The 56,297-nt window shown below is 70.4% G+C and carries 58 protein-coding genes and 1 tRNA gene (2 of these 59 running past the window's edge); 10 read left to right on the top strand and 49 right to left on the bottom strand.

Going from position 1 to position 56,297, the window contains the following annotated elements; genetic code table 11:
• Nucleotides 1-1,516, bottom strand: the 5' portion of a protein-coding gene (locus ABD907_RS03285) for an ATP-binding cassette domain-containing protein (RefSeq protein ID WP_345215055.1). Its footprint begins 164 nt before the window's first position; the window shows 1,516 of its 1,680 coding nt (coding positions 1-1,516); its start codon is at nt 1,514-1,516; its stop codon lies beyond the left edge, outside the window.
• A 108-nt stretch (nt 1,517-1,624) separates the two neighbouring features.
• On the opposite strand from ABD907_RS03285, the gene ABD907_RS03290 reads away from it, so the two are divergent.
• The gene (locus ABD907_RS03290) at nt 1,625-2,161 is read left to right on the top strand and encodes a DUF5709 domain-containing protein (RefSeq protein ID WP_345215056.1); all 537 of its coding nucleotides are present in this window, start codon (nt 1,625-1,627) and stop codon (nt 2,159-2,161) included.
• A 139-nt stretch (nt 2,162-2,300) separates the two neighbouring features.
• Nucleotides 2,301-3,182, top strand: coding sequence for a formate dehydrogenase accessory sulfurtransferase FdhD (fdhD, locus tag ABD907_RS03295; protein ID WP_345215057.1), 882 nt, complete (start codon nt 2,301-2,303; stop codon nt 3,180-3,182).
• 18 nt (nt 3,183-3,200) lie between these two features.
• Here fdhD and ABD907_RS03300 read toward each other — a convergent pair whose 3' ends face one another.
• Nucleotides 3,201-4,133 (bottom strand): tRNA pseudouridine synthase A, encoded by a 933-nt coding sequence (locus ABD907_RS03300; protein WP_345215058.1) that lies wholly within the window; start codon nt 4,131-4,133, stop codon nt 3,201-3,203.
• A gap of 140 nt (nt 4,134-4,273) precedes the next feature.
• Here ABD907_RS03300 and fdhA point away from each other — a divergent pair, with 140 nt between their 5' ends.
• Nucleotides 4,274-5,491, top strand: coding sequence for a formaldehyde dehydrogenase, glutathione-independent (fdhA, locus tag ABD907_RS03305; RefSeq protein WP_345215059.1), 1,218 nt, complete (start codon nt 4,274-4,276; stop codon nt 5,489-5,491).
• A 156-nt stretch (nt 5,492-5,647) separates the two neighbouring features.
• Here the strand turns inward: fdhA and nrfD are convergent, their stop codons facing one another.
• The 4 genes from nrfD to selD are packed head-to-tail and all read right to left on the bottom strand — an operon-like array spanning nt 5,648 to nt 11,925.
• Complete coding sequence (nrfD, locus tag ABD907_RS03310; RefSeq protein WP_345215060.1) at nt 5,648-6,580, bottom strand: NrfD/PsrC family molybdoenzyme membrane anchor subunit; 933 nt, start codon at nt 6,578-6,580, stop codon at nt 5,648-5,650.
• A 32-nt stretch (nt 6,581-6,612) separates the two neighbouring features.
• Nucleotides 6,613-7,620: a 4Fe-4S dicluster domain-containing protein gene (locus ABD907_RS03315; protein WP_345215061.1), complete on the bottom strand. Its 1,008-nt coding sequence runs from the start codon at nt 7,618-7,620 to the stop codon at nt 6,613-6,615.
• Complete coding sequence (fdh, locus tag ABD907_RS03320; protein WP_345215062.1) at nt 7,613-10,912, bottom strand: formate dehydrogenase; 3,300 nt, start codon at nt 10,910-10,912, stop codon at nt 7,613-7,615. The genes ABD907_RS03315 and fdh overlap by 8 nt, the downstream gene beginning before the upstream one ends.
• Complete coding sequence (gene selD / locus ABD907_RS03325; protein WP_486334044.1) at nt 10,909-11,925, bottom strand: selenide, water dikinase SelD; 1,017 nt, start codon at nt 11,923-11,925, stop codon at nt 10,909-10,911. Before selD ends, fdh begins: the two co-directional genes overlap by 4 nt.
• 179 nt (nt 11,926-12,104) lie before the next feature.
• Between selD and ABD907_RS03330 the strand changes: the two genes are divergently transcribed.
• The 4 genes from ABD907_RS03330 to ABD907_RS03345 all read left to right on the top strand — a co-directional run bounded on the left by ABD907_RS03330 (nt 12,105) and on the right by ABD907_RS03345 (nt 16,079).
• Nucleotides 12,105-12,199, top strand: a tRNA-Sec gene (locus tag ABD907_RS03330).
• Between the two features lie 26 nt (nt 12,200-12,225).
• Nucleotides 12,226-13,533: an L-seryl-tRNA(Sec) selenium transferase gene (gene selA / locus ABD907_RS03335; RefSeq protein ID WP_345215063.1), complete on the top strand. Its 1,308-nt coding sequence runs from the start codon at nt 12,226-12,228 to the stop codon at nt 13,531-13,533.
• A gap of 1 nt (nt 13,534) precedes the next feature.
• Nucleotides 13,535-15,313: a SelB domain-containing protein gene (locus tag ABD907_RS03340; RefSeq protein WP_345215064.1), complete on the top strand. Its 1,779-nt coding sequence runs from the start codon at nt 13,535-13,537 to the stop codon at nt 15,311-15,313.
• Nucleotides 15,314-15,323: 10 nt separating this feature from the next.
• On the top strand, nt 15,324-16,079 hold the full coding sequence (locus ABD907_RS03345) for an ROK family protein (RefSeq protein WP_345215065.1): 756 nt from the start codon (nt 15,324-15,326) through the stop codon (nt 16,077-16,079).
• Nucleotides 16,080-16,169: 90 nt separating this feature from the next.
• Here the strand turns inward: ABD907_RS03345 and ABD907_RS03350 are convergent, their stop codons facing one another.
• Genes ABD907_RS03350 through ABD907_RS03360 form a run of 3 tightly spaced genes read right to left on the bottom strand, consistent with a single transcriptional unit; the run spans nt 16,170 to nt 18,779 of the window.
• Nucleotides 16,170-16,904 carry an alpha/beta fold hydrolase gene (locus ABD907_RS03350; RefSeq protein WP_345215066.1) on the bottom strand — a complete coding sequence of 245 codons (735 nt, stop codon included), beginning with the start codon at nt 16,902-16,904 and terminating at the stop codon, nt 16,170-16,172.
• Nucleotides 16,905-16,935: 31 nt separating this feature from the next.
• A complete protein-coding gene (locus ABD907_RS03355; RefSeq protein WP_345215067.1) occupies nt 16,936-17,784 on the bottom strand; it encodes an ABC transporter permease in 849 nt (282 codons plus the stop codon).
• Complete coding sequence (locus ABD907_RS03360) at nt 17,781-18,779, bottom strand: ATP-binding cassette domain-containing protein (protein WP_345215068.1); 999 nt, start codon at nt 18,777-18,779, stop codon at nt 17,781-17,783. Before ABD907_RS03360 ends, ABD907_RS03355 begins: the two co-directional genes overlap by 4 nt.
• Before the next feature lie 86 nt (nt 18,780-18,865).
• Here ABD907_RS03360 and ABD907_RS03365 point away from each other — a divergent pair, with 86 nt between their 5' ends.
• The gene (locus ABD907_RS03365) at nt 18,866-19,651 is read left to right on the top strand and encodes a TetR/AcrR family transcriptional regulator (RefSeq protein WP_345215069.1); all 786 of its coding nucleotides are present in this window, start codon (nt 18,866-18,868) and stop codon (nt 19,649-19,651) included.
• 135 nt (nt 19,652-19,786) lie between these two features.
• On the opposite strand, the gene rplQ is transcribed toward ABD907_RS03365, so the two are convergent.
• The 40 genes from rplQ to rplJ all read right to left on the bottom strand — a co-directional run bounded on the left by rplQ (nt 19,787) and on the right by rplJ (nt 55,206).
• Nucleotides 19,787-20,464, bottom strand: a complete 678-nt coding sequence (rplQ, locus tag ABD907_RS03370; protein ID WP_345215070.1) for a 50S ribosomal protein L17 — start codon at nt 20,462-20,464, stop codon at nt 19,787-19,789.
• Nucleotides 20,465-20,498: 34 nt separating this feature from the next.
• Nucleotides 20,499-21,524 (bottom strand): DNA-directed RNA polymerase subunit alpha, encoded by a 1,026-nt coding sequence (locus tag ABD907_RS03375; protein WP_345215071.1) that lies wholly within the window; start codon nt 21,522-21,524, stop codon nt 20,499-20,501.
• Nucleotides 21,525-21,657: 133 nt separating this feature from the next.
• Nucleotides 21,658-22,065, bottom strand: a complete 408-nt coding sequence (rpsK, locus tag ABD907_RS03380) for a 30S ribosomal protein S11 (RefSeq protein ID WP_345215072.1) — start codon at nt 22,063-22,065, stop codon at nt 21,658-21,660.
• A gap of 93 nt (nt 22,066-22,158) precedes the next feature.
• On the bottom strand, nt 22,159-22,539 hold the full coding sequence (gene rpsM / locus ABD907_RS03385; protein ID WP_345215073.1) for a 30S ribosomal protein S13: 381 nt from the start codon (nt 22,537-22,539) through the stop codon (nt 22,159-22,161).
• Nucleotides 22,540-22,682: 143 nt separating this feature from the next.
• Entirely contained in the window at nt 22,683-22,796 is a 114-nt protein-coding gene (gene rpmJ / locus ABD907_RS03390) for a 50S ribosomal protein L36 (RefSeq protein WP_166845672.1), read from the bottom strand.
• Nucleotides 22,797-22,853: 57 nt separating this feature from the next.
• Entirely contained in the window at nt 22,854-23,075 is a 222-nt protein-coding gene (gene infA / locus ABD907_RS03395) for a translation initiation factor IF-1 (protein WP_043501486.1), read from the bottom strand.
• A gap of 186 nt (nt 23,076-23,261) precedes the next feature.
• Nucleotides 23,262-25,775 carry a LuxR C-terminal-related transcriptional regulator gene (locus tag ABD907_RS03400; RefSeq protein ID WP_345215074.1) on the bottom strand — a complete coding sequence of 838 codons (2,514 nt, stop codon included), beginning with the start codon at nt 25,773-25,775 and terminating at the stop codon, nt 23,262-23,264.
• A gap of 2 nt (nt 25,776-25,777) precedes the next feature.
• On the bottom strand, nt 25,778-28,207 hold the full coding sequence (locus ABD907_RS03405) for a winged helix-turn-helix domain-containing protein (RefSeq protein ID WP_345215075.1): 2,430 nt from the start codon (nt 28,205-28,207) through the stop codon (nt 25,778-25,780).
• Between the two features lie 105 nt (nt 28,208-28,312).
• Nucleotides 28,313-29,146, bottom strand: coding sequence for a type I methionyl aminopeptidase (gene map / locus ABD907_RS03410; protein ID WP_345215076.1), 834 nt, complete (start codon nt 29,144-29,146; stop codon nt 28,313-28,315).
• A gap of 4 nt (nt 29,147-29,150) precedes the next feature.
• Nucleotides 29,151-29,753, bottom strand: a complete 603-nt coding sequence (locus ABD907_RS03415) for an adenylate kinase (RefSeq protein ID WP_345215077.1) — start codon at nt 29,751-29,753, stop codon at nt 29,151-29,153.
• On the bottom strand, nt 29,750-31,045 hold the full coding sequence (secY, locus tag ABD907_RS03420) for a preprotein translocase subunit SecY (protein ID WP_345215078.1): 1,296 nt from the start codon (nt 31,043-31,045) through the stop codon (nt 29,750-29,752). The genes ABD907_RS03415 and secY overlap by 4 nt, the downstream gene beginning before the upstream one ends.
• 136 nt (nt 31,046-31,181) lie before the next feature.
• Entirely contained in the window at nt 31,182-31,667 is a 486-nt protein-coding gene (rplO, locus tag ABD907_RS03425) for a 50S ribosomal protein L15 (protein WP_345215079.1), read from the bottom strand.
• On the bottom strand, nt 31,667-31,849 hold the full coding sequence (gene rpmD, locus ABD907_RS03430; RefSeq protein WP_345215423.1) for a 50S ribosomal protein L30: 183 nt from the start codon (nt 31,847-31,849) through the stop codon (nt 31,667-31,669). The genes rplO and rpmD overlap by 1 nt, the downstream gene beginning before the upstream one ends.
• Nucleotides 31,849-32,538 carry a 30S ribosomal protein S5 gene (gene rpsE / locus ABD907_RS03435; RefSeq protein ID WP_345215080.1) on the bottom strand — a complete coding sequence of 230 codons (690 nt, stop codon included), beginning with the start codon at nt 32,536-32,538 and terminating at the stop codon, nt 31,849-31,851. The genes rpmD and rpsE overlap by 1 nt, the downstream gene beginning before the upstream one ends.
• Before the next feature lie 31 nt (nt 32,539-32,569).
• On the bottom strand, nt 32,570-32,953 hold the full coding sequence (rplR, locus tag ABD907_RS03440) for a 50S ribosomal protein L18 (protein WP_345215081.1): 384 nt from the start codon (nt 32,951-32,953) through the stop codon (nt 32,570-32,572).
• A 2-nt stretch (nt 32,954-32,955) separates the two neighbouring features.
• Nucleotides 32,956-33,495: a 50S ribosomal protein L6 gene (gene rplF / locus ABD907_RS03445; protein WP_345215082.1), complete on the bottom strand. Its 540-nt coding sequence runs from the start codon at nt 33,493-33,495 to the stop codon at nt 32,956-32,958.
• Nucleotides 33,496-33,508: 13 nt separating this feature from the next.
• Nucleotides 33,509-33,907, bottom strand: coding sequence for a 30S ribosomal protein S8 (rpsH, locus tag ABD907_RS03450; protein WP_345215083.1), 399 nt, complete (start codon nt 33,905-33,907; stop codon nt 33,509-33,511).
• 56 nt (nt 33,908-33,963) lie between these two features.
• Nucleotides 33,964-34,149 carry a type Z 30S ribosomal protein S14 gene (locus ABD907_RS03455; RefSeq protein ID WP_345215084.1) on the bottom strand — a complete coding sequence of 62 codons (186 nt, stop codon included), beginning with the start codon at nt 34,147-34,149 and terminating at the stop codon, nt 33,964-33,966.
• Complete coding sequence (gene rplE / locus ABD907_RS03460; RefSeq protein ID WP_345215085.1) at nt 34,149-34,721, bottom strand: 50S ribosomal protein L5; 573 nt, start codon at nt 34,719-34,721, stop codon at nt 34,149-34,151. Before rplE ends, ABD907_RS03455 begins: the two co-directional genes overlap by 1 nt.
• Nucleotides 34,718-35,062 carry a 50S ribosomal protein L24 gene (rplX, locus tag ABD907_RS03465; protein WP_345215086.1) on the bottom strand — a complete coding sequence of 115 codons (345 nt, stop codon included), beginning with the start codon at nt 35,060-35,062 and terminating at the stop codon, nt 34,718-34,720. Before rplX ends, rplE begins: the two co-directional genes overlap by 4 nt.
• 1 nt (nt 35,063) lies before the next feature.
• Nucleotides 35,064-35,432, bottom strand: coding sequence for a 50S ribosomal protein L14 (gene rplN / locus ABD907_RS03470; protein WP_345215087.1), 369 nt, complete (start codon nt 35,430-35,432; stop codon nt 35,064-35,066).
• 183 nt (nt 35,433-35,615) lie between these two features.
• Nucleotides 35,616-35,849, bottom strand: coding sequence for a 30S ribosomal protein S17 (rpsQ, locus tag ABD907_RS03475; RefSeq protein ID WP_345215424.1), 234 nt, complete (start codon nt 35,847-35,849; stop codon nt 35,616-35,618).
• Nucleotides 35,850-35,920: 71 nt separating this feature from the next.
• Nucleotides 35,921-36,160, bottom strand: a complete 240-nt coding sequence (gene rpmC, locus ABD907_RS03480) for a 50S ribosomal protein L29 (RefSeq protein ID WP_345215088.1) — start codon at nt 36,158-36,160, stop codon at nt 35,921-35,923.
• Nucleotides 36,160-36,579: a 50S ribosomal protein L16 gene (gene rplP, locus ABD907_RS03485; RefSeq protein ID WP_345215089.1), complete on the bottom strand. Its 420-nt coding sequence runs from the start codon at nt 36,577-36,579 to the stop codon at nt 36,160-36,162. The genes rpmC and rplP overlap by 1 nt, the downstream gene beginning before the upstream one ends.
• A gap of 3 nt (nt 36,580-36,582) precedes the next feature.
• Nucleotides 36,583-37,422 carry a 30S ribosomal protein S3 gene (rpsC, locus tag ABD907_RS03490; protein ID WP_345215090.1) on the bottom strand — a complete coding sequence of 280 codons (840 nt, stop codon included), beginning with the start codon at nt 37,420-37,422 and terminating at the stop codon, nt 36,583-36,585.
• Nucleotides 37,422-37,823 carry a 50S ribosomal protein L22 gene (rplV, locus tag ABD907_RS03495; protein WP_345215091.1) on the bottom strand — a complete coding sequence of 134 codons (402 nt, stop codon included), beginning with the start codon at nt 37,821-37,823 and terminating at the stop codon, nt 37,422-37,424. Before rplV ends, rpsC begins: the two co-directional genes overlap by 1 nt.
• Nucleotides 37,824-37,858: 35 nt before the next feature.
• Nucleotides 37,859-38,140 carry a 30S ribosomal protein S19 gene (rpsS, locus tag ABD907_RS03500; RefSeq protein ID WP_345215092.1) on the bottom strand — a complete coding sequence of 94 codons (282 nt, stop codon included), beginning with the start codon at nt 38,138-38,140 and terminating at the stop codon, nt 37,859-37,861.
• A gap of 14 nt (nt 38,141-38,154) precedes the next feature.
• On the bottom strand, nt 38,155-38,991 hold the full coding sequence (rplB, locus tag ABD907_RS03505) for a 50S ribosomal protein L2 (RefSeq protein WP_345215093.1): 837 nt from the start codon (nt 38,989-38,991) through the stop codon (nt 38,155-38,157).
• A gap of 33 nt (nt 38,992-39,024) precedes the next feature.
• A complete protein-coding gene (gene rplW / locus ABD907_RS03510; RefSeq protein ID WP_345215094.1) occupies nt 39,025-39,330 on the bottom strand; it encodes a 50S ribosomal protein L23 in 306 nt (101 codons plus the stop codon).
• On the bottom strand, nt 39,327-39,983 hold the full coding sequence (gene rplD / locus ABD907_RS03515) for a 50S ribosomal protein L4 (RefSeq protein WP_345215095.1): 657 nt from the start codon (nt 39,981-39,983) through the stop codon (nt 39,327-39,329). Before rplD ends, rplW begins: the two co-directional genes overlap by 4 nt.
• Before the next feature lie 5 nt (nt 39,984-39,988).
• Nucleotides 39,989-40,657, bottom strand: coding sequence for a 50S ribosomal protein L3 (gene rplC / locus ABD907_RS03520; RefSeq protein WP_345215096.1), 669 nt, complete (start codon nt 40,655-40,657; stop codon nt 39,989-39,991).
• A gap of 10 nt (nt 40,658-40,667) precedes the next feature.
• The gene (rpsJ, locus tag ABD907_RS03525) at nt 40,668-40,976 is read right to left on the bottom strand and encodes a 30S ribosomal protein S10 (RefSeq protein WP_345215097.1); all 309 of its coding nucleotides are present in this window, start codon (nt 40,974-40,976) and stop codon (nt 40,668-40,670) included.
• A gap of 660 nt (nt 40,977-41,636) precedes the next feature.
• A complete protein-coding gene (tuf, locus tag ABD907_RS03530; RefSeq protein WP_345215098.1) occupies nt 41,637-42,830 on the bottom strand; it encodes an elongation factor Tu in 1,194 nt (397 codons plus the stop codon).
• 123 nt (nt 42,831-42,953) lie between these two features.
• On the bottom strand, nt 42,954-45,056 hold the full coding sequence (fusA, locus tag ABD907_RS03535) for an elongation factor G (protein WP_345215099.1): 2,103 nt from the start codon (nt 45,054-45,056) through the stop codon (nt 42,954-42,956).
• A gap of 75 nt (nt 45,057-45,131) precedes the next feature.
• Entirely contained in the window at nt 45,132-45,602 is a 471-nt protein-coding gene (gene rpsG, locus ABD907_RS03540; RefSeq protein WP_345215100.1) for a 30S ribosomal protein S7, read from the bottom strand.
• On the bottom strand, nt 45,602-45,976 hold the full coding sequence (gene rpsL, locus ABD907_RS03545) for a 30S ribosomal protein S12 (RefSeq protein WP_345215101.1): 375 nt from the start codon (nt 45,974-45,976) through the stop codon (nt 45,602-45,604). The genes rpsG and rpsL overlap by 1 nt, the downstream gene beginning before the upstream one ends.
• A 450-nt stretch (nt 45,977-46,426) precedes the next feature.
• Nucleotides 46,427-50,320: a DNA-directed RNA polymerase subunit beta' gene (locus ABD907_RS03550; RefSeq protein ID WP_345215102.1), complete on the bottom strand. Its 3,894-nt coding sequence runs from the start codon at nt 50,318-50,320 to the stop codon at nt 46,427-46,429.
• Nucleotides 50,321-50,454: 134 nt separating this feature from the next.
• A complete protein-coding gene (rpoB, locus tag ABD907_RS03555; RefSeq protein WP_345215103.1) occupies nt 50,455-53,964 on the bottom strand; it encodes a DNA-directed RNA polymerase subunit beta in 3,510 nt (1,169 codons plus the stop codon).
• A 252-nt stretch (nt 53,965-54,216) separates the two neighbouring features.
• Nucleotides 54,217-54,609 carry a 50S ribosomal protein L7/L12 gene (rplL, locus tag ABD907_RS03560; protein WP_345215104.1) on the bottom strand — a complete coding sequence of 131 codons (393 nt, stop codon included), beginning with the start codon at nt 54,607-54,609 and terminating at the stop codon, nt 54,217-54,219.
• A gap of 75 nt (nt 54,610-54,684) precedes the next feature.
• The gene (rplJ, locus tag ABD907_RS03565) at nt 54,685-55,206 is read right to left on the bottom strand and encodes a 50S ribosomal protein L10 (protein ID WP_345215105.1); all 522 of its coding nucleotides are present in this window, start codon (nt 55,204-55,206) and stop codon (nt 54,685-54,687) included.
• A 365-nt stretch (nt 55,207-55,571) separates the two neighbouring features.
• Here rplJ and ABD907_RS03570 point away from each other — a divergent pair, with 365 nt between their 5' ends.
• The gene (locus ABD907_RS03570) at nt 55,572-55,808 is read left to right on the top strand and encodes a hypothetical protein (RefSeq protein WP_345215106.1); all 237 of its coding nucleotides are present in this window, start codon (nt 55,572-55,574) and stop codon (nt 55,806-55,808) included.
• Nucleotides 55,809-55,930: 122 nt separating this feature from the next.
• Nucleotides 55,931-56,297: the 5' end (the start) of an ATP-binding protein gene (locus tag ABD907_RS03575; RefSeq protein ID WP_345215107.1), read on the top strand. The gene runs 2,468 nt beyond the window's last position; the window shows 367 of its 2,835 coding nt (coding positions 1-367); the start codon lies at nt 55,931-55,933; its stop codon lies beyond the right edge, outside the window.

Raw genomic sequence — 56,297 nt, forward strand, 5'->3', positions numbered from 1 at the left:
CCTCGGCCGAGTGCAGGTCCAGGTTGTCGGTGGGCTCGTCCAGCAGCAGCAGGGTCGCGCCGGACAGCTCCAGCAGCAGGATCTGGAGCCGTGCGGCCTGGCCGCCGGAGAGGGTCTCCACGCGCTGCTCGGCGGCGCGGGCGAGCTCGTACCGGTCGAGGACCCGTCCGGCCTGCTCTCGGCCCATCCCGTCCCGGTTGCCCTCGCCGCGGTGCAGCACCTCCAGGAGGGTGCGGCCGGTGAGGTCGCCGCGCACGTGGGACTGGGAGAACCAGCCGGGACGCACGCGTGCACCGAGCCGTGCCGTGCCGGTGTGCGCCACCGGGTCCGCCGGCCGACCGTCGGCAGGTGCATGTTCGGTGCCCGGGTCGCTGCCGCCGCCGGCGAGCAGGCGTAGCAGGTGCGACTTGCCGGTGCCGTTGGAGCCGAGGACGGCGAGTCGCTCGCCGAACCAGACCTCCAGGTCGAACGGGGCGGTGAGCCCGTCCAGGGCGAGGTGCTCGCACACGATCGCGCGCTTGCCGGTCCGGCCACCGCGCAGCCGCATGCTCACGTGCTGATCGGCCGCCACCACCTCGGGCGGGCCCGCCGCCTCGAACCTGGCGAGCCTGGTCCTCGCGGCCTGCAGCCGAGCGGCCATGTCCGAGTTGTACGAAGCCTTCTGCCTGTACATGACGACGAGCTGACGCAGCTTGGCGTGCTCCTCGTCCCACCGCCGTCGCTGCTCCTCGAGGCGGCTCATCCGATCGGCACGAGCGGCGGGGAAGGTGGCGAAGGAACCGGTGTGCACCCAGGCGAGCGACCCGGTGGGGCCCGGTTCGAGGGCAGCGACGTGCGTCGTCGTGCGGGCCAGGAGCTCACGGTCGTGGCTGACGTACAGCACACCTTTGTCGCTCTCGAGCAGGCGGTCCTCCAGCCACCGCTTGGTGGGTACGTCGAGGGAGTTGTCCGGCTCGTCGAGGACGAGCAGCTCCGCCGGCGAGCGGAGCAGGGCGCTGAGCACGATGCGCTTCGCCTCCCCGCCCGAGAGGGAGGTGGCGGACCGGTGCCCAGCGCGTTCGAACGGCTGGGACAGGACGTCCATCGTGATCTCGTCCCACTCCGCCTCGACGGCGTAGCCGCCGACCTCGGCCCAGTCGGCGAGCGCCTGGGCGTAGGCGAGCTGGGTGGGTTCGTCGTCGTCGGTCATCATCGCGAGCTCGGCCGCGGTGAGGCGTTCGGCGACGTCGCGCAGTCGTGGCGGCGCGTGCTCGACCAGAAGATCACGAACGGAGCGGTCGTCGGCGGTCCGCCCGACGAGCTGCCCCATCACCGCGAGGGTCCCGGTGCGGGTGACCGCTCCACGGTGGGGCTCGAGGTCACCGGTCGCGATGCGGACCAGGGTGGTCTTGCCCGCCCCGTTGGGGCCCACGAGCGCCACGCGCTGGCCGTCGCCCACCCGGAGCGAGACGTCCGCGAGGAGGCCCCTGCCGTCCGGGAGGTCGTAGCCGATGCCGGCCAGCTCGAGGTGTGCCACGGACCCAGGATCGCCCGCCGGGCACTCACGGTCCACGGGATTACGGTGCTGAACCAGCGTCTCGACGCTCCCGATGCGACACCGCTCCCCCGGTGGCACGCTGGCCGCATGAGCACCGACCACACCGAGCCGACGCCGCAGCCCACCGGTCCCGGCGAGGACCAGTACGTCCCCGACGAGTCCTGGCAGCCGGGCGAGGACGACGCCCTGCTCGACCACCCCTCGGAGGACGTGCTCGACGAGGGCGTCACGGCGCCCGACGACGATCCCCTGGCCGGCCTCGACCTGACGGAGCAGGGCCAGCGTGAGGGCGAGGACCACGACGACCGCCTCGCCCGCGAGGAACCGGACGTCTGGGAGGACGAGCCGTCCTCCGACGACGACTCCGACACTTCTCCCTACGCCGGCCCGGGCCCCAGCGGCGAGCCCGCGCCGGACGGCGTGGACGACACCGCCGTCGGGCGGCTCGTCAGCGAGCCGGACGACGACGAATGGACCGACGAGCCCGGCGAGAGTCAGGACGTCCTCGCCCAGGACGTCGGCGTCGACGCCGCCCGCTTCATGCCCGAGGAGTCCGCGATGCACACCGAGGAGGAGGTGGCCGTCGAGGAGGGCGGCACCGTGGAGCCGGACGAGCGGGCGTAGCCGGGCTCCCCGTTGCGGCTCCCGTCCGGTCGCAGGATCGCACGCTCACACCGGCGTGGCCGGACGTGGCACCATCGAGGCGGACACCCGAGCATCGACCAGCGGCCGGAGGCCCGGCCCCGAGCGGACGGAAAAACCTGTGGCCAGAGTGACCCGGCGGCACCCGGTGCTGCGGCTCACTCTCGACGGCGGATCCCGGCAGCGTGCCGACCGGGTCGCCGGCGAGGAGCCGCTGGAGATCCGGCTCGACGTGCCGTGGACCGTGACGATGCGCACGCCGGGCGACGACTTCGATCTGGTGGCCGGGTTCCTGGTCTCCGAAGGCGTCGTCAGCCGCTCGAGCGACATCGCTGCGCTGACCTACGGGCCGGGGGTGAACCCGGACGGCACCGCGAGCTACAACATCGTCGACGTGCGCCTCGCCGCCGGGGTGGCTCCGCCGGACGCGGACCGCGCGCGCCAGGTGTACACCTCGAGTTCGTGCGGGATCTGCGGCACCGCGTCGATCGAGGCCGTGCGCCAGACGTCAGTCTTCGACGTGGCGCAGGATCCGACGCGTATCGCGCTGCCCGAGCTGCTGGCGCTGCCGGACCGGCTCCGCGCGGCGCAGCGTGTCTTCGACGCCACGGGAGGCACGCACGCCGCCGGCCTGTTCGCCGTAGATGCCAAGGGTCGGACCGAGCTGATGTGCGTGCGCGAGGACGTCGGCCGGCACAACGCGGTCGACAAGGTCGTCGGCTGGGCCCTGCGCGAGGGCCGGATCCCGCTGTCGTCGACGGTGCTGCAGGTCAGCGGGCGCGCGTCCTTCGAGCTGGTGCAGAAGGCCTGGATGGCGGGGATCCCCGCCCTGGCCGCGGTGAGCGCGCCGTCCTCGCTGGCGGTGGAGCTGGCCGAGGACTGCGGGATGCTGCTGGCCGGCTTCAGCCGTGGCAGCAGCGTCAACGTCTACGCGGGAGCGGAGCGGGTCACGGAGCGGGTGCCCACCCGCACCGCTGAAGCCGGTGCCGGCACCGCGCGCTGAGCTGTCGCCGTCGAGCCGTCAGCCTTCCTCGTCGACCGAGAGGGTGCGGATACCGCGGGACGCGGCGGCGCGGGCGGCGAGCTCGTCGTCCGGCGGGTAGGCGACCTCCTCGAGGGTGAGCCCGTGCGCGGGTGCGACGGTCACGCCCGAGTCGCGCAGTCCCGCCTGCAGCACCCGAGCCGGCCAGCGTTCGTCGCGGCGTCCATGACCCACCTCGAAGCACGCGCCGACGAGGGCCCGCACCATGGAGCGGCAGAACGCGTCGGCCCGAACCTCGGCGATGACGAGCCCAGCGTCCGGGGCGAAGGCCGGCACCCGCGACCACCGGAAGTCCAGCAGCGTGCGGATCGTCGTCGCCCCCTCACGGGGCTTGCAGTAGGCGGCGAAGTCGTGCTCGCCGAGGAGCCGACCGGCGGCGTCGTCCATCGGCTCGACCTCGAGCGGGCGGGTGCGCCGCAGCACCTCACGGCGGCGCAGCGGGTCTGCCGTCGACGGGCTGTCGGCCACCCGGTAGCGGTACCGGCGCCAGAGCGCCGAGAACCGGGCGTCGAACCCGGCCGGTGCCTCGGTGGCGCGGTGGACGACCAGGTCCCCGGTGCCCCGCGGCCGCGCGCCAGTTCCCAGCAGACCGGCCAGCCGGATCACCAGGCTCGCGCCCGGGCTCCGGTCGCTGCGCCCGACGACGGCGTCCCAGGCCTGGCGGGGCACGTCCAGGTGGGCGACCTGCCCGCGGGCGTGGACGCCGGCGTCCGTGCGACCCGCCACGGTCAGCCGGACCGGCCGGGGCAGTCGCAGGATGGTGGCCAGCGCGTCCTCGAGCGTGCCCTGGACGGTGCGCTGACCGGGCTGGGCGGCCCAGCCGGCGAAGTCGGTGCCGTCGTAGGACAGGTCCAGCCGGACCCGTACGAGGTCCGGCGACGGCGGCTCGGCGGCATCGGAGGTGGTGCTCACCCGCCGAGGCTAGCTTCCGGTTCGCGGCTGACGCAGAGTGCTCACGGCAGGGGGTTGCGCCGCCGCCGCGTCGTGGAAGGGTGGGACCCCCGGGCTCGACCTGGGTCCGGGTGTGTCCACACGCACGAGGAGGCTCGACGGTGAGCAACAAGGCAGTGAGCTACGCGGGACCCGGCAAGGTGGAGGTCATCGACACTCCCTACCCGGAGTTCGAGCTCAAGGACGGACCCGGCGTCAATCCCGCGAACGTCGGTCGACAGGTCCATCACGGCATCATCCTCAAGACCGTCTCGACCAACATCTGCGGCTCGGACCAGCACATGGTCCGTGGCCGCACCACCGCGCCCGAGGGCCTGGTCCTCGGGCACGAGATCACCGGCGAGGTGGTCGAGGTCGGCCGCGACGTCGAGTTCATCAAGAAGGGCGACATCGTCTCCGTGCCCTTCAACATCGCCTGCGGGCGGTGCCGAAACTGCAAGGAGGGCAAGACAGGCATCTGTCTCAACGTCAACCCGGAACGACCCGGATCGGCGTACGGCTACGTTGACATGGGCGGCTGGGTCGGCGGGCAGGCCGAGTACGTCCTGGTGCCCTACGCGGACTGGAACCTGCTGACGTTCCCGGACAAGGACCAGGCGATGGAGAAGATCCTCGACCTGACCATGCTCTCCGACATCTTCCCCACCGGCTTCCACGGCGCCGTGAGCGCGGGTGTCGGGGTGGGCTCCACGGTGTACGTCGCCGGTGCCGGGCCCGTGGGTCTGGCGGCCGCCACGTCGGCGCACCTCCTGGGCGCCGCCGTCGTCATCGTCGGTGACCTCAACGCCGACCGGCTGGCGCAGGCGAAGAGCTTCGGCTGCGAGACGGTGGATGTCTCCAAGGGCGACCCGAAGGACCAGATCGAGCAGATCCTCGGCGTCCCCGAGGTGGACTGCGGCGTCGACGCGGTCGGGTTCGAGGCCCGTGGGCACGGCGAGAACGCCAAGACGGAGGCACCGGCGACGGTGCTGAACTCGTTGATGGACATCACTCGCGCCGGCGGTGCTCTCGGGATCCCCGGCCTGTACGTCACCGGTGATCCCGGTGCCGCCGAGGAGGGGGCCCGGGAGGGCTCGCTGTCGATCCGGTTCGGGCTGGGCTTCGCCAAGTCGCACGTCTTCGTCACGGGCCAGTGCCCGGTCATGCAGTACCACCGAGGCCTGATGCAGGCGATCCTGCACGACAAGGTCAGCATCGCGAAGAACGTCAATGCCACGGCGATCTCGCTCGACCAGGCCCCGCAGGGCTACGAGGACTTCGACAAGGGTGCGGCCAAGAAGTTCGTGCTCGACCCGCACGGGATGATCGACGCGGCCTGACGCCCCCGCCGAAGCACCGCCGCCCGCCGATCCCGGCCCGCACGGCAAACGCCGACCAAGCCCTGAGTTGACCTCTCCTTCCGGATTCGCCGACCTAGGGCTTGCTCGGCGAGCGGGCGGGTGGCGGACGACCGTGCGGGGACAGGACGACGGCGGTCAGTCCCCCGTGTACCTGACCGTCTCCCCCCGCTCGACCCGCTCGCGCTGCGGCACGACGGTGTACTTCGGGTCCTTCGCCGAGTCCATGCCCGCGTGGAACACCCCGAACCGCGTGCAGACGGAGCCAGCGACCAGGGCCGCACCGGAGGCGACGGCGGCCACGCGGCTGCGTCCGGCCAGCAACGACAGGGCCGCGCCGCCCAGCGTGAGGTACCGGGCGGCCGTCATCAGCTTCCCGCCCGTCCCCGTGCGTAGCGGCTCCGCGAGCATGCCGAGGGTGGACTCCATGCGGTGCTCGGCGACGAGCTCGGCGGTCGCGCCCCCGAGGGCGAGCCGGCGCGCCGGCCCAGCCTGCGCCGTCGGGATCAGCGCCATGGCCAAGCCACCGGAGGCGGCGGCCGCGGACCCGCAGAACACGAACGGCAGCTCCCGGTACGACTCGTGCCAGGTGGGCACCGCGGTGTCCGCGAGCAGCACCGCCGTGTAGGCGGCGACGGGCGGGGCGAGCACACCGGCCACCACCCCGGCCGGTCGACCCAGCGCACCGAGCAGCCGGAAGGGACCGCGGCGCCAGCCCAGCATCTGCGCCGCCTCCGCCGCGGCAGCCGCGCCCGCGGGCATCCCGTACGCGGACAGCAGCCACGTCCCGACCGACATCGGCGAGGTGAGCTTGACGGTGCGGAGCATGTTGAGGAAACGCTCGGGCCGGCCGAGGTCGTGCACGAGCGCGGCCATCGAGAACCCCAGCGCGCCGAGTGACGTCAGCCGCCCCGCCCGCCGCAGCGCCGGCCGGCCCGTCAGGTCGGCGCCCGCGGCGAGCAGCGACGAACCGGCGGCGAGGCCGCCCGCGAAGATGTAGGCCGGGATGTCGTGCTCCCACGGCGGAGCCTTGACCACCGGGCGGCCGTAGTACGAGGTGTACTCGGCCACCGTCGGAGCGTCATCGGCGGTGTGCTTCCCGGTCACCGCCGGCCCCCGAGGAACGCTGCGGCCGCACCGGCCAGCAGCGCCAGACCGGCCACGCCGGCGTGGTTGAACATGGACGGCAGATCGCGCGTGGTCACGACGGGGTCGGGCGGGAGGCCGTAGACCTCGGGCTCGTCCAGAAGCAGGAAGAACGCGCCGGCGCCACCGACGCCGTCGCGGTCGTCGTTGCCGTACAGACGAGCACGGTCCTCGCCCTCGGAGCGCACGGTCCCGAGGCGCTGCTCGGCCCGCTCACGCAGCTCGTCGAGGTCGCCGAACTGGATCGAGTCGGTCGGGCAGGCCTTCGCGCAAGCAGGCTCCTGGCCGGCGCCGAGCCGGTCGTAGCACAGCGTGCACTTCTGCGCGATACCGATGTTTCGGGTGCCTTCCGGGCCCTTTCGGCGCTCGATGACGCCGTACGGGCACGCGGCCACGCAGTAGCCGCACCCGTTGCAGACGTCGTCCTGGACGACGACGGTCCCGAACTCCGTCCGCATCAGCGCCCCCGTGGGGCACACGTCGAGGCAGGCGGCATGCGTGCAGTGCTTGCAGACGTCGGAGGACATCAGCCATCGGAAGTCCGGCTGCTCGCCGTCGGGTATCGCCGTCGTCTGCCCCGCCGCGGCGAGCGCGTCGACGTCGCCCTCGTCTCCGGTGACCGTCGGCAGCCCGGACGGCGCCTCGCTCGCGGCGTGGCCGTCGGCGTGCGGGTCGGGCGGGCCCACGCCGGGCATGCCCAGGCTCACCGGCGGCGGACCCGTCTGCTCGACGAACGTGACGTGCCGCCAGGTGCTGCCGCCGAGCTCACCGGAGTTGTCGTAGGAAGACCCGAGCAGGTCGAACCCGTCGTCGGGGATGAGGTTCCACTCCTTGCACGCCACCTCGCACGCCTTGCAGCCGATGCACACGGAGGTGTCGGTGAAGAACCCTTTGCGGGGCGGCGGGTCCTCGTACCCGGCCTCCCGGGCCGGGTCCACCGGCCCGAACAGGCTGTTCCTACTCATCGGTCCCCTCGATCCCGTCGTGTCCGCCTTCGGATCCTGCCGCGCCGCCCTCCTGCCGCGCCGTGACGATCGCCTCGCCCTCCTCGCCGTGCATGCCGGCCCGCCGCAGGTAGTCGGCGACGTAGGCGCGCAGCGCCGGGCCGCGCGGCCGCCGTCCGGGCCGTACGTCGCAGGTGCCGGCCTTCGTCTCCTGGATGAGCACGTTCGGTTCCAGCGAGATCCCGAACAGATCGTTCGCCGAGTCGCCGGTGACGAGGCCGCCGCCGCCCCAGTGGTAGGGCAGCCAGACCTGGTGCACCAGCCGGCCCTCGATGCGCAAGGGCCGGAGGCGGTCGGTGACCATGACGCGCCCCTCGACGGCGGAGCGCCCGGTCACGACGTGGCACCACCCCATGTGCTCCAGGCCTCGCTCGGCGGCGACGTGCGGGCTGACCTCGACGAACATCGCCGGCTGGAGCTCGGACAGGTACGCCAGGTAGCGGCTCATGCCGCCGGCGGTGTGGTGCTCGGTCAGTCGCGACGTCGTGTACACGTACGGGAAGACGCCGGTGCTGTCCGGGCCCGGGTTGAGCGGGTTGTCGTGGCGGCGGTACTCCACGCGCGTCGGGTTGCCCTGCTGCCCGTACAGCGGGTTGCGCTGGTGCGACTCGACCGGCTCGTAGTGGGTCGGCATCGGTCCGTCGAGCAGGCCCTCGGGGGCGAACAGGGCGCCCTTGCCGTCCCCCTGCATGATGAACGGGTCGTCTCCGGCGATGCCCTCGACGCCGTCGGCGCCGTCGGGCGGGCGGTACTCCGGCGCCTTGTTCTTCTCGAAGTCCGGCACGTCGTGGCCGGTCCACTGCCCGGCCTCGGCGTCCCACCACACGTAGGCCTTGCGCTCGCTCCACGGGCGCCCGTCCGGGTCGGCGGAGGCACGGTTGTACAGGATGCGCCGGTTCGCCGGCCAGGCCCATCCCCATTCGGACGCGACCCAGGACTGCTCCGATCCGGGCCGCCGCCGGGCCGCCTGGTTGACGCCGTCGGCGAAGACGCCGGTGTAGATCCAGCAGCCCCCCACGGTGGAGCCGTCCGCGCGCAGCTCGGTGAAGCTCGACAGCGGGCGTCCGGTGTCGGTCTCGTAACCGTTGATCTCCATCAGCACGGACTCGGCGCTGGGCTCGTCCTGCGGACCGTGCGTCGGGTAGTCCCAGGCGAGGTCGAGGACCGGCCGGTCGCGCTCGAGCGTGGAACCGGCGAGGCGCTCGCGGACCAGCCGGCCCAGGTGGTAGAAGAACCACAGCTCGCTGCGGCGGTCCGCCACCGGGTCGAGCGCCTTCTCCCGCCACTGGAGCAACCGCTGCGTCTGGGTGAACGTGCCTTCCTTCTCCACGTGCGAGGCGGCCGGCATGAGGAACACCTCTGTGCCGCACTCCTCAGTGACGATCTCTCCGGTGGAGATCTCCGGGGAGTCCTTCCAGAAGGTGGCGCTCTCGATCTCGACGAGGTCGCGGACCACGAGCCAGTCGAGGTTGGCCATGCCCAGCCGCTGCGCCCGTCCGTGGGCGGACCCGACGGCGGGGTTCTGGCCGAGCAGGAAGTAGCCCTTCACGCTGCCGTCGATCATGTCGAGGACACTGCGGTACGTGCCGTGGTCGCCGGTCAGGCGAGGCAGGTTGTCGAAGGCGTAGTCGTTCTCCGCCGTTGCGTTGTCGCCCCAGTACGCCTTGAGCAGGCTGATCGCGTAGGCGTCGGCGCTCGCCCAGAACCCCTTCGCGCCGGGGTGGCGCACACTGTCCACCCACGAGCCCAGGTCCGTGTGGTCCTGCGCCGTGGGCATCGGCAGGTAGCCGGGCAGCAGGTTGAACAGGGTCGGGATGTCGGTCGATCCCTGGATGCTCGCGTGGCCCCGCAGGGCCAGGATGCCGCCGCCGGGCCGGCCCATGTTCCCCAGCAGGAGCTGGAGGATGGCGCCGGTGCGGATGTACTGGGCACCGGTGCTGTGCTGGGTCCAGCCGACCGAGTAGACGAGCGCCGTGGTCTTCTCGCGACCCGAGCTCTCCACCCACGCACGCGCGACGGCCTCGAACTGCTCGCGCGGGACTCCGCAGGTGTCTTCGACCAGCTCGGGCGTGTAGCGGGAGAAGTGCCGCTTGAGCACCTGGTACACGCACATCGGGTGCTGCAGCGTCTCGTCCCGTGGCGGCGGGCCGGCGACCTGCATGCCGTGGGTCTCGTGCTGCATCGGGGTGGCGGCGGCGCGGTCGCGGACCGCCTCGTGCTCCCCGCTGCCCTCCTCCGGCCGGTCCTGCGCGTACTGCCAGGACGCGGTGTCGTAGGTGCGGGTCTCGGGGTCGAAGCCGGAGAACAGCCCGTCGAGGTCCTCGGTGTCGGCATAGCGCTCGTCGAGGATCGACGCCGCGTTCGTGTACGACAGGACGTAGTCACGGAAGTCGAGCTCGTTGCTGAGCACGTAGTTGATGATCGCGCCGAGGAAGACGATGTCCGTCCCGACCCGCAGCGGCACGAACTGGTGCGCCAGGGCCGAGGTCCGGGTGAACCGAGGGTCGACGTGGATCACCTTGGCGCCGCGCGCCTTGGCCTCCATGACCCACTGGAAGCCCACCGGGTGGGCCTCGGCCATGTTCGAGCCCTGGATGACGATGCAGTCCGCGTTGGCGAGATCCTGCTGGAAACCGGTGGCGCCGCCCCGGCCGAAGCTGGTCCCCAGACCGGGAACCGTGGAGGAGTGTCAAATACGCGCCTGGTTCTCGATCTGCACGGCGCCCATCGCGGTGAAGAGCTTCTTGATGAGGTAGTTCTCCTCGTTGTCCAGCGTCGCTCCGCCGAGGCTGGCGATGCCGAGGGTGCGCCGGACCCGACGGCCCTTCTCGTCCTCGTCCTGCCACGTCTCGGCCCGCGTCGCGACCACCCGGTCGGCGATCATCTCCATGGCGGTCTCGAGGGGCAGGTCCTCCCACTCGGTGCCGTAGGGACGGCGGTACTTCACGGTGGTCAACCGGCCCGGGTTGTTCACCAGGGACGTGCTCGCCGATCCCTTCGGGCACAGCCTCCCGCGGGAGATCGGGCTGTCCGGGTCGCCCTCGATCTGCGTGACGCGCTCGTCCTTGACGTAGACGCGCTGCCCGCAACCGACCGCGCAGTAGGGGCAGACGCTCTTCGCCACCCGGTCCGAGGTCTCCGTGCGGGCGACCTTGCTCTCGGTGGCGGCCGACCGGACGGCCGGGCCACGGCCCAGCCAGTCACGCCCGGTGAGCTGGCGCACGACCGGCCAGCCGAGGAATGTCGCGCTCACGAACGGACCTCGATCCTGCTGGGCCCGTCGGCCGCGACGAGCTCGCCGACGACCGGGTGGCCGGGGATCTCGCCGGCGACCAGCAGGCCGCCGGACGTCTGGGCGTCGGCCAGGAGCAGCAGCTCGTCCTCGGTGGCCCCGCTGTCGAGGTGCGGCCGGACCCAGTCGAGGTTGCGGCGGCTGCCGCCCGGTACGAACCCCTCGGCCAGCGACGTGCGCGCCCCGTCGAGATAGGGCACGGCGGCCGCGTCGACGACGGCGCTCACCCCGCTGGCGCGGACCAGCTTGTAGAGGTGGCCGAGCAGCCCGAACCCGGTGACGTCGGTCGCGCAGATGAGGCCCGCGTCGACGGCGACCCGGGAGGCGTCGACGTTCAACCTCGTCATGACGTCGACGGCCTGATCGAAGACCTCGCCGGTGGCCTTGTGCCGGTTGTTGAGGACGCCGAGGCCGAGCGGCTTCGTCAGCGTCAGCGGCATCCCGGCCTCACCGGCGTCGTTGCGCAGGAGGCGGTCGGCGTCGGCGAGGCCCGTGACGGCCTGGCCGTACTTCGGCTCGGGGTCGTCCACGCTGTGCCCGCCCCCCACGAACACTCCGGCTGCGGCACAGACGTCGGCGCCGCCACGCAGCACCTCGGCGGCGAGGTCGAGCGGAAGCTGCTCGCGCGGCCACGACAGAAGGTTGACGGCCACGACCGGCATCCCGCCCATCGCGTACACGTCCGAGAGGGCGTTGGTGGCGGCGATCCGACCCCAGTCGTAGGCATCGTCGACCACCGGGGTGAAGAAGTCGGCGGTGGCGATCAGCGCGCGGTTCCCGTCGATCCGGACGGCGGCCGCGTCGTCCCCGCACTCGACCCCGACCAGCAGGTTCGCGACGTCCGTGCCGGTCGGTCCGGGCAGGCCCGCCATCATCTGCTCGAGCTCGCCGGGCGGCACCTTGCACGCGCAGCCGCCGCCCGAGGCGAACTGCGTCAGCCGCGTCGTCGAGGTGATGGCAGTCACAGGCGTCACCTTAGAGGCTGCGTCTCGCAACTCGCGAGTCCGCACGCTCGCACGGCCACAGATTCGCACGCGCGCACGCCCGACGCCGCAACGGAGTCCACTTCGGCGGTAGGAGCGACCGCGAGACCCGTCTCCGACCGGTCGCCGACCGCACGCCCGTCGGCTCGCCGACGGCTAGGGTGAGCCGCGGAGGCGTACCTCGTCTGGTGACGGGCGCGGTCCTCAAAACCGTTGTGGTCGGGTATCCCGGCCAGGCGGGTTCGATTCCCGTCCGCCTCCGCCACACTCGACCGTGCGAGGAGGACCAGCGTGGACCGTCGCCGCGCCGTCCCGCGCACCGACCGGGTCCTCGCCGATCCCCGGCTGCAGGAGGCGACCGAGCGGCTCGGTGCCCGTCTCGTCCGGTCCGCCGTCACCGCGGCACAGCAGGCGTGCCGGGCCGGCGAGATCGCGCCCGAGGCGGTTCCAGACGCCGCCGTGAACGGCCTCCCGCCGGCCGCCACCTCCCTGCGCGACGTCCTCAACGCCACGGGCGTCGTCGTGCACACGAATCTGGGCCGGGCGCCGCTGTCGACCGCCGCGATAGAGGCGGTGGCCCTGGCCGCCGGCACCACTGACGTCGAGCTGGACCTCGCGACAGGTCGGCGGGGCCCGCGCGGAGCCGGCGCGCTGACCGCCCTGGCCGCCGCGGTGCCGGACGCCGGCGGCGTGCACGTCGTCAACAACGGCGCGGCCGCGCTGGTCCTGGCCGCGCGTGGGCTGGGCGCCGGCCGCACCGTCGTCCTGGCCCGGGGGGAGATGGTCGAGATCGGCGACTCCTTCCGCATCCCCGAGCTCCTGGAGTCCGTCGGGGCCCGGCTGCGGGAGGTCGGCACCACCAACCGCGTCCGGCTCTCCGACTACGCCGACGCACTCGATGACACGGTCGCGTTCGTGCTCAAGGTCCACCCCTCGAACTTTCGGGTCTCCGGGTTCGTCTCCGCCGTGCCGGTCGAGGAGCTGGCCACCCTGCCGGTCCCGGTCGTCGCCGACATCGGGTCCGGCCTCCTCGCTCCACACCCGCGGCTGCCCGACGAGCCCGACGCGGCGACGACCCTGCGCGCGGGCGCCGACCTGGTGACGGCGTCCGGGGACAAGCTCCTCGGCGGCCCGCAAGCGGGCCTGTTGCTGGGGCGCAGCGACCTCGTGGACCCGCTGCGCCGGCACCCGTTCGCCCGGGCGCTGCGGGTCGACAAGCTGACCTTAGCCGCCCTCGAGGCCACCTTGACCGGCCCCGTCCCGCCCGTGCCGGCGATGCTCGACGCCGATCCCTCCGCCCTCCGCCGTCGCGCCGCGGCGCTGGCCGCGGACCTGACGGACCTGACGGACCTCGCGGCCGAGGCCGTACCCTCGCTGGCTGCCGTCGGTGGCGGGGGCGCCCCGGGCGTCGAGCTGGAATCGGCCGCGGTCGCCGTGACCGCCGAGCTCGCCGAGCCGCTGCGACTGGGCCGTCCGCCCGTCGTCGGCCGGGTGGTCCGCGGGCGCCTGCTGCTGGACCTGCTCACCGTGCCGCCGGACCGCGACGCCGAGCTCGCTACCGCCGTCCGCGTGGCCGCCCGAGACGCCTACGGGACCTGAGGTGCACGTCGTCGTCACCGCCGGGCACGTCGACCACGGCAAGTCCACCCTGGTGCGGGCGCTGACCGGCACCGACCCCGACCGGCTGCCCGAGGAGCACCGCCGGGGCCTGACCATCGAGCTGGGCTACGCGTGGACGACGCTGCCGGGCACCGGCGAGGTCGCGTTCGTCGACGTCCCCGGCCACGAGCGGTTCGTGCCGACGACGCTCGCCGGTATCGGGCCCGTCCCGGTCGCGCTGCTGGTGGTCGCCGCCGACGACCCGTGGATGCCGCAGGCCGCCGAGCACCTCGCGGCCCTCGACGCGCTGGAGGTCTCCCACGCCGTGGTGGCGGTGACCCGGTCGGACCTGGCGGACCCCCGGCCGGCCGTCGCCCGCGCGGGCGCCGAGGTGGCCCGGACCTCGCTCGCCGGCGCGCCGGTGGTCCCCGTCAGTGCCCGGGCCGGTGCCGGCCTGGGCGAGCTGCGGGCGGCGCTCATCGCCGTGCTCGACCGCATCCCGGGCCAGGATCCGGACGCCGACGTGCGGCTGTGGGTGGACCGGCGGTTCACCGTCAAGGGGGCGGGCACCGTCGTCACCGGCACGCTGCCCGCGGGCCGGGTCGCGGCCGGCCGGAAGCTGACGCATCCTGGCGGCACGGTCCGGGTTCGGGCGGTGCAGTCCCTGGGCCGCGAGGTCGCCGAGGCGACCGGCGTGGCCCGGGTGGCCCTCAACGTCACCGGCGACGTCGACGGGCTCGAGCGCGGGACGCCGTTGCTGACCCCGGGCGCCTGGTGGCAGGCCGGCGTCGTCGACGTTCGGCTCCGGGCCGTGCGCGGGGCCGAGCACCCACCCGAGCGGCCGATCCTGCACGTCGGCGCCACCGCCGTCGCGGTGCACCACCGGCCGCTGGGCGAGGACGGTGCGACCTGGCTGGCTCGCCTTTCGCTCGACCGGCCCCTCCCGCTGCGGGTCGGCGACCGCGCCCTGCTGCGCGACCCCGGCGACCGTGCCCTGTGGGGCGTGACCGTGCTCGACCCGGCCCCTCCCGAGCTGCGCCGTCGTGGCGCCGGCGGCCGCCGCGCCGCGGTGCTCCGCGGCGTGGACGGCCGGCCCGACCCGGCCGGTGAGATCGCCCGCCGGGAGGTCGTCACGACGTCGTTCCTGCGGCGCATCGGCACGCCCACGACCGATCCGGCGGCCATCGGCGTGCTGGCGGGCAACGTCGTCGTCTCCCCCGAACGGGCCGATCGCGCCGCCGCGGACGCGGAGCGCCTCGTGCGCGAGCACGACGGCGCTGCTCCGCTCGACCCCGGCGTGCCGACCGCGGCCCTGGCCGACCGGCTCTGCCTGCCGGAGCCGGCCGTCCGTGCGCTGCTGCGCCCGCCGCTGCAGCTGCGCGACGGTCGCGTCACGAGCGACCAGCGTGCCACCGGGCTGCCGGAGCGGGTGGAGGCCGCGCTGTCGGCGCTCGACGCCGACTTCGCCGTTGCCCCGTTCGTCGCCCCGACGGCGGACCGGCTGCGGGAGCTCGGCCTCGACGAGCCGGCCCTGGCCGCGGCCGCACGGGCCGGGCGGGTGCTGCGCCCGGCCCCGGGCGTCGTGCTGGCCGCGGACGCCGACCAGCGGGCGCTGACCGAGCTCGCGGCGCTGCCGCAGCCGTTCACCACCAGCGAGGCACGGGCGCAGCTGGGTACCTCCCGCCGCGCGGTGCTGCCGCTGCTCGATCACCTGGACCGGCAGCGCCTGACCCGCCGGCTGCCGGACGACCGTCGCGAGGTGCGCGGACCGGGCGGGTAGTCTCACGCGGATGAATGCCTCGACGCTCGCCGTGGACTGCGGCGGGGGCGGCATCAAGGCCTCCGTGCTGGACGCGGGCGGGACCATGCACGCCCAGCCGGTCCGCACCTCGACCCACTATCCCCTGCCGCCGTCGAAGCTGGTCAGCACCATCGCCTCGCTCGCCCGCCAGCTGCCACCGGCCGACCGCGCCACGGTGGGGATGCCGGGGATGATCCGCCACGGCGTCGTGATCCACACGCCGCACTACATCACCCGCTCGGGCCCGCGGACCCGGGTGCTGCCGGAGCTGGAGCTGCACTGGTCCGGCTTCGACATGAAGGGGTCGCTGGCGGAGGCCCTCGGCATCCCCGCCCTCGTCCTCAACGACGCCGAGGTGCACGGGGCGGGCGCGATCACCGGTGCCGGTCTGGAGATGATCGTGACGCTCGGTACGGGGCTGGGCAACGCCGTGTTCGACGGTGGCGTGCTCGCCCCGCACGTCGAGCTCAGCCAGGGCCCGGTCAAATGGGGCCTGACCTACGACGACTACATCGGCGAGCACGAGCGCCTGCGCCTCGGGGACGCCATGTGGTCCCGCCGGGTACGCACGATCGTCGACGTGCTCCGGCCCATGTACCGGTGGGACCGGCTCTACCTCGGCGGCGGGAACTCGCGCCGACTCACCCCGCAGTCCCTGTCCCGCCTGGCCGACGACGTGGTGATCGTGCCCAACTCCGCCGGCATCGTCGGCGGCGTGCGGGCGTGGGGCCTGCGCGTGCCCTGACGGTCGTGGATCGCGGCGACGGCGAGGCCGGTCCGACGCGTCGAACGGCACCGGCGACCGGAGCGGGACGGCGGGTCAGGGCAGGGTCGGTCATGCCGCCATCGTGCCGGACGCGTCCGCGACCTCGTCGACCAGCTCGAGGAGGACGCGGTTGAACGCCACCGGGTGGGTGAGGGAGACCAGGTGCGTCGCTCCGGGCACGATGACGAGGCGACCGTGCCTCGTCGCGGCGAGGAACCGGCGCTCGTTGCCGCGGAAGTGGTCCCACCGGCCGTTGACCAGCCACACCGGCGCATCGATCCGGGTCAGGTCGGCGAGGGTGTCCACACCCGTCATCCCGGCCAGCGCGTCCGCCATGACGGAGATCGCCATGCCGCCGGCCTCGAGGTCGGCCCGGCCCGCCTCGGGCACGAACTTCCGCGCCATGAACGCGTTGAGCCCTGCTCCGCCGTCGGGCAGGCGCCCGATCAGTCCCGCCAGCGCGCGGTAGGCGGAGAGTCCGGCACCCTGCGGCTGGGTGCAGCAGGATGCGGCGAGGACGGCGGCCGGCGTGCGGGTGGTCCGGGCCGTCCAGTGCAGCGCCAGGTAGCTGCCCATGGACAGTCCGGCGACGACGACCGGCCCGTCGCGGCCGGCCGTGGCAGCCGCGTCCTCGATGGTCGCGAGCGCGCCGTCGATCGTGAAGTCCTCGTGACGCCGGGTGCCGTGCCCCGGAAGGTCCGGCGCGACGGCGGGAACGCCGGCGGCCTCCAGCGCGGCCTGCTGGCGCCCCCACATGGTGGCGGAGGAGCGGATGCCGTGCACGAGCACGACCGCGGGTGACATGGGACGAGACTACGTCGCGAATGCCGCGGCCTCAGCGACCGAGGTTCTGGAACTGCCGAACCGCGAGCGGGAGGAAGATCGCCATGAGGACGACCGGCCAGACGAGGGCGCCCCCGACGGCGTGCTCGACGATCCAGTAGCTGCTCGCGGACGCGTCGACGCCGGGCGTGTGGAACAGCTCCCGGATCGCACCCGCCGTCGAGGAGACGGGGTTCCAGGCCGCCACCGTGCCGAGCCACCCCGGCATCATCTCCGGCGGCGCGAACACCGAGGAGATGAAGCCGAACGGGAACGCCACGGCGAACAGGCTGCCGGCGGCCTCGGTGTTCTTCAGCAGGAGACCGAGGTAGATGCCGATGAAGATCAGGGCGAGCCGCAGCCAGAGCAGCAGAGCGAACGCGGCCAGGGTCTCCCCCGTGTTGCCGCCGGGTCGCCAGCCGACGACGAGGGCGATCCCGACGATCACCGCCAGATCGACCAACGCCTGGACGATGTCGGCGACGCCGCGGCCGGTGACCACCGCGGAGGAGGACATGGGCATGGACCGGAAGCGGTCCATGAAGCCCTTCTCCTTGTTCATGGTCACGGCGAAGGCCGTGTTCATGAAGCCGAATGCCACGGTCATGGCGAACATGCCGGGCATGGCGTAGTCGACGTAGCCGACGCCGGCCCCCATCCCGGTGACGTCCATGGCGCTGCCGAAGACGTAGACGAACATCAGCACCATGACAACCGGCATCCCGAGTTGCCAGGCGAAGGTGGACGGCTGCCGGACGAGATGGGTGAATTCCTGCAGCACGATCGTCCAGCAGTCGCGGACGGCCCACCGAGCACGACTCCCGAGGGTGTCGTCGTGGGGCTGAGCGAGCGCGGCGGTCATCGGGCCTCCTCGGCTGCGGTGGTGACGGTGCTGGTGGCTGCAGTCTCGGCCGGACGCCGGCCGGTCAGGTGGAGGAAGGCCTGATCGAGGGTGGGCCGGCGCAGCCCGATGTCGGCCACGTCCAGCCCGGACGCTCGCAGCTCGGCAGCCACGGCGGTGAGCGCACGCACGCCGTCGGGTACCGGTGCCCCGACGGTGGCGGCGGCCTCGTCCACGGCCACCTCCACGCCGGCCACGCGGGCCACGAGTTGGGAGATCGCGCCGAGATCCGCCGGATCGGTGGCCACGATCTCGAGGCGCTCGTCCCCGATGCGGCGCTTGAGTCCCGCCGGTGTGTCCTCGACGAAGTTACGACCGTCATCGATCACGCTGATGCGGTCGCAAAGCTGGTCGGCCTCGTCGAGGTAGTGAGTCGTGAGCAGAACGGTGGTCCCGCCGGCCGCGAGGCCACGCACGGCCTGCCAGACCTCGCGGCGCCCGGCTGGGTCCAGACCCGTGGTCGGCTCGTCCAGGAACAGCACAGCGGGAGCGAGAATCATGCTCGCCGCCAGGTCGAGGCGTCGGCGCATGCCGCCGGAGAACTTCTTGGGCGCCCGGTCGGCGGCGTCGGTCAGGTCGAACTGCTCCAGCAACTCGTCCGCCCGACGGCGCGCTGTCGCCTTGTCGAGGCGGAAGAGGCGCCCGAACATCGTCAGGTTCTGGCGGGCGGTGAGCAGGTCGTCGACGGTGGTCTGCTGGCCGGTCAGGCCGATGACCCGCCGCACCTGCCGTGCTTGGCCGGTCACGTCGTACCCGGCGACGGTGGCGCGGCCCTCGTCGAAACGGCTGAGCGTGGTGAGGATGCGCACCGTCGTGGTCTTGCCGGCGCCGTTCGGACCGAGCAGCCCGTGCACGGTGCCGCGTGGGACGGCGAGGTCGAGGCCGTCGAGCGCGAGCTTCTCGCCGTATCGCTTGGTCAGGCCGGTGGCCTCGACGGCGTGGTCGGTCGGGTGCACGGGGGTACCGTCTTTCGCTACTGAGTACGGGGTACGCAGCACTTTAGCGTGCAGCGTACGCGGTAGGCAAGTAGCATCGTGGGGTCATGTCATCCGAGCCGTCGGCGCCGGGCGCGCCACAGCCGCAGTCCTCGCTGCGGCGCAGCCTGGATCTGCTCTGGCGGGGCAGGACGCCGGCGACCAAGGGACCCAGGCCAGGCCTGACCCTCGACCAGATCGTCACCACCGCGATCGAGGTCGCCGACACCGAGGGCGTCGACGCCCTGTCGATGCGCCGGATCGCCCGTGGTCTTGGCGTGGGCACGATGACGTTGTACCGGTACATCCCGGACAAGACGGTGCTGCTGAACCTCGTCATGGACCGTGTGAGCCTGCCGGAGCCGGACCGGGCAGGTGCCTCACCGGAGCGTTCGTGGCGCGAAGCGATCGAGAACGATGCGTGGCAGGGCCGTGCCCTCTACCTTCGACACCCGTGGCTGTTGCAGCTCAACTGGGCCAGACCGGCGATGGGGCCGAACAGCGTGGCCGACGTCGAGCGGCAGCTCGGGGGTATGCGCGGCCTGCCGTTCAGCGACCGGGAGAAGATCAACCTCATCACGACGGTCGACGCCTACGTCACCGGCTCTGTCCGCCAGGAGATCCAGTACCAGCGCGCCACCCAGGAGACCGGACTCAGCGACGAGGAGTTCTGGGGCATCACCTTCCCCGCGCTCGAGGAGGCCATGGAGTCGGGTCAGTTCCCCATCCTGGCTCAGCTCGACGAGGACTCCTTCGAGGGCGGGTGGGAGGAGACGTTCGCCGGCGGCCTGGCCTTCCTGCTGGACGGCATCGAGCTCGAGGTGGACCGACGCCACGCCGGTGGTGCGGAATGAGCAGCAGGGGCGAGAGCCACCGGCTGAGCGCCTTTGCCGGTGGTCTCTTGCCGCCCGAGCCGCAGGCACGACGAAGGACCCGGACAAGTTTGCCGGTCCGGGCCCTCCGTGCGGCGCCCGTGGGCGCCGGATGACTCACTTGCGGGGGTCGACGGACCCCTTCGACTGGCCTGCCTCGGCGTCGGCGGCCTTGGCGTCGGCGGCGGCCGCGGAAGACTCCGCCGCCGCCTGCTGCGCCTCGGCCGTCTCGGAGGCCTCGACGGACTCCGTGGCCGAGCCCTGCTCGCCGGGAGCCTCGGCCTCTACGGTCTCGGCGGTCGCCGCGGCGACCTCCTCCTCCGACGGAGCCTCGGCGGCGTCGGTCTTGGCGGCGCCGGCCGGGGCGGCGTCGGCCTTCTTGGCACCGCGCTCGGCGGCCTTCTCGGCCTCCTTGACGGTGGCCTGCTTCGGGCTGACCGGCTCGAGCACCAGCTCGATCACGGCCATGGGGGCGTTGTCACCCTTGCGCGGGGCGACCTTGGTGATGCGGGTGTAGCCGCCGTTGCGCTCGGCGAACTTCGGCGCGGTCTCCTCGAACAGCTCGGCGACGACGTCCTTGCGGCGCACCGTCGCAAGGACCTTGCGCCGAGCGGGCAGGTCGCCGCGCTTGGCGAGCGTGATGAGCTTCTCCGCCACCGGGCTCAGCCGCTTGGCGCGGTGCTCGGTGGTGGTGATGCGCTTGTGCTCGAACAACGCGGTGGCCAGGTTGGCGAGCATCAGTCGCTCGTGCGCGGCGCTACCACCCAGACGGGGACCCTTTGCGGGGGTTGGCATGATCTCTCCTGATTAGGTGTGTCGGGTGAGCAGGTCAGCCGCGCTGCTCGTCGCTGAACTGGATGTCACCGTAGGTGTCGTCCTCCTCCTCGGCGCCGGCGACGGCGGCGAGGTCGAAGTCCGCGGGGCTGTCCTTGAGGCTCAGACCGAGACCGGCCAGCTTCTCCTTGATCTCGCCGATGGACTTCGCACCGAAGTTGCGGATATCCAGCAGGTCGGCCTCGGAGCGCGCGACGAGCTCGCCCACGGAGTGGATGCCCTCACGCTTGAGGCAGTTGTACGAACGGGACAGCAGCCCGAGGTCCTCGATCGGCAGCGCAAGATCCTGCGCGAGCGCGGCATCCGTCGGGGACGGGCCGATCTCGATGCCCTCGGACTCGACGTTGAGCTCACGGGCGAGACCGAAGAGCTCGACGAGGGTCTTGCCGGCCGAGGCGAGCGCGTCGCGCGGCTCGATCGCGTTCTTGGTCTCGACGTCGACGATCAGCTTGTCGAAGTCGGTGCGCTGCTCGACGCGGGTGGCCTCGACCTTGTACGTCACCTTCAGCACCGGGGAGTAGATCGAGTCCACCGGGATACGGCCGATCTCGGAGTCGGCGCTCTTGTTCTGCACGGCGGAGACGTAGCCGCGGCCACGCTCTACGGTCAGCTCGATCTCGAGCTTGGCGTTGCCGTTCAGCGTGGCGATCTGCAGATCGGGGTTGTGCACCTCGACACCGGCCGGCGGGGTGATGTCGGCCGCGGTCACCACGCCCGGGCCCTGCTTGCGCAGGTACATCACGACGGGCTCGTCGTTCTCCGAGGAGACGACGATCTCCTTGATGTTGAGGATGATCTCGGTGACGTCCTCCTTGACCCCCTCGACGGTGGAGAACTCGTGCAGCACGCCGTCGATCCGGATGGACGTGACGGCGGCGCCGGGGATGGCGGAGAGCAGGGTGCGGCGGAGCGAGTTGCCGAGGGTGTAGCCGAAGCCGGGCTCCAGCGGTTCGATGGAGAACCGGGACCGGTGGTCGTTGACGACCTCTTCGGACAGTGCGGGGCGCTGGGCGATGAGCACTTGGTGGGTTTCCTTTCAGCCGACGTCCGCTATATGACGTCATGGCGAGGTCCTGCCGGCCTAGGTCTGTCCGGCAGGGTGAAACTGGTGCGCCGTGCGGCGGACCCCGGAGGGCCGCACCGCCACGGCGGCGTCAGACGCGGCGGCGCTTGGGCGGGCGGCAGCCGTTGTGCGCCTGCGGGGTGACGTCCTGGATCGAGCCGACCTCGAGGCCGGTCGCCTGGAGGGAACGGATCGCGGTCTCACGGCCGGAGCCGGGACCCTTGACGAAGACCTCGACCTTCTTCATGCCGTGCTCCTGGGCGCGGCGCGCGGCGGACTCGGCGGCCATCTGTGCGGCGAACGGTGTCGACTTGCGTGAGCCCTTGAAGCCGACCTGGCCCGAGGATGCCCAGGCGATGACGGCGCCGGACGGGTCGGTGATCGTCACAATCGTGTTGTTGAAGGTGCTCTTGATGTACGCGTGGCCGTGGGAGACGTTCTTGCGCTCCTTGCGGCGCGGCTTGCGCGCGGCAGTGGCCGTACGGGTCTTGGGGGGCATACGGGTCTACTCCTACTAGGTCGTCGGAAGCTCTGTGACGTGCACGGAACCGATCGCTCCGGGGTACACGGGGCGGAGTCCCTGTGCGAGCTACTACTTGCGGCCGGCCTTCTTCTTGCCGGCGACGGTGCGCTTCGGGCCCTTGCGGGTACGCGCGTTGGTCTTGGTGCGCTGACCGTGCACGGGCAGCCCACGGCGGTGGCGCAGGCCCTGGTACGCACCGATCTCCACCTTGCGGCGGATGTCCGCCGAAACCTCGCGGCGGAGGTCACCCTCGACCTGGTAGTTGCCCTCGATGTGGTCGCGGAGCGCCACGAGGTCCTCGTCCGTCAGGTCCTTGACCCGCAGGTCGGGGCTGACGCCGGTGGCGGCAAGCGTCTCGGCCGCACGGGTGCGGCCGACGCCGTAGATGTAGGTGAGTGCGACCTCGAGGCGCTTCTCGCGCGGGAGGTCGACGCCGGAAAGACGTGCCAACTTTGACTCCTGTTGTGGGTCGGAGGTCCTCCGCACCACCCTCCCGCATGTGCGGGCCCCGGCCTCCGAACCGAGGGTGGCGCTCGAGTGTTCGAACGCTGGTGGTACGCGGTGCCGGGGCGCTGCTCCCGGCGGTCAGGGTCTCAGCCCTGGCGCTGCTTGTGACGAAGGTTGCTGCAGATGACCATCACACGGCCGTGACGGCGGATCACCTTGCAGCTGTCACAGATCTTCTTGACGCTCGGCTTGACCTTCATGTTTCCTCCGCCGCCGCGTGACCCGGGCCCCGGGCGGCGGCAGTAGCTCGTGTGCGGTTACTTGTAGCGGTAGACGATGCGACCCCGGGTGAGGTCGTACGGGCTCAGCTCGACGACGACCCGGTCCTCGGGAAGGATCCGGATGTAGTGCTGGCGCATCTTGCCCGAGATGTGGGCAAGGACCTTGTGACCGTTGCTCAGCTCCACGCGGAACATCGCGTTGGGAAGTGCCTCGACGACACTCCCTTCGATCTCGATGACGCCGTCCTTCTTCGCCATTACTCCCGCTCAGGTTGGTGTTGTGTTCCTGGCGATGGCTCACCCAGCGTGGAGCCGCGCAGGCAGACCCGGAAAATAGGTCGGGTGCGGACGTCCGAGCAGGGGTGATGCCATGCCCAGCGGTTCATCCTACGGCATGACGCCTGGACACGGTACCGGCGAGCCTCGTGACAGCGGTCACCGCCGTCACGGGAGCAGGCCCAGGAGGCGACTGCGCTCGAGCGCCTCCGTGCGGGAGTGCACACCGAGCTTGCGGTAGATGCTACGCACCTGGGTCTTGACCGTGCTCTCGGAGACGTACAGCCGGCGTGCCACCACGGGGAGCGGGCGCTCGAGCGCCAGCTCGCGCAGCACTGCCCTCTCCCGCATGCTCAACCGTTCCACCCGCGCCGCCTGCGGGAACGGCGCCGCCGCGTGCGCCTCGTCCAGCCTTTCGAGCAGCGCAGGGGCGCCGGGGACCTCACCGATCACCTGCTCGAGGTCGGCGCGCGGGACCAGCACCAGGGGACGGATCATGCCGGTGCGCTCGGCGAGGCCGACGACCAGGTGGGCCGCCTCCAGCGAGAGCGCACGCTGGTCGAGGCGGTGCGCAGCGACGGCGCGCGCCAACGCGAGCTTCAGGGCGATCCTCGGCCGGACCGGTGCGAGCCGGAACGCATCACCGGTCAGGAGAAGGACCCGCCGGTCGTCCCCCGAGTACAGGGCCAGCCGCGCGTGTGCCGAACGGAGCAGCCCGTCCTCCCACCACTTGGGGCCCGCGCGCTCCCCCACTTCACGGGCACGGGCCAGCTGCCCGGAGGCGAGGCACAGATCGACGGCGCACGCACCGAGCAGGTTCCGGCCCAGCCGGGGCTGCCCGCCGGCACGGTCGAGCTGCTGCTCGATCTCGCCGAGGACCTCGGCGGCCGCCGCAGGCGAACCGTCGAGGAAGAGCGCGCGGTTCGCCCGGTTGTAGACGACCACGGCCTGCAACCAGCTCAGCCCCTCGGAGACGTCCGGCAAGTTCACCGCGGCCCCGAGGTCCTCGAGCCGATCGAGACTGGTCAGGGCCGGTACGACGGCGGCGGCGACCGTCTGCAGCTGTCCCAGCGGCTCCTGGGTCATCTGCTCCTGTCCTGTCACGGACGCGACACGTCCTGTCCCGGGTGCGGCACGGCCGGCCGGCTCGGCCAGCCAGCGTTCGCCGGTGCGCAGGTGCCCGAGCAGAGCGGTTGCCAGGGCGACGCCCGCGGTCGCCTCTCGTGCCACGGGGCCGCCGAGGGGGTGACGAGCGGCCTCGAACCAGGCGAAGCTGGCGCGGATCAGGTCGCCGTCCGCGAGCAGCGCATGACCGAGCTCGAGCAGCGCGGCGTTCACGTCCGGGTCACCGAGGCGACCGAGTGCCGGTCCGGTGGCCGGCAGGTCCGACTGCAACGCCTCGAGGAACCACTGCGGCGGCTGGCCCGGGAGCACGTGGTGGAGCGCGAAGACGGTGGCGTTGGTGGCGACGGCTCGGGCCGGGAGATCGGCGACGGCACGGTGCAGCCGTGGGTCGTGAGCGGCGAGCATGCAGGCCCAGGAGCTCTCGACCACCTGGGTGAGGAGGTCGGCGTCCTGGGAGGCGAGCGCGTGTTCGAGTGCGTCCAGGCCGTCGGCGCCGGCCAGTGCGGCTCGGGTCACCTCGGCGCTCAAACGCCGGTAGCGCACCGGATCGTCCTCACGCAGGAGCATGTTCAGGGCTTCTCGCAACAGCGGCGGGTATGACAGCGTGCCGTCCTGCGCGCGCAGCAGCCCGACCCGCGTCAGGCGGTTGAGTGCCCGGTTGACCAGGTCCGCCCGGGCGGTGCCGACAAGCTGTTCGGCAAGTTGCGGGGTGAAGCGCTCGGCCACGGCCGTGGTGAGGATCAGGTCACCGTCGTCCGTGTCGCGCAGCACGAACCGGAGGTAGTCGGCGAGGCCGTGCGGGTCGAGCGTGACCTCACCGTCGGGTCCGGGCCGGGCCGTGGCGAGGGCCACGCGGACCAGGGCGGGCCAGCCGCCCAGCCCGCTGCCGACCCGTTCGGCGGCGTCGACCGAGATCTTGACGCCCATGGCGTCGGCGAGCGCGTGGGTCAGCTCTGCCGCCAGCGCGAGGTGGGACGCTTCCAGGACCACCGCCTCCGGCGCGGCCGCCCTGGCCAGGCTGACCACCGGACGGGCCGAGCGCGTCGTCAGGACGAGCCGAAGGCCCTCGTGGCGCCTGGCCAGCTCGACGAGCTCCTCGTCGACGTCCGCGTCGGCCACCCGGTCGTAGCCGTCGATCACGAGAACCAGCGGACGGCGGCCTTGGACCGCGCGCACGAGCGCCGCCGACCCGCGTCCCGGGCCGTCGTCAGGAGAATTGGCCGAGGCCGGTGTGCCACTGCCGCGGTGCAGCCCGGCGACGACGTCGTCGTCCACCTGGGCAAGGGCACCGAGCACGTCCGTCCAGAACTGCTCGCGGCCGACCGTTCCGGTCAGGGAGATCCACACGACGTCGTGGTTCGGCAGATCGGTGCTCCGCAGCCAGCTGGACACCGTCGCCGTCTTGCCGTAGCCGCGCGGGGCGTGCACCACGACCAGGGACGGCAGTCCTCGTAGCGCCTGGGCCGCCGCCGGCGTGGGGGTGAAGGCGGCGGGGACGCGCGGGAGCCCGCGGCCGACGGCCCGGTTGGTCTCGACGAGCCGAGCGGGAACGGCCATGTTCAGCCTTCCCGGGCGGTGATGAGGTTCGATCCCTCCAGCTCTGCGGCACGGCGCAGGGCGGCGGACCGGCTCGCGACTCCGAGCTTGGCGTACACGCTGCGCAGGTGAGACTTCACGGTGTTCACCGACAGTCCCAGCGCCTCGGCGACGGGGACGGCCCCGCTGTGCTGGCGAAGGACCCGCAGGACCTCGAGCTCGCGCGGGGTGAGCAGCCCGGCGACCTCCGCACGCGCGACGCGTTCCGCGGGGCGGTGCGCCTCCGGCCAGAGCGCCAGGACACGCTCGTCACCTCCGGCGAGCGCGGTGAACACCGCGTGATCCATCACCAGCAACGGCCGGCGCTGGCCGGAAGCCTGCGCGATGCGCACGGCCTCCATGAACGCGGCGCCGGCCGCGGCCTGCTCCCCGAGCGCATGGTGGGCGGCCGCGAGCACCAGCCGGAGCTTCATGCTCACGCGCCGGGACAGCCCCGGATGGCCCAGCCCGGAGCGGGCACGCTGAGCCGCGTCGCGGAACGCCCCGCCCGCGAGGGCGATGCGTGCGTGGCTGTCCAGACTGACCGCGGTGACCGGCAGGTCCCGGGCCACCTCACGCGCCTGCTCCAGCAGGCCACCGGTCAGCAGCACGTCGACCTCGCCGGCGTGCAACGAGGCCTCGGTGAACCGGCCTCGTGGGACGTAGTGCCTGGCGGCGCGCAGCTGTGCGGCTTGGCGGACGGCCTCGACCGGTCCGCCGACGGTCACGGCGTGGGACGCCGTCACGAGCACCCCGAGGGCCCAGACCTCGTCACGGCGTGAACGTTCCACGACGGCCCCGACGCCGGACTCGTCGTCCGGCGCGAGCTGGTCGAGAGCGACCAGTGTTCGGATCGTGGCGCCCCAGGCCTCGATGACGCCGGCTACCGCGGGCGGGTCGTCGCTGCGCTCCAGCACGCCGTCGCGGAGCCACGCCGCCGCGAGGTCGACGTCACCCGCCGTGGCGTGCGCGCCGGCCAGCCCTAGCGTGGCGATCGCCACGACTGAGGATCGCTCGTCCACCTGCTGAGCCAGCGTCCGGGCGCGGCCGAAGGCGTAGAGCGCAGCCGACCAGTCCCCGGTCAGGACGGCCGCCGTCCCCCACTGCAGCAGCGCGAAGGTGGTCTCGTCGGTGCCGGCCCGGCTCGGCGCGAACTCCGCCGTCACGCCCCGGAGGTCTCCGGCGTGCCACCGCTGGTGGGGCGGGCGGACATCCGCCGGAGCGGCATCGAGGTCTTCCTTCGCGATCCGGAAACGCGGCCGCCGCTCCGCGACGTCCGCCGGTATCGCTCGCGCCGCCCGGACGAGCGCTTCCCGGTGGATGGTGACCAGGTCGTGCCACCCGTTCTCCATCAGCAGCTCGGCCGTGGCGTACTCGCCGGCCGCGACGGCGTGGAAGAGGGCCTGGACGACGTCGCCCCGACGCCGCGCCAGCTCCATGACTCTCGCGTGGACGCCGCGCAGCTCCGCCGGTCTGGTCTCCGCGAACGCGCGGACCAGCGCCTCGCGCACGAGGGGCGGATAGGAGTAGATGTACCGACCGCCATGCAGCCGTTCCTCGAGAAGGCCCGACGAGCGCATGGCGTGCAGGAGGGACAGGGCATGCTCCGCCGGTGCGAGTGCCTCCGCGAGCTCGGCGTCGAAGGAGTCCGGGACGGCGGTGCACAGCAGGAACGACTGCAAGCCCGGGTCCCGCAGGTCGCGCCACACGTTGACGATGTAGTCGTCGGCCACCTCCGGGCTCACCGTCCCGCCCGCCGTCCCCAGGCGGGTGAGCACGCTACGGATGACTGCGGGCCACCCGGCGAACCCGGTGACCAGGCGTTCGGCCTCGCCCTCCACCAGGTCGACGCCCAGTCCTTCCGCGAGAACCCGCACCTGGTCGGGCCGCAGGCCGAGCCTGTGCGGGCAGACCAGGTTGACGTCCACAGCCAGACTTCCCGTGGTCTCGATCGGCCTCGTGGAGCGGGTCGCGATCACCAGGCAGAGGCGGTCGTTGTGCCGGACGAGCTCGAGGAGGTCCTCGTCGGGTCCCGACCCGGCCGCCCGGTGGTAGTCGTCGATGACGAGCGTCAGCGGTGTCTCCTGGTGCGCAAGACGCCTGAGCACTCGCGTACGTGCCGACCTGCCCGGCTCGCGCGCCGCCGAGCTCACGCCGGCGAGGGCGGTGTCCAGCAGGTACCAGAAGTGCTCGACGTCGTCGCACTGCGGCGTCAGCGCCAGGCGGACGACCTGGCCCGCCGGTGGGTCTTCCTCGAGCCAGGTGTCCAGGAGGATGGTCTTGCCGTAGCCCGTGGGAGCGCGGACCACGGTGAGCGGCGCCTGGTCGGCCAGCAGGTCGACCAGAGCCGGGTCGATTGCGTGCGCCTGCGGTGACCGGCGCCGTCGGCCGTCGATGAGAGCGGTTGTCGTCACGTCACGTCCCTCTGTGAGCCCCCGCACGCTCAAGGTACAGCGGGCGAGAGTTCCACATCAGCGGAACGGCGCGGGATTTTGCTCGACGGGGACGACGGCCGGCGCTCAGTCGAGCGCGGCGACGACCGCCCCGCGTCCGGCGAGCGGGCCGGCGCCTCCGTCGGGCGCCGTCAGCACCCAGATCCCGTCCTCGAGGAGGGCGACGGTGTGCTCGAAGTGGGCGGCACGGGAACCGTCCGCCGTCACGACCGTCCAGTCGTCGTCCAGCACCCGGCTCTGCGGGCTTCCGGCCACGAGCATCGGCTCCACGGCCAGGCACATGCCGGGGCGCAGGCGCGGCCCCTTCTCACGGGTGCGGTAGTTGAGCACCTCCGGCGGCTGGTGCATCGCCGTGCCGATGCCGTGCCCGACGTACTCCCGCACGATGGCGAACGTCCCACGGCCGGTCTGCGCGGCGCGTTCGACGACGGTCTCGACGGCGTCGCCCACCACCCCGAGGCGCTCACCGCGCCCCAGCGCGGCGATGGCCGCCCACATGGCGTCCTCGGCCACGTCCGCGAGCGCCTGGGAGCCGGCGTCGTCGCGGCCGACCACCACCGAGAAGGCTGCGTCACCGTGCCAGCCGTCGACCACGGCGCCGCAGTCGAAGGAGACGAGGTCGCCGGCGGCGATGACCCGCTCGCCCGGGATCCCGTGCACGATCTCCTCGTTCACCGAGATGCACACGTGCGCCGGATAGCCGTGGTAACCGAGGAAGTTCGAGGTCGCGCCCGCCTCCGCGAGGACGTCGGCGGCGACGGCGTCGAGCTCCGCCGTCGTCGTTCCGGGCGTGACGGCCGCACGAAGCGCGGCGTGGATGTCTGCCACGACGAGACCTGCCCGCCGCATGGTGCGGATCTGGTCTGGGGACTTGTACTCGATGCGCTCTCGGCCGAACACGGTCTCAGCCCTGCTCGTCGCCCTCGGGCTTGTCGTTCGCCCGGCGAAGGGCGTCCATGATCCGCTCGGTCACCTCGTCCACGGTCCCGAGACCCTCGACCCGGACCAGCAGACCGCGCCGGGCGTAGGTCTCGGCCAGCGGGGCGGTCTGCTCGGTGTAGACCTCGAGTCGACGCCGGATCACCGGCTCCGTGTCGTCGGTTCGGCCCTGTTCCTGGGCGCGGTTGAGCAGTCGGCCGATGACCTCGTCGGTGTCGGCGGTGATCTCGACAACGGCGTCGAGGCTGGTGCCGGCGGCCGCGAGGATGTCGTCGAGCTCGGCGACCTGCTCGTCGGTGCGCGGGTAGCCGTCGAGGAGGAAGCCCCGCGCGGCGTCGGCCTGGCCGAGCCGGTCGCGCACCATGGCGTTGGTGACCTCGTCCGGCACGTACTCGCCCGCGTCCATGTACCGCTGGGCGCGCTGACCGAGGTCGGTCTGCTCGGCGACGTTGGCACGGAAGATGTCGCCGGTCGAGATCGCCGGGATGCGGAGACGCTCGCTGATGCGGGCGGCCTGCGTGCCCTTGCCGGCTCCGGGAGGGCCGAGCAGAACCAGGCGTGCGCTCATCGGAGGAACCCTTCGTAGTGACGCTGCTGGAGCTGGGAGTCGATCTCCTTGACGGTCTGCAGGCCGACGCCCACCACGATGAGGACGGACGTGCCACCGAACGCCATCATCTGCTGGTCGATGCCCATCTGCGCGAAGACGATCGTCGGGATGAGCGCCACCAGCGTCAGGTAGATCGCACCGACCGTGGTGATGCGGGTCATGACGTACTGGAGGTACTCCGCCGTCGGCCGGCCGGCTCGGATGCCGGGGATGAAGCCGCCGTAGCGCTTCATGTTGTCCGCCACCTCGTCGGGGTTGAATGTGATCGAGGTGTAGAAGAACGCGAAGAACAGGATCAGCGAGGCGAAGAACGCCAGGTACAGCAGCGACTGCGGATCCGCGACGTTCGTCAGGATCCACTGGACCCAGGCCTCGCTGGGGTCACCGAACTGGGCCGCCAGCGATGGCAGTGCCAGCAGTGAGGAGGCGAAGATGACCGGGATGACGTTCGCCATGTTGATCTTGATCGGGATGTAGGTCGACGAACCGCCGTACATCCGCCGCCCGACCATCCGCTTGGCGTACTGGACCGGGACCCGGCGCTGGGACTGCTCGACGAAGACGATCAGCAGGGTGATCAGCAGGATGAGCCCGATGACGGCGATGAACCGTCCGACGCCGCCGTCGCTCTCCAGGATCGAGCCGAAAGCGCTCGGGAAGGACGCCGCGATCGAGGTGAAGATCAGCAGCGACATGCCGTTGCCGACGCCGCGCTCGGTGATGAGCTCGCCGAGCCACATGATCAGGGCCGTGCCCGCCGTCATCGCGATGATCGTCAGCACGAGGTTGAGCGGGGAGTCGTTCGGGATCGGCGGCGGCGTGCAGCCCGGGAACAGCGAGGTGTTCGCGACGGTGACGATGACCGACGACTGCAGGACTGCGAGGAAGATCGTCAGGTAACGCGTGTACTGCGTGAGCTTCGCGGTACCCGACTGACCTTCCTTGTGCAGCTCCTCGAACCGCGGGATCACCACGCGCATCAGCTGGACGATGATGCTCGCCGTGATGTACGGCATGATGCCGAGCGCGAAGATGCTCAGCTGGAGCAGCGCACCACCGCTGAACAGGTTGACCATACCGAGCAGGTCCGCGGTGCCTCCCTCTGCAAGGCACTGCTGGACGTTGCGGTACGACACTCCTGGGGCCGGCACGAACGTGCCGAGGCGGAAGATCGCCATGATGCCCAGCGTGAAGAGCAGCTTGCGCCGCAGGTCAGGCGTGCGGAACGCCTGGGCGAATGCGCCGAGCAAACTTCCTCCTGCTGATCGGGTCCTTTCGGACCAGGCCGGCCACCTGGGCGGCGGCGCATGTTTGGGCCGCGGGTCAGACTACGCGATCAAACGGCACGGGCGGCCCGGCTCTCGCCGGGCCGCCCGTGTCGTCGGCTCATTCGGCGGAGATGGATCCGCCGGCTGCCTCGATCTTGCTCTTGGCCGACGCGGACCACGCGTCGACGCTGATCTCGAGCTTGACGTCGAGCTCACCCGTGCCGAGGACCTTCACCGGCTGACCGGCGCGCACGGCGCCCTTGGTCGCCAGATCCTCGCGGGTGACGGTGCCACCCTCGGGATAGAGCGAACCGAGCCGGTCCAGGTTGACGACCTGGTACTCGGTGCGGAACGGGTTCTTGAACCCGCGGAGCTTGGGCAGCCGCATGTGCAGCGGCATCTGTCCACCCTCGAAGCGGGCCGGAACCTGGTACCGGGCCTTGGTGCCCTTGGTGCCGCGCCCGGCTGTCTTCCCGCGCTTGCCGCCTTCGCCGCGACCGACGCGGAGCTTGGTGGACCGGGCGCCAGGAGCCGGACGCAGGTGGTGCACCCGCAGAGCGGGGCCCGCCTCCGCCGAGTTCTCGGCGTTCTTGGAATCGGCCATCAGTCGACCTCCTCGACGGTGACGAGGTGCGCCACCGTCGTGATCATGCCGCGCACCTCTGCACGGTCCTCCCGCACGACCGACTGGCCGATGCGGTTGAGGCCCAGAGTCCGCAGCGTCTCACGTTGGTTCTGCTTGCCGCCGATGGCGGACTTGGTCTGGGTCACCTTGAGCTGAGCCATCATGCACCCGCCCCGGCCTTGGCCTGCTCGGTGACGTCGCGGTCCTTCGCCTCTCCCGCGGCCCGTGCCCGCAGCAGCGCGGCCGGGGCCACGTGCTCCAGGGGAAGGCCACGGCGAGCGGCGACGGCCTCAGGCTGCTCGAGCCCCTTGAGCGCCGCCACGGTGGCGTGGACGATGTTGATCGCGTTGGAGGACCCGAGCGACTTGCTCAGGATGTCGTGGACACCGGCGCACTCCAGGACGGCACGCACCGGACCGCCGGCGATCACACCGGTACCGGGGGACGCCGGGCGCAGGAAGACGACGCCCGCCGCTGCCTCACCCTGGACCTGGTGCGGGATGGTGCGGGCGATCAGTGGGACCCGGAAGAAGTTCTTCTTCGCCGACTCCACGCCCTTGGCGATCGCCGAGGGCACCTCCTTGGCCTTGCCGTAGCCGACGCCGACCGTGCCGGCGCCGTCACCGACGACGACCAGAGCGGTGAAGCTGAAACGACGCCCGCCCTGGACGACCTTGGAGACGCGGTTGATCGTGACGACGCGCTCGATGTACTGGTTCTTGTCCTCGGACCCGCGACGGCCGTCGCGACGACCGCCCTGGCGTCCGCCCTCGCGGCGGTTGCCGCCCTCGCGGTTCTCGCCCGAGCCGGTAGCGGGACCGCCGGTCCTGCTTCGCTGCGGTGCAGCCATCAGATGTTCCTCTGCTCTCGTACGCTCTGCTTCACAGGGTCAGTCCGCCCTCGCGGGCGCCGTCGGCCACGGCCGCGACCCTTCCGTGGTACTTGTTGCCGCCTCGATCGAATACGACCGAGACAACGCCCCTGCCCTTGGCGCGCTCGGCGACGAGCTCGCCGACCCGACGGGCCTTGGCGACCTTGTCGCCCTCGGCCGACCGCAGGTCCGCCTCGAGCGTGGAGGCCGAGGCCAGCGTGCGGCCTGCGGTGTCGTCCACGAGCTGGGCAACCATGTGGCGGCTGGAGCGGGTGACGACGAGGCGGGGACGCTCGGCCGTGCCGGTGATGCGCTTGCGCACCCGGAGGTGTCGCCGCGCCCGGGCTACCTGCTTGCCCTTGCCCTTGCCCTGCCGCTTGATCGTGACAGCCATTCCTATTTACCAGCCTTTCCGACCTTGCGGCGGACCTGTTCGCCGGCGTAGCGCACGCCCTTGCCCTTGTAGGGCTCCGGCTTGCGGATCTTGCGGATGTTCGCGGCCACCTCACCGACGGCCTGCTTGTCGATGCCGGACACGGTGAACTTCGTGGGGCCCTGCACCGAGAAGGTGATGCCCTCGGGCGCCTTCACAGAGACCGGGTGGGAGAACCCGAGCGCCAGCTCGAGGTCGTCGCCCTTCGCCAGCACACGGAAACCGGTGCCGACGATCTCGAGCTCTCGTGTGTAGCCTTCGGTCACGCCGGTGACCAGGTTCGAGATCAAGGTGCGGCTCATCCCGTGCAGCGAGCGCGACTCGCGCTCCTCGTCCGGGCGGGACACGACGATCGAGCCGTCGTCGTCCTGGCTCACGGTGATCGGTTCAGCAACGGTGTGCGACAGCGTGCCCTTGGGGCCGTTGACGGTGACGTGCTGGCCGTCGATCGTGACGTCGACGCCGGAGGGAATCTTGACCGGGTACTTTCCGATTCGAGACATCAGCTTTCCTCCGTCACCAGACGTAGGCGAGGACTTCCCCGCCTACACCCTTGCTCTGTGCCTCACGGTCGGTCAGCAGGCCGGAGGAGGTGGACAGGATCGCCACCCCGAGGCCGCCGAGGACCCTCGGCAGGTTCGTGGACTTGGCGTACACCCGCAGGCCGGGCTTCGAGACGCGACGCACACCGGCAAGCGAGCGCTCGCGGTTCGGGCCGAACTTCAGGTCCAGGGTCAGCTTCTTGCCGACCTGGGCGTCCTCGACGGTCCAGCCGGCGATGTAGCCTTCGGCCTTCAGAATCTCGGCGATGTTCGCCTTGAGCTTCGAGTACGGCATGGACACCGCCTCGTGGTACGCCGAGTTGGCGTTGCGCAGACGCGTGAGCATGTCTGCGATGGGGTCAGTCATCGTCATCGGGCGTCAGCCCTTCCTCGTCGTGGTTTCCTCGCGGGACCTGCGACGCAGTCGTTTTACCAGCTGGACTTCGTTACGCCGGGGAGCTGACCCGCCAGGGCCATCTCGCGCAGGCAGATGCGGCACAGCCCGAACTTGCGGTAGACGGAGCGCGGGCGCCCGCAGCGCTGGCAGCGGGAGTAGGCACGCACACCGAACTTCGGCTTCCGGTTGGCCTTCTGGATCAGAGCGGTCTTCGCCATCAGTTCTCCTTGAACGGGAAGCCCAGGCGACGCAGGAGCGAGCGCCCCTCTTCGTCGGTGGTGGCAGAGGTGACGACCGTGATGTCCATCCCGCGGACCCGGTCGATCTTGTCCTGGTCGATCTCGTGGAACATCGACTGTTCCGTCAGACCGAAGGTGTAGTTGCCCTTCCCGTCGAACTGCTTGGGCGAAAGCCCGCGGAAGTCGCGGATGCGGGGCAGCGCGAGGGACAGCAGACGGTCCAGGAACTCCCAGGCCCGGTCACCACGCAGCGTGACGTGCGCGCCGATGGGCTGGCCCTCACGGAGCTTGAACTGCGCGATCGACTTGCGAGCCTTGGTCACCTGCGGCTTCTGACCGGTGATGGTGCTCAGGTCGCGGACCGCGCCCTCGATGACCTTCGAGTCACGAGCGGCGTCGCCCACGCCCATGTTGACCACGATCTTGGTCAGACCGGCGACCTGGTGGACGTTCTTGTGCCCGAACTCCTCGCGCAGCGCGGGGAGGATGTCCTCGCGGTAGCGCTGCTTCAGGCGCGGGATCTGGGTCTCGGTGGCGGTGGGTGTAGTCATGCGATGTCCTTACCGGAGCGCTTGGCCACGCGGACCCGACTGGTCCGGGTGCGGCCGTCGCGCTCGACCTGCTCGGTGCGGTAGCCGACCCGGGTGCCCTTCTTGGTCTCCGGGTCGACGACCATCACGTTGCTCACGTGGATGGCGGCCTCGACGGTCTCGACGCCACCGGTGCGGGCACCGCGGGAGGACTGTCCGACCTTGGTGTGCTTGGTGGCGCGCTGGACACCCTCGACGACGATGCGGTCGGAGTCCTGGTGGACCTCGAGCACCCGCCCCTGCTGGCCCTTGTCGCGGCCGGAGATGACGACCACCAGGTCGCCCTTCTTGATCTTCGCCATGTCAGAGCACCTCCGGCGCCAGAGAGATGATGCGCATGAACCTCTTGTCGCGCAGCTCGCGGCCGACAGGGCCGAAGATGCGGGTTCCGCGCGGGTCGCCGTCGGTCTTGAGGATGACGGCGGCGTTCTCGTCGAACTTGATGTACGAGCCATCCGGGCGACGGCGTTCCTTGGCGGTGCGCACGATGACGGCCTTGACGACGTCACCCCTCTTGACGTTTCCGCCGGGGATGGCGTCCTTGACGGTGGCGACGATCGTGTCGCCGATGCCGGCATAGCGCCGACCGGAGCCGCCGAGAACCCGGATGCAAAGGATCTGCTTCGCACCGGTGTTGTCGGCGACCTTCAGCCGCGACTCCTGCTGGATCACTGGTTTCTCCTTGTCAACCTGGTTCTCGCGCCTGGCGCGAGCCTTGGTGAACTCGTCTGTGGATCTCGCTTCCGCGAGCCTGACCTTGCGTCGTTACTCGACCGGCCGAGAGGCCGGCCGCCTCGTAACGGACGTCGATCACGGAACTGATGCTTGATACGCCCCGTAACCCCGCTGGAAGTGTTACTTGGCCTTCTCGAGGATCTCGACCACGCGGTGGCGCTTGGCGGCCGAGAGCGGTCGGGTCTCCATGATGCGGACGAGGTCTCCGACGCCGACCTCGTTGGTCTCGTCGTGGGCCTTGACCTTCTGCGTGCGACGGATGACCTTGCCGTAAAGGGCGTGCTTGACGTGGTCCTCAACCTCGACCACGACGGTCTTGTCCATCTTGTCGCTGACCACGTAGCCACGGCGCATCTTGCGGAACTTGCGCTCGGCGGACGTGGCCGCTGTCTCCTCAGTCGTAGCGTTCTCGCTCACTGGGTTCCTCATTCCTCGGTGCTCGGCGCGGTCCTGATGCCGAGCTCGCGCTCGCGCACGATCGTGTAGATGCGGGCGATGTCGCGACGCACGGCCTTCAGGCGGCCGTGGTCCTCGAGCTGACCCGTGGCTGCGGAGAACCGCAGGTTGAAGAGCTCAGCCTTGGCCTTCTCGAGCTCCTGGGCGAGACGGGCGTCGTCCATCGCGTCCAGCTCGGCCGGGGCCAGCCCCTTGGTTCCGACGGCCATCAGCCCTCACCACCCTCACGGGAAACGAAACGGGTCTTCATGGGCAGCTTGTGCTGTGCGCGGGACATCGCCTCGCGCGCCAGCCGCTCGTCCACACCGGCCAGCTCGAACATGATCCGGCCGGGCTTGACGTTCGCGACCCACCACTCGGGCGAACCCTTGCCGGAGCCCATGCGGGTCTCGGCCGGCTTCTTCGTGAGCGGACGGTCGGGAAAGATGTTGATCCACACCTTGCCGCCACGCTTGATGTGACGGGTCATGGCGATACGGGCCGCCTCGATCTGCCGGTTGGTGACATAGGCGCCCTCGAGGGCCTGGATCCCGTAGTCGCCGAAGCTGATCGAGGTGCCACCCTTCGCCACGCCACGGCGCGACGGGTGGTGCTGCTTGCGGTGCTTGGTCCGCCGAGGGATGAGCACGGCTCAGGCCTCCGTTCCGGTCGGTGCCGACGTCGGAGCAGCCGGGGCCTCGCCCGCGGTGCTCTCGGCGGGAGCGGACTGCTGCGGCTGACGGGATTCGCCGCCACTACGGCCGGCGCCCTCGCGGCGTGGGGCTCCACGGCCCCGGCCGCGCGGTGCTCCGCCGCGGGAGGACGAGTCCGCCTGCTCGCGGGCGTACTCCTTCTCGGTCACGTCACCCTTGTAGATCCAGACCTTCACGCCGATGCGTCCGAAGGTCGTGCGGGCCTCGAAGAAGCCGTAGTCGATGTTCGCGCGGAGGGTGTGCAGCGGCACGCGGCCCTCGCGGTAGAACTCGGAGCGCGACATCTCCGCGCCGCCGAGGCGTCCGCCGCACTGCACCCGGATGCCCTTGGCGCCGGCGCGCTGCGCGGACTGCATGCCCTTGCGCATGGCGCGGCGGAACGACACGCGGCTGGCGAGCTGCTCGGCGATGCCCTGGGCGACCAGCTGGGCGTCCAGCTCGGGGTTCTTGACCTCGAGGATGTTCAGCTGCACCTGCTTGCCCGTGAGCTTCTCCAGCTCGCCGCGCAGCCGATCGGCCTCCGAGCCGCGGCGCCCGATGACGATGCCCGGGCGGGCGGTGTGCAGGTCCACGCGGACGCGGTCACGAGTGCGCTCGATGTCGACCTTGGAGATGCCGGCGCGCTCGAGGCCCGCGGACATCAGCCGACGGATGGCCACGTCCTCGCGCACGTAGTCGCGGTAACGCTGGCCCCCCTTGGTGCTGTCGGCGAACCAGCGGGAGCGGTGATCGGTGGTGATTCCGAGCCGGAACCCGGTCGGGTTGACCTTCTGACCCATTACCGGGCCCTCCCCTTCGATCCAGCGGCGCCCTGCATTGCAGCGGCCGCGTCCTGTTCCGCACCGACGATGATCGTGATGTGGCTGGTGCGCTTGAGGATCTGGCTGGCCCGGCCCTGGGCACGCGGACGGAACCGCTTCAGGGTGGGGCCCTCGTCGACGTACGCCTCCAGAACGACCAGATCCGACTCGTTGAACGCCTCGCTGGCCTGGTCGGCCTTCACGCGAGAGTTCGCGATCGCGCTCTCCACGACCTTGCGGACCGGCTCGGCCGCCGCCTGCGGTGCGAACCGCAGCACGGAGACAGCCTCCTCGGCCCGCTTGCCGCGGACGACGTCCACGATCCGGCGCGCCTTCTGGGGCGTGACGCGTACGAATCGCGCCTGCGCCTTGGCTTCCATGTTCCTGCCTTACTTCTCGGTTCGGTGCGCGCGCCTCAGCGGCGGCGGGCCTTGCGGTCGTCCTTGTCGTGCCCGCGGTAGGTGCGGGTCGGGGCGAACTCCCCCAGCTTGTGCCCCACCATCGACTCGGTGATGAAGACGGGCACGTGCTTGCGGCCGTCGTGCACCGCGAAGGTGTGGCCTAGGAAGTCCGGCGTGATGACCGACCGGCGGGACCAGGTCTTGATGACGTTCTTGCTGCCCTTCTCGTTCTGGACGTCCACCTTCTTCTGCAGGTGGTCGTCGACGAAAGGACCCTTCTTCAGACTGCGCGGCATGTCGTCGTGTCTCCTCAGCGCTTCTTGCCGGTCCGGCGACGGCGCACGATGAGCTGGTCGCTGGGCTTGTTCGGTCGGCGGGTGCGGCCCTCTGGCTTGCCCCACGGGCTGACCGGGTGGCGGCCACCGGAGCTCTTGCCCTCACCACCGCCGTGCGGGTGGTCCACCGGGTTCATGACGACGCCGCGGACGGTCGGGCGCTTGCCCTTCCATCGCATACGGCCGGCCTTGCCCCAGCTGATGTTCGACTGCTCGGCGTTACCGACCGCACCGATGGTGGCCCGGCAGCGCGCGTCGACGTTGCGGATCTCGCCGGAGGGCATCCGCAGCTGCGCGAACTTGCCCTCCTTCGCCACCAGCTGCACGGATGCGCCGGCCGAGCGGGCGATCTTGGCGCCGCCGCCCGGACGAAGCTCGATCGCGTGCAGCACGGTGCCGACCGGGATGTTGCGCAGCGCGAGGTTGTTGCCCGGCTTGATGTCGGCGCCCGGACCGTTCTCGATCTGGTCGCCCTGCTTGAGTCGGGTCGGCGCGAGGATGTAGCGCTTCTCGCCGTCGGCGTAGTGCAGCAGGGCGATGCGGGCGGTGCGGTTCGGGTCGTACTCGATGTGCGCCACCTTCGCGGGCACGCCGTCCTTGTCGTGACGACGGAAGTCGATCACGCGGTAGGCGCGCTTGTGGCCCCCACCCTTGTGCCGGGTGGTGATCCGGCCGGTGGAGTTGCGGCCGCCGCTCTTGGACAGCGGGCGGACCAGCGACTTCTCCGGCTCGGAGCGGGTGACCTCCACGAAGTCGGCCACGCTCGAGCCGCGGCGGCCCGGCGTCGTCGGCTTGTACTTACGAATTCCCATGGGTGTCGATCCTCAAATCTCTCGTCCCCGGCGTCAGCCGGCGACCTCGCCGAAGATGTCGATGGACCCCTCGCGCAGCGTGATGATCGCGCGCTTGGTGTCCTTGCGCTTGCCGGTGCCGAACCGCGTGCGGCGGGTCTTGCCCTTGCGGTTCACGGTGTTCACCGCGCCGACCTTGACGTCGAAGATCTTCTCGATCGCGTTCTTGATCTCGGTCTTGTTCGAGCGGGTGTCGACCTCGAAGGTGTACTTGCCCTCGTCGATCAGTCCGTAGCTCTTCTCCGAGACGATCGGCTTGACGATGATGTCGCGGGGGTTCTTGCTCTCCTCGACGCTCACTTTTCCTCCTCAGCCGACGCATTCTTCGGTCCCTCGACGAACGCCTGCAGCGCGCCGGAGGTGAACACGACGTCGTCGTTGACGAGGACGTCGTAGGTGTTCAGCTGGTCGACCCAGAGCAGGTGCACGCTCGGGACGTTCCGCAGGCTCAGCACGGCCAGGTCGTCACCGCGCTCGAGGGCGACCACCGCGGTGCGGTCGCCGATCACGTTGCGCAGCGCGGCCAGGGCGTCCTTCGTCTTCGGGGTCTCGCCGGAGACGAGCTCGGAGACGACGTGCACCCGGCCGGCACGGGCGCGGTCCGAGAGGGCGCCACGCAGCGCGGCCGCCTTCATCTTCTTCGGTGTGCGCTGACTGTAGTCCCGCGGCTGCGGGCCGTGGACGGTGCCACCGCCGGCGAACTGCGGGGCGCGGGTCGAGCCCTGACGGGCGCGGCCGGTGCCCTTCTGCCGGTACGGCTTCTTGCCGCCGCCCCGGACGTTGCCGCGCGTCTTCGTGGCGTGCGTGCCCTGACGGGCGGCAGCCTGCTGCGCGACCACGACCTGGTGGATCAGCGGGACGTTGGTCTGGACGTCGAACACCTCGTCGGGCAGCTCGGCCGAACCGGCCTTCTTGCCCGCGGCGTCCAGGACGTCGATGGTCTGCGTGGCCATGAGGTTCACGCCCCCTTCGCGGCGGTCCGGACGACGACGATGCCACCCTTGGGGCCGGGAACGGCACCCTTGAGGAGCAGGTAGCCCTGCTCGGCGTCGACGGCGTGGATCGTGAGGTTCTGAGTGGTCTGGCGGTTGTGGCCCATCCGGCCGGCCATCCGCAGGCCCTTGAACACGCGCGACGGCGTCGCGGCGCCACCGATCGAGCCGGCCTTGCGGTGGTTCCGGTGCGCACCGTGCGAGGCGCCGACACCGGAGAATCCGTGCCGCTTCATGACGCCGGCGGTGCCCTTGCCCTTGGTGGTGCCGACGACGTCGACCAGCTGGCCGGCCTCGAAGGTGTCGGCCGCCAGCTCCTGGCCGAGGTTGTACTCGGCGGCGTCGGCCGTGCGGACCTCGGCGACGTGGCGGCGCGGGGTGACCTCGGCCTTGGAGAAGTGACCCTTCAGGGGCTGGGTCACCTTCCGCGGGTCGATCTGGCCGAAGGCGAGCTGGACGGCGCTGTAGCCGTCGGTCTCGGCGGTACGCACCTGGGTGATGACGTTGGTGCCCACCTTGACGACGGTGACGGGGACCATACGGCCGGCGTCGTCCCAGACCTGGGTCATGCCGAGCTTGGTGCCGAGCAGCGCCTTGACGGCGCGGTCGGCAGCCTGCTGGGAAGTCGTAGTCATGGCAGGATCCTCAGAGCTTGATCTCGATGTTGACGTCCGCCGGCAGGTCGAGACGCATGAGCGAGTCGACAGCCTTCGGAGTCGGGTCCACGATGTCGATCAGACGCTTGTGGGTGCGCATCTCGAAGTGGTCGCGGCTGTCCTTGTACTTGTGGGGCGAACGGATGACGGTGAACACGTTCTTCTCCGTCGGCAGCGGCACCGGACCCACGACCGTCGCACCAGCGCGAGTCACCGTGTCGACGATCTTGCGCGCCGAGCTGTCGATGACTTCGTGGTCGTAGGACTTGAGCCGGATGCGGATCTTCTGTCCCGCCATGGCGTCGTCTAACCTCTCTCGTACCGCTTCCGTTACCGGCCCCCGCGCTCGGGCGTGTCGCGATACTCGACACGATCCGACCCGGACGTTTTCCGTAGCGGGGTTGGTTCGTTGTGGTGCTTGGTTCGCCTGCGGGACGGGCCCGCTCCAGCGACATGATTCGGGGGCACAGGCCCCAGGCAACCGCTCTAGTCTGCCAGAGCGAGTACGCACTTGACCAGCCGTGGGCCGCTCCCCCGATGAGGGATGGATCACGACGGGTCGTTCTGCGGCTCCGAGCGAGGCGCGGAGCCAGCCGTGCGCGGCCCGGTCGTGCTGGCCCGCGGCGTCACTCTACCAACCGCGATCCCCCGGCCGCGACTCCCGGCCCTGTGACGCCGCGCACCGAGCACCGTCGCGCTCAGCGCACCGTCGCGCTCAGTGCTCCGTCCCGCTCAATGCTCCGTGCCGTCCACCGCTCGCCCGGGACTACGCGGGAAGGTTCGTCAGGACTAGCCTGACGAACCTTCCCCAGTAGCCGGTCCGGACGCTGGGGTAGCGGCACTGGACCGGCGCGGAGGCTGCACGCACGACGAGGGCCCGGCAGCTGGTGCTGCCGGGCCCTCGCTGGGTCCTGCGTCGCCGGCCGTAGCCGACTGCCGGGCTAGACCCGGCGGGCGATCACTTGAGGATCTTGGTCACGCGGCCTGAGCCGACGGTGCGGCCACCCTCACGGATGGCGAAGCCGAGGCCCTCCTCCATGGCGATCGGCTGGATCAGCTCGACCGTCATCTCGGTGTTGTCGCCGGGCATGACCATCTCGGTGCCCTCGGGCAGCGTGATGACGCCGGTGACGTCCGTGGTCCGGAAGTAGAACTGCGGACGGTAGTTCGAGTAGAACGGGTTGTGTCGCCCGCCCTCGTCCTTGGCCAGGATGTAGACCTGGCCCTCGAACTGGGTGTGCGGGGTGATCGAGCCCGGCTTGCAGATGACCTGCCCGCGCTCGACGTCCTCACGCTTGGTGCCGCGCAGCAGCAGCCCGACGTTCTCGCCGGCGTCCGCGGTGTCCAGCAGCTTGCGGAACATCTCGATGCCGGTGACCGTCGTGGTCTGCTTCTGCTCCTTGATGCCGAGGATCTCGACGTCGGAGTTCACCTTGAGCTGACCGCGCTCGACGCGGCCGGTGACGACGGTGCCGCGCCCGGTGATCGTGAAGACGTCCTCGATCGGCATGAGGAACGGCTTGTCGATGTCACGGACCGGGTCCGGGATGTTCTCGTCCACGGCCTCCATGAGGTCCGCGATGGACTGGACCCACTGCGGGTCGTCCTCGAGGGCCTTGAGCGCCGAGACACGCACGACCGGGACGTCGTCGCCGGGGAAGTCCTGGCTGGAGAGCAGCTCACGGACCTCCATCTCGACGAGCTCGAGGATCTCCTCGTCCTCGACCATGTCGGCCTTGTTCAGCGCGACGAGCAGGTACGGGACGCCGACCTGGCGGGCCAGGAGGACGTGCTCACGGGTCTGCGCCATCGGGCCGTCGGTCGCCGCGACCACGAGGATCGCGCCGTCCATCTGAGCGGCACCGGTGATCATGTTCTTGATGTAGTCGGCGTGCCCCGGGGCGTCGACGTGCGCGTAGTGACGCTTGTCCGTTTGATACTCGACGTGCGACACGTTGATCGTGATGCCGCGCTGCTTCTCTTCAGGAGCGTTGTCGACCTTGTCGAACGGGGTGAACTCGTTCAGGTCCGGGAACTTCTCTGCCAGCACCTTCGAGATCGCGGCAGTCAGCGTCGTCTTGCCGTGGTCGACGTGACCGATGGTGCCGATGTTGACGTGCGGCTTGGTCCGCTCGAACTTGGCCTTCGCCACTGGTGTCCTCCTGGGACTCGGGTAGTTTCTCAGCTCTGGCAGGTGCTTAGGCGAAGCCCCTGCCGGGGCGGATGGGATCCTACGGGTCGGTTATGGGTTACTTGTAGGGTCGACCTGTGGGACTCACTCGCCCCGGGTCTTCTTGATGATCTCGTCGGCGACGTTCCGGGGAACCTCGCCGTAGCTGTCGAACTGCATGGTGTACACGGCGCGACCCTGGGTCTTGGACCGCAGGTCGCCCACGTAACCAAACATCTCGGACAGCGGCACGAGTGCGCGGACGACCTTGACGCCGCTCGCTTCCTCCATCGACTGGATCATGCCACGCCGGGAGTTCAGGTCGCCGATGACGTCGCCCATGTACTCCTCGGGCGTACGCACCTCGACGTCCATCATCGGCTCGAGCAGTGCCGGGTCGGCCCTGCGGACACCCTCCTTGAGCACCATCGAGCCGGCGATCTTGAAGGCCATCTCCGAGGAGTCGACCTCGTGGAAGGCCCCGTCGAGCAGGGTCGCCTTGACGCCTACCATCGGGTAGCCGGCGACGACACCGTTCTGGAGCGCGTCCTGGATGCCGGCGTCCACGCTCGGGATGTACTCGCGCGGGATGCGGCCACCGGTGACCTTGTTCTCGAACTCGTAGAGCTCGCCCTCCGAGGTGTCGAGCGGCTCGAAGGTGACCTGCACCTTCGCGAACTGCCCGGAGCCACCGGTCTGCTTCTTGTGCGTGTAGTCGAGCTTCTCGACCTTGCGACGGATGGTCTCGCGGTAGGCGACCATCGGCGCACCGACGTTGGCCTCGACCTTGAACTCCCGCTTCATCCGGTCGACCAGGATGTCGAGGTGCAGCTCGCCCATGCCGCCGATGACGGTCTGGCCGGTCTCGTCGTCCAGCCGGACGGTGAAGGTCGGGTCCTCCTCGGCCAGCTTCTGGATCGCCGTCGACAGCTTCTCCTGGTCGCTCTTGGTCTTGGGCTCGATGGCCACGTGGATGACCGGCTCGGGGAAACTCATCGACTCGAGGATGATCGGGGCGTCCTGCGAGGTGAGGGTGTCACCGGTGGTGACGTCCTTCAGGCCGATGAACGCGTAGATGTGGCCGGCGTGGGCCTCCTCGACCGGGTTCTCCTTGTTGGAGTGCATCTGGAACATCTTCCCGATGCGCTCCTTCTTGCTCTTGGTCGAGTTGAGCACCTGGGCGCCCTGCGACACCTTGCCCGAGTAAACCCGGACGTAGGTCAGCTTGCCGAAGAAGGGGTGGGTGGCCACCTTGAAGGCGAGGCCCGAGAAGGGCTCCTTCTCGTCCGGGTGACGCTCGAGCACCTCCTCCTCGTTCCCCACGGCGTGACCCTCGACCGCCGGCACGTCGAGCGGGGACGGCAGGTAGTCGATCACGGCGTCGAGGACGGGCTGCACGCCCTTGTTCTTGAACGCCGAGCCGCAGAAGACGGGGTACGCCTCGCCGGTGACCGTCAGGGCGCGGACACCCTTCTTGATCTCCGCGACCGTGAGCTCCTCACCGCCGAGGTACTTCTCGAGCAGCTCCTCGTCGGCCTCGGCGACCTTCTCCAGCAGCGCGGTGCGGTACTGCTCGGCGCGCTCCAGCAGCTCCGCGGGGATGTCCTCGGTCTCGAACTCGGCACCGAGCGCGACCTCGCCGCGCCAGGTCAGCGCCTTCATGGTGACGAGGTCGATGACGCCCTGGAAGTCGTTCTCCGAGCCGATGGGCAGCTGCATCACCAGCGGCACGGCCTTGAGTCGGTCCTCGATCGTCTTGATCGTGAAGTAGAAGTCCGCGCCGAGCTTGTCCATCTTGTTGACGAAGCAGATGCGCGGCACGTTGTACTTGTCCGCCTGGCGCCACACGGTCTCGGACTGGGGCTCGACCCCCTCCTTGCCGTCGAAGACGGCGACCGCTCCGTCGAGCACGCGCAGCGACCGCTCCACCTCGACGGTGAAGTCGACGTGGCCCGGGGTGTCGATGATGTTGATCTGGTTGTCTTTCCAGAAGCAGGTCGTCGCGGCGGACGTGATGGTGATGCCGCGCTCCTGCTCCTGCGCCATCCAGTCCATCGTGGCGGCGCCGTCGTGCACCTCACCGATCTTGTAGTTGATCCCGGTGTAGAAGAGGATCCGCTCGGTGGTGGTGGTCTTACCGGCATCGATGTGCGCCATGATGCCGATGTTGCGGACCTTGGTCAGGTCGGTCAGCACATCAAGTGCCACGTGAGGCTCTCTTCGGTCGTGTTGTCTACGAGGATGGGCACTCGGCCCGGGGTCGCCGTGCGGCGAGGGCGGCGACTACCAGCGGTAGTGCGCGAAGGCGCGGTTCGACTCGGCCATGCGGTGGGTGTCCTCGCGGCGCTTCACCGCGGCACCGAGGCCGTTGGAGGCGTCGAGGATCTCGTTCATGAGCCGCTCGGTCATCGTCTTCTCCCGACGGGTGCGGGAGTAGTCGACCAGCCACCGCAGCGCGAGCGTGGTCTGACGGACCGGGCGGACCTCGACGGGCACCTGGTAGGTCGCGCCACCGACACGGCGGGAGCGGACCTCGAGGGACGGGCGCACGTTCTCGAGCGCACGCTTGAGCACGACGGAGGGGTCGGACTGCGTCTTGTCCCGCACGCCTTCCATGGCGCCGTAGACAATCCGCTCGGCGGTCGACTTCTTGCCGTCCTGGAGCACGCGGTTGACCAACTGGGTGACGGTCGGCGAGCCGTAGACGGGGTCGACGACGAGCGGACGCTTCCGGACAGGGCCCTTGCGAGGCATTACTTCTTCTCCTTCTTCGCGCCGTAGCGGCTGCGAGCCTGCTGGCGGCCGCGCACGCCCTGGGTGTCGAGCGCGCCGCGGACGATCTTGTAACGGACACCGGGCAGGTCCTTCACACGACCGCCGCGCACGAGCACGATGGAGTGCTCCTGGAGGTTATGACCGACGCCGGGGATGTAGGCGGTGACCTCGATACCCGAGGACAGACGGACACGGGCCACCTTGCGCAGAGCCGAGTTCGGCTTCTTCGGGGTGGTCGTGTAGACGCGGGTGCACACACCGCGACGCTGCGGGCTGCCCTTGAGGGCCGGGGTCTTGGACGCGCCGGCCTTGACGCTACGGCCCTTGCGGACCAGCTGCTGAATCGTGGGCACTACATCTCCGTCTCGAAAGATTCTTGCTGCACTGATGATCGTGAACGTTCTACCTGCTCGCGGCGAGGTCCGCCTTGCGGGCCGATTCCGGCCTGCCTGGACTCGCTCGTACTGCCCCCGCTGTCGGGCGTGTCGACCAGCTGCTGCGCGCCTTGCCAACCACCTTGAGAGGTGAAGTGACCGGCTGCTGCTGGCGTTGACGCCGGCGGCCCCGCCCAGCCAGGCTGGTCACCCAGCGGCGTGAGAGGCGCACGCACGAGGGCCCGTTGTCGCGGGCACCGCCGACCAGCGTACTCTGCCGCGGAATCCTGCGTCAAAGGCCCGGTGGCGGTACCAGGCGTGGCGTACAACACGATCGGACGGCCGGCCGGTCGGTGCCGACACCGGCGGGGCCGGGAGGCGCGGTCGATCACGACCTGCCTCCCGGCCCTGTCGGCACGCTGCGGAGGGTCAGCGGAACTCCAGCCCGTACGTGTCGGAGGAACCGAAGTCCAGGTCGTCCAGGAGGATCTGGTCCTCCCGTCCGCCGGCGGGCGCGAAGTCGATGTCGCTGTACCCCATCCGGCTGAACGCCTGTGCCTTGGCCTCCTCGGTCGGCTCGACGACCACCTCGTGGTAGCGGGGCAGGCCCGTACCGGCGGGGATCAGCTTACCGAGGATGACGTTCTCCTTCAGGCCGAGCAGCGGGTCGCGACGGCTGCTCATGGCCGCCTCCGTGAGCACCTTCGTCGTCTCCTGGAAGGAGGCGGCGGACAGCCACGAGTCGGTGGCCAGCGAGGCCTTCGTGATGCCCATGAGCTCGGGCCGACCGGAGGCGGGGGTACCGCCCTCGGAGACCACGCGGCGGTTCTCCGTCTCGAAGCGGCTGCGCTCCATGAGCTCGCCCGGCAGCAGCCGGGACTCGCCGGAGTCCAGCACGGTCACGCGCCGCAGCATCTGCCGCACGATGACCTCGATGTGCTTGTCGTGGATGTCCACGCCCTGGGAGCGGTAGACCTCCTGGACCTGGTCGACGAGGTGCTTCTGCGTGGCGCGCGGGCCGAGGATGCGCAGGACCTTCTTGGGGTCGACCGCACCGGCGATGAGCTGCTTACCGACGGCGACGTGCTCGCCGTCCTCGACGAGCAGCCGTGCCCGCTTGGTGACCGGGAAGACCGAGTCCTCCTGACCGTCGTCGCGCACGACGATGATCTTGCGGGTGCGCTCGCTGTCGTCGATCTTGACGCGGCCAGCGGCCTCGGCGATCGGGGCCTCGCCCTTGGGGGTACGGGCCTCGAACAGCTCCTGGACACGCGGCAGACCCTGGGTGATGTCCTCCGCGGAGACCGCGCCACCGGTGTGGAAGGTCCGCATCGTCAGCTGCGTGCCGGGCTCGCCGATGGACTGCGCGGCGATGATGCCGACGGCCTCGCCGATGTCGACCAGCTTGCCGGTGGCCAGGGAACGGCCGTAGCACTTCGCGCAGGTGCCGACGGCGGACTCGCAGGTCAGGACCGAACGGATCTTGGCCTCTGAGATCCCGGCCCCCACCAGCCTGGCGATGAGCACGTCCCCGGCGTCCTCGCCCGCGTGGGCGATGACGTTGCCGTCGGAGTCCTTGACGTCCTGGGCGATCGTCCGGGCGTAGGCGTTGGTCTCCACCGTGTCGGCGCGCGTCAGGTTGCCCTGGGCGTCCGGCTCGGCGATGACCGTCGTCAGGCCCATGCGGGTGCCGCAGTCCTCCTCGCGGATGATGACGTCCTGGGAGACGTCCACCAGACGACGGGTGAGGTAGCCCGAGTCGGCGGTCCGCAGTGCGGTGTCGGCCAGACCCTTGCGAGCGCCGTGCGTGGCGATGAAGTACTCCAGCACGGACAGGCCCTCGCGGTAGTTGGACTTGATGGGGCGCGGGATGATCTCGCCCTTCGGGTCCGCCACCAGACCGCGCATACCGGCGATCTGACGGACCTGCATCCAGTTACCACGTGCTCCGGAGGTGACCATCCGGAACACGGTGTTGCGCTCCGGGAAGTTCTCCCGCATGGCGCTGTCGACGTCGTTCGTGGCCTTGGACCAGATGTCGATGAGCTCCTGACGGCGCTCGTCGTCCGTGATCAGACCCATGTCGTACTGCTCCTGGATCTTGGCCGCCTCACCCTCGTACTTCTCGAGGAGCCCGGCCTTGGCCTCCGGCGCGACGACGTCGGAGATCGCGATGGTCATGCCCGACCAGGTGGCCCAGCGGTAGCCGGCCTCCTTGAGGGCGTCGAGGCTCGCCCCGACGTCGACCTTGGGGTAGCGCTCGGCGAGGTCGTTGACGATCGCGCCGAGGACCTTCTTGTCCGCCACCTGGTTGGTGTACGCGTAGTTGGTCGGCAGGAGCTCGTTGAACAGGGCGCGGCCCAGGGTGGTGTCGAGGACCAGCGGCTGGCCCTCCTCCCAACCTTCGGGAGCGGTCCAGTCCTCCGGCGGCACGAGCGAGTCGAACCGGATCTTCACGGCCGCGTTGATGTCCAACTCGTGCCGGTCGAACGCCATCATGGCCTCGGCCGGGGAAGAGAAGACCCGCCCCGCACCCAGCGCGTCCTCGTGCTCCGCCGTCAGGTGGTACAGCCCCACGATCATGTCCTGCGAGGGCATGGTCACCGGACGTCCGTCCGACGGCTTGAGGATGTTGTTCGAGGACAGCATGAGGATGCGTGCCTCGGCCTGCGCCTCCGAGCTCAGCGGCAGGTGCACGGCCATCTGGTCGCCGTCGAAGTCGGCGTTGAACGCGCCGCAGACGAGGGGGTGCAGCTGGATGGCCTTGCCCTCGACCAGCTGGGGCTCGAACGCCTGGATGCCCAGACGGTGCAGCGTCGGCGCGCGGTTGAGCAGTACGGGGTGCTCCCGGATGACCTCGGAGAGGACGTCCCACACCTGCGGGCGGGAACGCTCGACCATGCGCTTGGCGGCCTTGATGTTCTGGGCGTGGTTGAGGTCCACGAGGCGCTTCATGACGAAGGGCTTGAACAGCTCGAGCGCCATCTGCTTCGGCAGGCCGCACTGGTGCAGCTTCAGGGTCGGGCCGACGACGATGACCGAGCGGCCCGAGTAGTCGACGCGCTTGCCGAGCAGGTTCTGACGGAACCGGCCCTGCTTGCCCTTGAGCATGTCGGAGATCGACTTCAGCGCCCGGTTGCCCGGACCCGTCACCGGACGCCCGCGGCGACCGTTGTCGAAGAGCGCGTCCACGGACTCCTGGAGCATGCGCTTCTCGTTGTTGACGATGATCTCCGGCGCGCCCAGGTCGAGGAGCCGCTTGAGGCGGTTGTTCCTGTTGATGACGCGGCGGTAGAGGTCGTTCAGGTCCGAGGTGGCGAACCGGCCGCCGTCGAGCTGGACCATGGGGCGCAGGTCCGGCGGGATGACCGGCACGCAGTCGAGGACCATGCCGAGCGGCGAGTTGCCGGTCGTCAGGAACGCGTTGACGACCTTCAGGCGCTTCAGGGCCCGGGTCTTGCGCTGTCCGGTCCCGGTGGCGATGAGCTCACGCAGGGCCGCGGCCTCCGCCTCCAGGTCAAAGTTCTCGAGACGCTTCTGGATCGCGTCGGCGCCCATGGCGCCCTTGAAGTAGATGCCGTAGCGGGCGTTGAGCTCCCGGTAGAGCAGCTCGTCGCCCTCGAGGTCGCCGACGGTGAGATTCTTGAAGCGGTCCCAGACCCGGTCGAGCCGCTCGAGGTCCTGCTCGGCACGCTTGCGGAGCTGGCTCATCTCACGCTCGGCGGACTTGCGCACCTTGTCGCGAGCGTCCGCCTTGGCCCCGGAGGCCTCGAGCTCGGCCAGGTCGGCCTCGAGCCGCTGCGCACGCGCCTCGATGTCGGTGTCGCGGCGCTGCTCGAGCTGCTTCTTCTCCAGGTCCATCTCGTTCTGGAGGGAGGGCAGGTCCTCGTGGCGGCCGTCCTGGTCGACCTCGGTGATCATGTAGGCGGCGAAGTAGATGACCTTCTCGAGGTCCTTCGGCGCGAGGTTGAGCAGATACCCCAGGCGCGAGGGCACGCCCTTGAAGTACCAGATGTGGGTGACGGGGGCGGCGAGCTCGATGTGGCCCATCCGCTCGCGGCGGACCTTGGAGCGGGTGACCTCCACACCGCAGCGTTCGCAGATGATGCCCTTGTAGCGCACGCGCTTGTACTTGCCGCATGCGCACTCCCAGTCACGGGTGGGGCCGAAGATCTGCTCACCGAACAGACCATCCTTCTCCGGCTTCAGGGTGCGGTAGTTGATGGTCTCCGGCTTCTTGACCTCACCGTGCGACCACGCACGCACGTCACCCACGGTCGCGAGCGAGATGTGCAGCTGGTCGAAGACATTAACGTCGAGCAAGGGTTCCTACTTCCGATCGGTAGAACACCGTGTACAGCTTGTGGGTTGAGCGTCGAGGGGATCGGTGCGCCGGGGGCGCCGCCGACCGTGTTCTGAGTGGTCGGCGACGCCGCGCCGGCGCTCCCCTGCGGGCTCTACAGTTCGTCGACGCTGCTGGCGTCCGGACGGCGCGAGAGGTCGATGCCGAGCTCCTCGGCGGCCCGGTACACCTCGTCGTCGGAGTCCTTCAGCTCGATCGCGTTTCCTTCCGCGTCGAGCGCCTCGACGTTCAGGCACAGCGAGCGCATCTCCTGGATGAGCACCTTGAAGGATTCGGGGATGCCCGGCTCCGGGATGTTCTCGCCCTTGACGATGGCCTCGTAGACCTTCACGCGACCGGTGACGTCGTCGGACTTGATGGTCAGCAGCTCCTGCAGGGCGTAGGCGGCGCCGTAGGCCTCGAGGGCCCAGACCTCCATCTCACCGAAGCGCTGGCCACCGAACTGGGCCTTACCACCCAGCGGCTGCTGCGTGATCATCGAGTACGGGCCGGTCGAGCGCGCGTGGATCTTGTCGTCCACCAGGTGGTGCAGCTTCAGGATGTACATGTAGCCGACCGCGATGTCCTCCGGGAACGGCTCGCCGGAGCGGCCGTCGAAGAGCTGCGCCTTGCCGTCCGTCTTGACCAGGCGTTCGCCGTCCCGCGTCGGCGTCGTGTGGCCGAGCAGTCCCTGGACCTCCTCCTGGTGGATCCCGTCGAACACCGGCGTGGCCACCGGTGTACGCGCCTCGCCCACGTGCGCCTCCGGCGGCAGGGTCTTGGTCCACTCCTCCGCGGCCTTGGCGGCCTCGGTGACGTCCCAGCCCTGTGCTGCGATCCACCCGAGGTGGAGCTCGAGCACCTGGCCGACGTTCATGCGGCCCGGTACGCCGAGCGGGTTGAGGATCACGTCCACCGGCGTACCGTCGGGCAGGAACGGCATGTCCTCGACCGGCAGGATCTTGGAGATGACGCCCTTGTTGCCGTGGCGGCCGGCGAGCTTGTCACCGTCGGTGATCTTGCGGCGCTGAGCGATGTAGACCCGCACCATCTGGTTCACGCCGGGGGGCAGCTCGTCGCCCTCCTCCTCGGCGAACTCCCGGATCCCGATGACGATGCCGGACTCGCCGTGCGGCACCTTCAGGGAGGTGTCGCGAACCTCGCGGGCCTTCTCGCCGAAGATGGCGCGGAGCAGGCGCTCCTCGGAGGTCAGCTCGGTCTCCCCCTTCGGGGTGACCTTGCCGACGAGGACGTCGCCGGAGTTGACCTCGGCGCCGATGCGGATGATGCCCCGCTCGTCGAGGTCCGCCAGCACCTCCTCGGAGACGTTCGGGATGTCCCGGGTGATCTCCTCGGCGCCCAGCTTGGTCTCGCGGGCGTCGACCTCGTGCTCCTCGATGTGGATCGAGGTGAGCACGTCGTCCTGCACCAGGCGCTGGGACAGGATGATGGCGTCCTCGAAGTTGTAGCCCTCCCAGGACATGAACGCCACGAGCAGGTTCCGGCCGAGCGCGAGCTCGCCGTCGTCGGTGGCGGGCCCGTCCGCGAGGACGGAGCCGTCCTCGACACGGGCGCCCTCGTCGACCAGCACGCGCTGGTTGTAGGAGTTGCCCTGGTTCGAGCGGCGGAACTTCGCGACCCGGTAGGTCTGGTTCGTCCCGTCGTCGGCCGAGACGTGGATGGCGTCCGCCGAGACCTCGGTGACGACACCGCCCTTGTTGGCCACGATGACGTCGCCGGCGTCGACGGCGGCACGGCGCTCCATGCCGGTCCCGACCAGCGGGGCCTCGCTGCGCAGCAGCGGCACGGCCTGGCGCTGCATGTTCGCACCCATGAGTGCGCGGTTGGCGTCGTCGTGCTCGAGGAACGGGATCATCGCCGTCGCCACGGACACCATCTGGCGCGCGGAGACGTCCATGTAGTCGATCTCGTCGATGGCGACCAGCGCCGGCTCACCGCCGGAAAGGCGGCACAGGGCCTGCTCCTCGAGGAAGTTGCCGTCGTCGTCCAGCGGCGCGGACGCCTGGGCGATGGTGTGGCGGTCCTCGTCGTCGGCGGTGAGGTAGACGACCTCGTCGGTGACGACGCCGCCCTTCACCACGCGGTACGGGGTCTCGACGAACCCGAAGGGGTTGATGCGGGCGAACGTCGCCAACGAGCCGATCAGACCGATGTTGGGGCCCTCAGGCGTCTCGATCGGGCACATCCGGCCGTAGTGCGAGGGGTGGACGTCACGCACGTCCATGCCGGCGCGGTCGCGGGACAGACCACCGGGGCCCAGCGCGGACAGACGACGCTTGTGCGTCAGGCCCGCCAGGGGGTTGTTCTGATCCATGAACTGCGAGAGCTGGGAGGTCCCGAAGAACTCCTTGATCGACGCCGACACCGGGCGGATGTTGATCAGTGTCTGCGGCGTGATCGCCTCGACGTCCTGGGTGGTCATGCGCTCACGGACCACACGCTCCATCCGCGACAGGCCGGTACGGACCTGGTTCTGGATGAGCTCGCCGACGGCGCGGATGCGCCGGTTGCCGAAGTGGTCGATGTCGTCGGTCTCGACGTTGATCTCGGCCGGCTCACCGTTGCGGCTGCCCGGCACGGACTCGTCGCCCTTGTGCAGCGCGAGGAGGTACTTGATCGTCGCGGTGATGTCCTCGAGGCGCATCACCGACTCGCTGAGGTCGGTGCTCAGACCGAGCTTCTTGTTCAGCTTGTAGCGGCCGACCTTCGCGAGGTCGTAGCGCTTGGGGTTGAAGTAGTAGTTCTCCAGCAGGGTGCGGCCGGCCTCCACCGTCGGCGGCTCGCCCGGGCGGACCTTGCGGTAGATGTCGAGCAGCGCCTCGTCCTGCGTGGTGACGCTGTCCTTCTCGAGCGTCTCGAGCAGCAGCGGGTAGTCGGCGAACTGCTCGCGGATCTCCGCCTCGCTCAGGCCGAGCGCGCGCAGGAAGACCGTGACGGACTGCTTGCGCTTGCGGTCGATGCGCACGCCGACGGCGTCGCGCTTGTCGATCTCGAACTCGAGCCACGCACCGCGGCTCGGGATCATCTTGGTGGTGAAGATGTCCTTGTCGGAGGTCTTGTCGGCGCTGCGCTCGAAGTACACGCCCGGGGAACGGACGAGCTGCGAGACGACGACGCGCTCGGTGCCGTTGATGATGAAGGTGCCGCGGTCGGTCATGAGCGGGAAGTCACCCATGAACACGGTCTGCGACTTGATCTCACCGGTCGTGTAGTTCACGAACTCGGCCGTCACGAACAGCGACGCGGCGAAGGTGAAGTCCTTCTCCTTGCACTCCTCCGACGTGTACTTTGGCGGCTCGAAGCGGTGGTCGCGGAAGGACAACGACATGGACTGGCCGAAGTCCTCGATCGGGGAGATCTCGTTGAAGATCTCCTCGAGTCCCGAGGTGCTGTTGATGTTCGTGTCGCCGTTCGCGGCCGCAGTCTCGACGCGCGCCTTCCAGGCGTCGGAGCCGAGGAGCCAGTCGAAGCTCTCCGTCTGGAGGCCGAGGAGGTCGGGCGCCTTGAGCGGCTCGTGAATCTTGGCGAAGGAGATGCGGCGAGATGCCGTACGGTTCGCGATAGCGTCAGCAGTAGGTGCGGAAGAGGTGCGCGAGGCAGCCAAAGGGGGTCCTTCCCTGCGAGTGGAGTGCACACTGCACTGATCACCTGGAGCTCAGCTGGAATACCCAGCCGGGGTACGGGTTGTGACCTGAAGACAGGCAGAGTCAGCGCAAAGCGTCAGCATACCCGTTGGACCATGGATAGTCCAACCGGCCGGACAGAACGGCCAAGGCCCGCACCGGATCGGTGCGGGCCTCGGCCGCGGTCTTTCACCGGTCCGGCAGTGGCACGAGGCCTGCCGGACCGGTGAGGATCACTTGAGGGTGACGGTGGCTCCGGCGCCCTCGAGGGACTCCTTGGCCTTGTCGGCCGCGTCCTGGCTGACGCCCTCGAGAACCGGCTTCGGCGCGCCGTCGACGAGGTCCTTGGCCTCCTTCAGGCCGAGGGAGGTCAGGGCGCGCACCTCCTTGATGACCTGGATCTTCTTGTCGCCGACCGACTCGAGGATGACGTCGAACTCCGTCTGCTCCTCGGCCTCTTCGGCGCCCTCGGCGCCACCGCCGCCCGCGGCGGGGGCAGCTGCGGCGACCGGGGCCGCGGCGGTGACCTCGAAGGTCTCCTCGAACTGCTTCACGAACTCGGAGAGCTCGATGAGGGTGAGCTCCTTGAAAGCGTCGATGAGCTCGTCGGTGCTGAGCTTCGCCATGAGTGGCGTTCCTTCCTGTCAGTCCTGCTACGCGAGCAGAGGTGGTGGTGGATGCCGTGTCCTGGCCCCGAGGGGTCAGGCCGCGGCGGCCTGCTTCTCGCGCAGGGCCTCGATGGTGCGCGCCGCCTCGGTGGCCGGCGCGTTGAAGACGTAGGCGGCCTGGAACAGCGCCGCCTTGAACGCTCCGGCCGCCTTGCTCAGCAGCACGTCGCGAGATTCGAGCTCGGCAAGCGTGTTGATGTCCCTCGCGGAGAGCTTGTTGCCCTCCAGGACGCCACCCTTGATCACGAGCTGGGTGTTCGCCTTGGCGAAGTCACGCAACGACTTGGCGACGTCGACCGGTTCCCCGGAGACGAACGCGATCGCGGTCGGGCCGGCGAGCTCGTCGTCGAGGTTGTCGATGCCCGCCTCCTTCGCCGCGATCGACGCGAGCGTGTTCTTCACGACGGCGTAGTTGGCGTTACCGCCGAGCGAGCGGCGCAGCTGCTGGAGCTGGGCGACGCTGAGCCCGCGGTACTCGGTGAGCATGACGGCGCTCGCCGCACGGAACTGCTCCGTGAGCTCGGCGACCGCAGCCGCCTTGTCAGGCCTCGCCATGGCCCTCCTTCCGGTCGTGACGCGCGGTCGGTGGGCCCGGAACGACAAGAGCCCCGTGCGCAGGGCACGGGGCTCAGCTGGACGTCCCGTCAGGGACGTAAAAGAGCTTGTGGCACCTGCGCAGGCTCCGCGAACGCGGACTTGGCCCCGTCCTGGCGGACAGGAGACCGGCGGTCTTTGGCAAGTCGCCACTCTACCGGCCCGCGACGCACCGCCACAACGTGCGGACCGGATGCGGGCAGTGCGCTTCGCCACACCTTCGCCTCGCGGACGTGCCGGCAAGGTACCTCAGGTCGACGACGGCGCTCGAGCGGGCAGGAGGCGGAGCATCTGCCCGATCCGCTCGCCTACCTCAGGCGACGAGCGTGGGAACGCAGCGGGCCACCGGGGCCCGCCGAGCGGAGGACGTCATGGACGCGAACATCTTCTACGAGCTCTACCGCCAGCGTGAGGCCGAGCTGGAGCGCCACCTCGAACGCCGGCTTGGCGTCGGGCTCCGGCCGGAGGCGGTGGTCCCCCGCCGCGGCATCCTCAGGGCCCTCCGAGCTCTCCGGTCGGCGCGCAGGGGGCGCATCGGCAGTCCCGCCGAGGTCCTGCGCTGAACCCGCAGATTCGGCTCGCGCGGGGCGAACGACTTCTGCCCGCGGCCGCACCGACCGAACGGTCGCGAGGTGCACGGCCGAGGACGGCACCGGGTGTCTGCGGTGCCTGGCACGATGGCGCCATGCAGGTGCCCCATGCTCGTCTGATCGGCCGGTCCGCCGAGCTGGCGACCCTCGGCCAGGCCCTCGACGCCGCCCGCGGCGGTGCCGGACGCACCGTCGTCGTCGCCGGAGAGGCGGGGATCGGCAAAACCCGCCTGGTCGAAGAGCTGCTCGCCAAGACCGCGCCGGACGACGGCGGACCGCTCGTCCTGCGCGGGCAGTGCGCCGCCTCGGGGGCGGGACCGGTGCCCTACTCGGGGCTGAACGGCGTCCTGCACGATGTGATCGAGTCGCTCGGCGCCGCGGACACCCTCGAGGCGGCGGGACCGGCGGCCGACGCGCTCGGTGTGCTCGCCCCCGGCCTCGTCCAGGTGCGTGCCGGCGTCG

The organism is Georgenia halophila, from assembly GCF_039541595.1.

Bases quoted from the DNA above. Each gene is read 5' to 3' on its own strand.
- rpsK (WP_345215072.1), bottom strand. From the start codon at position 22,065: ATGCCCCCCAAGACCCGTACGGCCACTGCCGCGCGCAAGCCGCGCCGC.
- rpsS (WP_345215092.1), bottom strand. From the start codon at position 38,140: ATGCCGCGCAGTCTGAAGAAGGGTCCTTTCGTCGACGACCACCTGCAG.
- rplC (WP_345215096.1), bottom strand. From the start codon at position 40,657: ATGACTACGACTTCCCAGCAGGCTGCCGACCGCGCCGTCAAGGCGCTG.
- rplE (WP_345215085.1), bottom strand. From the start codon at position 34,721: ATGACTACACCCACCGCCACCGAGACCCAGATCCCGCGCCTGAAGCAG.
- rpsQ (WP_345215424.1), bottom strand. From the start codon at position 35,849: ATGCGCCGTGGCTACGTGGTCAGCGACAAGATGGACAAGACCGTCGTG.
- rplV (WP_345215091.1), bottom strand. From the start codon at position 37,823: ATGGAAGCCAAGGCGCAGGCGCGATTCGTACGCGTCACGCCCCAGAAG.
- ABD907_RS03400 (WP_345215074.1), bottom strand. From the start codon at position 25,775: ATGGCCGTTCCCGCTCGGCTCGTCGAGACCAACCGGGCCGTCGGCCGC.
- rpsG (WP_345215100.1), bottom strand. From the start codon at position 45,602: ATGCCTCGCAAGGGCCCTGTCCGGAAGCGTCCGCTCGTCGTCGACCCC.
- rplB (WP_345215093.1), bottom strand. From the start codon at position 38,991: ATGGGAATTCGTAAGTACAAGCCGACGACGCCGGGCCGCCGCGGCTCG.
- rplD (WP_345215095.1), bottom strand. From the start codon at position 39,983: ATGGCCACGCAGACCATCGACGTCCTGGACGCCGCGGGCAAGAAGGCC.
- rpsJ (WP_345215097.1), bottom strand. From the start codon at position 40,976: ATGGCGGGACAGAAGATCCGCATCCGGCTCAAGTCCTACGACCACGAA.
- rplX (WP_345215086.1), bottom strand. From the start codon at position 35,062: ATGGCGAAGATCAAGAAGGGCGACCTGGTGGTCGTCATCTCCGGCCGC.
- ABD907_RS03345 (WP_345215065.1), top strand. From the start codon at position 15,324: ATGAATGCCTCGACGCTCGCCGTGGACTGCGGCGGGGGCGGCATCAAG.
- ABD907_RS03365 (WP_345215069.1), top strand. From the start codon at position 18,866: ATGTCATCCGAGCCGTCGGCGCCGGGCGCGCCACAGCCGCAGTCCTCG.
- ABD907_RS03455 (WP_345215084.1), bottom strand. From the start codon at position 34,149: ATGGCGAAGACCGCTCTGATCCAGAAGGCCAACCGGAAGCCGAAGTTC.
- rplJ (WP_345215105.1), bottom strand. From the start codon at position 55,206: ATGGCGAGGCCTGACAAGGCGGCTGCGGTCGCCGAGCTCACGGAGCAG.
- rplQ (WP_345215070.1), bottom strand. From the start codon at position 20,464: ATGCCAACCCCCGCAAAGGGTCCCCGTCTGGGTGGTAGCGCCGCGCAC.
- ABD907_RS03290 (WP_345215056.1), top strand. From the start codon at position 1,625: ATGAGCACCGACCACACCGAGCCGACGCCGCAGCCCACCGGTCCCGGC.
- rpsE (WP_345215080.1), bottom strand. From the start codon at position 32,538: ATGGCTGCACCGCAGCGAAGCAGGACCGGCGGTCCCGCTACCGGCTCG.
- infA (WP_043501486.1), bottom strand. From the start codon at position 23,075: ATGGCGAAGAAGGACGGCGTCATCGAGATCGAAGGGAGTGTCGTCGAG.
- rplO (WP_345215079.1), bottom strand. From the start codon at position 31,667: ATGGCCGATTCCAAGAACGCCGAGAACTCGGCGGAGGCGGGCCCCGCT.
- rpsC (WP_345215090.1), bottom strand. From the start codon at position 37,422: ATGGGTCAGAAGGTCAACCCGACCGGGTTCCGGCTCGGAATCACCACC.
- rplL (WP_345215104.1), bottom strand. From the start codon at position 54,609: ATGGCGAAGCTCAGCACCGACGAGCTCATCGACGCTTTCAAGGAGCTC.
- ABD907_RS03415 (WP_345215077.1), bottom strand. From the start codon at position 29,753: ATGAGCGCACGCCTGGTTCTGCTCGGCCCTCCCGGAGCCGGCAAGGGC.
- ABD907_RS03350 (WP_345215066.1), bottom strand. From the start codon at position 16,904: ATGTCACCCGCGGTCGTGCTCGTGCACGGCATCCGCTCCTCCGCCACC.
- ABD907_RS03315 (WP_345215061.1), bottom strand. From the start codon at position 7,620: ATGAGTAGGAACAGCCTGTTCGGGCCGGTGGACCCGGCCCGGGAGGCC.
- rplR (WP_345215081.1), bottom strand. From the start codon at position 32,953: ATGGCTGTCACGATCAAGCGGCAGGGCAAGGGCAAGGGCAAGCAGGTA.
- ABD907_RS03355 (WP_345215067.1), bottom strand. From the start codon at position 17,784: ATGACCGCCGCGCTCGCTCAGCCCCACGACGACACCCTCGGGAGTCGT.
- rpsH (WP_345215083.1), bottom strand. From the start codon at position 33,907: ATGACGATGACTGACCCCATCGCAGACATGCTCACGCGTCTGCGCAAC.
- rpmJ (WP_166845672.1), bottom strand. From the start codon at position 22,796: ATGAAGGTCAAGCCGAGCGTCAAGAAGATCTGTGACAGCTGCAAGGTG.
- rpmD (WP_345215423.1), bottom strand. From the start codon at position 31,849: ATGGCTCAGCTCAAGGTGACCCAGACCAAGTCCGCCATCGGCGGCAAG.
- rplF (WP_345215082.1), bottom strand. From the start codon at position 33,495: ATGTCTCGAATCGGAAAGTACCCGGTCAAGATTCCCTCCGGCGTCGAC.
- rpmC (WP_345215088.1), bottom strand. From the start codon at position 36,160: ATGGCCGTCGGAACCAAGGGGCTGGCCCCGGCCGAGCTGGACGCGATG.